Here is a 57,295-nt window from a genome sequence, read left to right as displayed (position 1 = left end):
GGCGAGCCGGAAGTCCTCCGGGATCGCCTGGAGCGCCTCCTTCACCGCGGTGTCGGGGAGGTGATCGATCGCCTCCGCCTCGGCCGAGCGGCTGGAGGTGGCCGTGGTCGACTCGGCGCCGCCCAGCTGCCAGTCCTCGAGCTCGTCGATCGCGCTCTGATAGGGCTCGCGCTGCTTCTTGCGGTACGAGTTGATGAACGTGTTCGTGAGGATGCGGTAGAGCCAAGCCTTCAGGTTGGTTCCCTGCTCGAACTGGCGGAACGCGCCGAAGGCCTTCGCGAACGTCTCCTGCACGAGGTCCTGCGCGTCGGAGGGGTTCTTCGTCATCCGCAGACCGGCCGCGTAGAGCTGGTCGATGAAGGGCAGCGCCTGCTGCTCGAAGAGGGAGCGGAGATCGACGGGAGCCTCGACCGGGGCGTCGTCCAGCGACTCCTCGACGGTCTCCACGATCGTCTGCTCCGCGTCGGCGGGCTCGGGAGCCTCGTCGGCGGGGGTGGTGCGGGGTTCGTCGTCGCGAGTCATCACGAGCGATTCTAGAGCGGCGGCGCGGCGGACGACCGGGGTTGCGGCGCGAGGGCGCCTCCGGGCGGCGGGCCTGCTGCTCCGGAGGACCGGGGGTGCTGCCGTCATGCTCCGCCTCCGTCACGCTCCTGACGACGCCCTGCGCGCCGACTATCCTGACAACCGATGGTCTTCTCGCGTTATTCCGCTCCCGAGTTCGATCCGTACGGCGACGCCCGTGCGCTCCCCGGCGACGACGCCTGGCCCGCACCCCTCGCGGCCGGCGCTCTCGACGCCGAGGTCGGCCTGCCCGGCTCCAAGTCGCTGACCAACCGGGAGCTGGTGCTCGCTGCTCTGGCCGACGGGCCCTCCACGCTGCGGGCGCCGCTGCACTCCCGCGACAGCGCCCTGATGATCGAAGCGCTGCGCTCGCTCGGCACCACGATCCGGGAGTCCGGCTCGACCGGCGGCTTCGGCGCCGACCTGGTCGTGGAGCCCGCGGAGGAGCTGCTCGGCTCGACGACGATCGACTGCGGGCTCGCGGGCACCGTGATGCGCTTCGTCCCGCCGCTGGCCGGCCTCGCGCTCGGCCCCACCACCTTCGACGGCGACGCGTACGCGGCGAAGCGGCCGATGGGGGCGACGATCGCCTCCCTCCGCGCGCTCGGCGTCGACGTCGCCGACGACGGCCGCGGCGCGCTCCCCTTCACCGTCCACGGCTCCGGGGCCGTCCGGGGCGGCGAGGTCGTCGTCGACGCCTCGCGGTCGAGCCAGTTCGTCTCGGCGCTCCTGCTGGCCGGCGCCCGCTTCGAGGAGGGACTGCACCTGCGCCACGAGGGCAGCGCCGTCCCCTCCCGGCCCCACATCGACATGACCGTCGCCGCGCTGGCGGCACGGGGCGTCGAGGTCGGCACGCCCGCCGACGGCGAGTGGACCGTCGCGCCGCAGCCCATCGCCGGCGCCGACGTGCTGATCGAGCCCGACCTCTCGAACGCCGCGCCGTTCCTCGCTGCGGCCCTCGTCACGGGAGGCCGCGTCCGGCTGCGCCACTGGCCGGCCGTCACCACGCAGGTCGGGGCGCACCTCGAGCGGATCCTGCCGCTGTTCGGCGCCCGCGTCGAGCGGGACGGCGAGGACCTCGTGGTCACCGGCGGCGACGAGATCCTGGGCGTGGACCTCGACCTGTCGGAGGGAGGCGAGCTCGCCCCCGCCCTCGCCGCCCTCGCCGCGCTGGCCTCCACTCCCAGCACCCTGACCGGGATCGGCCACATCCGCCACCACGAGACGGACCGCCTCGCCGCCCTCGCCGCCGAGATCACCGGCCTCGGCGGCCGGGTGACGGAACTCGAGGACGGTCTGCGCATCGAGCCCGCCGAGCTCCACGGCGGCCGCTGGCGCACCTACTCCGACCATCGCATGGCCCACGCCGGCGCTCTGATCGGCCTCGTGGTCCCCGGCGTGGTGATCGAGGACGTCGCGACGACAGCGAAGACCCTCCCGCAGTTCCCGGAGCTGTGGACGACCCTCGCCGGATCGGTCTGACCCGTGTCGTGGTGGACGGACAGCGGCCTCGACGCCGACGGTGCTCTCGACGACTTCGACGGGTACGACGAGTCGGACGCGCGGGTGCGCCCGAACCCGAAGGGCACGAAGCCCCGGACCAAGAACAGGCCCGCCTACGAGGACGCCGAGATCGCGATGGTGCTCGGCGTCGACCGGGGTCGCTACACCGTGATGATCGGCGACGGGACGCCCGAGGAGCACGAGTTCACGGCGGCCCGGGCCCGCGAGCTGCGGCGCCAGGCGATCGTGGCCGGCGACCGCGTCGACGTGGTCGGGGACTCCAGCGGCGACGAGGGGACGCTCGCCCGCATCGTCCGCATCCGCGAGCGGTCGACCCTCCTCCGCCGCAGCGCCGACGACACCGACGCGATCGAGCGCGTGATCGTCGCCAACGCCGACCAGATGCTCTGCGTGGTGGCCGCCGCCGACCCCGAGCCCCGGACCCGGCTGGTCGACCGCTACCTGGTCGCCGCCTTCGACGCCGGGATCACTCCGATGCTCTGCATCACCAAGACCGACCTCGCGGACCCGGCCCCGTTCCTCCGCAACTTCGAGGGGCTCGACCTCCGCGTGTTCCTCTCGAGCCAGGACGAGCCGCCGGTCGACGAGATCGCCGACGCCCTCCTCGGCCACGAGACCGTGGTCGTCGGGCACTCCGGAGTCGGCAAGTCCACCCTCGTGAACAAGCTCGTCCCGGACGCGCACCGGGCCATCGGGCGCGTGAACACCGTGACGGGCCGCGGTCGGCACACCTCGTCCTCCACCGTCTCGCTCCGCGTGGAGCGCGGCGACCGGCACGGCTGGGTCATCGACACCCCCGGCGTCCGCTCGTTCGGACTCGGCCACGTGAACACCGACAACATCCTCGGCGCTTTCACGACACTCGCCGTGATCGCCCGGGACTGCCCGCGCGGCTGCACGCACCTGCCCGACTCCCCCGACTGCGCCATCATCGAGGCGGTCGAGGGCGGACTGCTGGGCGCCAGCGGACCGGAGCGCCTCGACTCGCTCCAGCGCCTCCTGACCACCTTCGCCACGACCGACGGAAGCAGACGATGACCGACCTCTCCCCCCTCCCCGCCGAGGCGCGCCTCGCCGCCGGCGACTCCGCTCCGGAGTTCACGCTGCCGAACCAGGACGGCGAGCCCGTCTCGCTCGCGGACTACCGCGGACGGCGCGTCATCCTGTTCTTCTACCCCGAGGCCGACACCCCCGGCTGCACCACGGAGGCCTGCGACTTCCGCGACAACGCGGCGTCCCTCCGCGACTCCGGCTACGAGGTCCTCGGGATCTCGCGGGACGCCCCGGAGGCGCTGCGCCGCTGGGCCGACGCCCAGGGCATCGCGTACCCGCTGCTGAGCGACCCCGACATGACCGTGCACCACGCGTACGCGGTGTGGGGCGAGAAGAGCCTCTACGGCAAGACCGTCGTCGGCGTGCTGCGCTCGACGTTCGTCGTCGGAGCCGAGGGAGCGCTCGAGTTCGCGCAGTACGGCGTCCGGGCGACCGGGCACGTGCAGGCGCTCCGCAAGAAGCTGAAGCTCGTCTGACCCCGGGGCGCGCTGTGCGGGTCATCGTGCGCCACCGGCTCTCGGGGTTCCGCTCATCTGCGAGCATCTCTCATGTCGACGTGAGCGGCACCGCCCGGTGCCCCGTCGGGACGAGGGGTGGTCAGGGTGCGCTCGAATGCTCGCAGGACGACGGCCGCAGCGGCGATCGCGGTCGTGGCCGCTGTACTGGCGGGCTGCACGCCACCGGAGCCGGCGCTCACCGCCGCCAGGGTGCTGCAGGCGGTGTCCGTCGCCGTCTCGTCCGACGGGGGTGTCCGTGCGATCGAGGGGACGGCCCTCGCCGTCGGCGACGACCCGTCCGACACCTCGGCGACCACCACCGTCTACGATCCCCCCGAGGTCGCCGCCGACCTGCCGGTCCGTGTCCGGCCCTCGTGGCGCACCGCCGACGCCTCGGGCACCGATCCGGCCGACCTCGCCGGGCGCTCGGGTCGGATCGAGATCTCGCTCGCGGTGGAGAACCTGACGGTCCGGCCCGAGGACGTCGCGTTCGACGCGGCCGGTCGTGCAGCCCGCCGCAGTGCACTCGTCGGCGCTCCGCTGACGATCGCAGCCTCCGCGGTCCTGCCGGGCGTCTCGCCGAGTCGCGTCGTCACCGAGAGCGAGTCGGGGGCCGTCACCAACGGCGTGCTCAGCCGTGACGAGCACGGAGACGCCGTCGTGCAGTGGGCCGCTCTCCTCGCTCCCCCGGGCGGTGGCGCGACGGCGACGCTGACCCTCGTCGCCGACGTCGCCGACTTCGCCGTCCCCGCCTTCGACCTGGCGGTCCAGCCCGGCCTGAGCACCGACCCGACCACCGAGGGGGCGCTGGGCGCCGCGTTCGACTCCTCCGACGCCTCGCCGCTCGCCCTCGAGCGCCGCACGATCGAGGTCGTCACCGCGGTGGACGACCTGCTGACCCAGGCCGGCACCACCGTCGCCGAGGTGCGGGCCTCGCTCGACGCGACCTCCGAGACTCTCGGTGTCCGCACGGCCGAGGAGCTGCGGGCCGGCGCCGCCTCGACGGCGGCCTCGATGCAGAGCCTCTCCGGGCAGCTTGGCGCGCTCCGGGCGCAGCTGTCGTCGACGGTCTCGGGCACCGAGTCCGGCCTGCTGGCGCAGCTGTCCGAGGCGATCGACGCGGTGGACGCCCTGCTGGGCGACACATCGGCCGCGGTGCCGCCGCCGACGGTCTCGGGCAGCGGATGCGGACTCGCCGTCGACGGCGGCCGCTCCGGCTCGATCCACTCCGAGCTGCTGCGGCTCACGGCCGAGCTCGACGCGTACGGGACGGCGGCCGAGTCCTGCCGCGACGAGGTCGTCGCGGCTGTCCGTGCTGCCGCGGGGCCGGCACAGCCCTCCGCCGAGACCTGCACGGCACCCTCGACCACCTGCTCCCTCGCCGCCTCCGGAGCCGCCGTCGACACCGTGCTGCTCGGGATGCTCGATCGCGGGCAGGACCTCGTCGACTCCCTGCAGCCGGAGCTGATGGACGGCGTGCAGGCCGGGTTCGCCGCCCTCGCGAGCAGGGTGGACGCCGCGTCGGCCTCGGTGGACACCCTGGCCGACCCGGAGGGATCCGTCACCCGGGCACTCGCCGCCCTGTCGGCGACGCTGGACGGGCTCGACGCGGACACCGCGGGCCTGGAGACGACGGTCGCCTCGGTCGGCACCGCCGCCACGACCGCCCTGGACGAGCTCGGCACGCCGACCAGCACGGGGTCGCTGTCGGCGCAGAACCAGGAGCTGGCCGATCGGCTCTGCGAGCTGTCGCCGGCGACACAGTCCCCTGCTGCCGCACCCACGCCGACCGGGCGCCCGACGCGCGCACCCGTGGAGGTGACCCGGGGCTCCGTCGAGGAGCTCCGCGCCTACCTGACCGCGACGCCCTGCTCCGGCACGGGCCGCCTCGACGCTCCCGACGGCTATCCGGCCCCCCTGGCCGACCGGCTGAGCGACCAGGTCCACGCGTGGACCGCCGTCGCCTCCACCGTCGGCAGCACCGGCGCTAGCGCGGACCTCGCCGCCCTGCGCGCCGCGCTCGCCACGGTCCGCGGAGGCGTGGCCGAGGCCGGCGCGACGGCCGGCTCGGACGACACGCGCCTCACCGGCCTGCTCGCCTCCCTCCGCACCGGCGTCGACGCGCTGACCGCTCAGCGCGACGCACTCGGCACCCGCATCGACGCTCTCGGTGCCCAGCAGGACGCTCTCGCACCGGCGATCCAGAATGCGTTCGCCGAGGCGGACACGGCAGCCGCATCCGCGGTCACCGCACTCCTCGACGAGCAGGTGCGGCGGATCTCGACGCGCTCCGGCGCCGACGCCGACGCGGTCGTCGCGATGTTCGACCGGTCGGTCTCGAGCCTGCGCACGGCCTCCTCCGGCATCCGCTCCGACGGTGCAGCGACGGTGGACGCCGGGCACCGGGCTCTCCGCACCGCGGAGGCCCGGATCGGCGGGGCCGTCTCTGAGCGGACGCGCGCCTCCCTGGCCGGCATCGCGACGACGATCGACGCCTCGACCCGCGACACCGACGCGACCGCCGCGCTCCTCGCAGCCGATCTGCACAAGGTGCTCCTGGACCTCGGCGACCGGACGGTCGGCGGCTCCGGCCTGCTCGGATCGATGACCACGAGTGCCGCGAAGGTCGGCACCGCCGACGTGCAGCTCGCCCTCGCCTCGCAGAGCGCACGGGGCTACGCCGCGGTGCGGTCCGAGGACGTCTCGGGCATCCTGCTGGCGCAGGCCCAGGAGCGGGCCTCCCTCCGGGCCGGGGATGCGCTTCCCGCGTTCCACCTCGACCTGCCCGAGGGCACGCGGACCCGGACGGTCTACTCCTTCCGGATCGGGGACGAGCGATGACCCGCCTGGGCAGGCGCGCGGCGCAGCACCCCCGCACCGCCCGACGGACCACGATGCTGGTCGGCGGCGCCGTCGCCCTCCTCGGCGTCAGCGGTGCCCTCGTCTCCTTCCTGCCCCCGCAGTCGGCTCCGATGACGGAGGTCGCCGCTCTGCCTGTCGGCTTCTCGTGCGCCCGGGTGCCCGAGCGGATGACGCTCGGGGTGGTGGTCTCGCTCAGCTCGGCTCCGGGCGAGGGCGCGGAATGGAAGGACGCGGCGAACGGCGCCGTCGTCGCCGCGCACCGGTCAGCGATGGGCGGCTGCGAGATCGGTCTCGTCGCCGTCGACGACCACGGGACTCCCGAGGGTGCCCGCGCCGCCGTCGAGGAGCTGACGGGGCAGGGCGTGTCCGGCCTCGTCCTCGCGGCCCACGGCACCCACACCGCTGCAGCCGTGGACGCCGCTCGGGCCGCGGGGACAGCGGCCGTCCTCCCCTACGGAGGCGGCCCCGACCTGCCCGGCGACGGCGTCTGGTCCCTCGGACCCGACACCGCCTCGGCCGACGCGGCACTCGTGGAGGAGGCCGGCGGAGGCGCCCGGGTACTCCTCGTCGACACCGGTGGAGGCACCCCGACCGGTCTCTCGCCCGCCGCGACGGTGACCGCCGATCCCGGCGCCACCGCGGACGTGATCGTCAGCGCCGCCCGCCCGCACCTCGAGGGCGAGCCGGCGGTCGAGCGCGTCGTCGTGTCCGGCTCCGCCGCTGCGCAGGCGACGGCGGTCGCCGCTCTGCAGGCGGCGGGGGCGTCCGTCCCGATCCTGCTCACGCCCGACGCGCTGAGCCCCGCCTTCGCTCCCGCCCTGGCCGCGGCCGGAGGCACCCTCTCGGGAGATCTGACGACGATCGGCACGGATTCCGGCGACGCGGTCGCTCTCCGCGGCGACGAGCGCGGGCGCGCGGCCTCCGCGTTCCTGGGGGCTGTGCGGATGACCGCCGACGATGCCGCGCGGACGACCCTCCTCGGCGACCGCGCGTTCCGCGATCTCGCCGCGGTCGCGGACGCCCCCAGCCACGACGCCGTCGTGGCGCTGGTGCGAGCCGCGGCCGTCGCAGGCAGCAGGGAACCCGCGGCGGTCGCCGCCGCACTCCGGGGATCCACGATCGGACCGGCGGACGGGCTCGCCGGTCCGCCGCTCGACTTCGGCGCCGCGCACGCTCTGGACGTCCCGGCACTCCCCCTCCACTCCTCGCCGCAGCGCCTCGGCCTGCGGCCCGCCGACCCGCCGCTGCTCTGGTTCGCCGGACAGCCCCGACCGTGAGCCCCCGGTGCGACTCCTCCTCGACCTCGACGGCACCCGCTCCGACATCGACCTCGGCCGCCACCGCGACTCCGCGACACTCGGCGAGCTGATCGCCACCGCAACCGGGCACCGCCTCCCGCCCGGGACGGCCCTCGCCGTCGACACCGCCCTGCACCCTGTGGAGACCCGGCTGGCCGATCTGCTGCTGCTCGAGGGAACGCGGATCGCCCGCTCCCCCCTGCCCCGACCTGCCGCGGCCCGCGGGTGGACGGCCGTGCTGTCGGGCGGTCTCGGCGCGGGAGCCGTGGTCGAGATCCCGCGGGCCCGCGCGCTGATCGTGGGCCGCTCCCCGCACGCCGACGTCGTCCTCGACACGGCGAGCGCCTCCTGGGAGCACTTCTCGGTGACCCGCGAGGGCGACGGCCTGCGGGTGCACGACGCCGACAGCACCAACGGCACCCTGGTCGACGGCGTCTCCGCGACCGGGGACGGGGTCCTCGTCTCCGACGCCGCGGTCGTGATCGCCGGTGGGGCGGCCCTCCTGCTGCGCCCCGCGCCCCCCGAGCTCCTCGCGCCCGAGCCGGGGAGCGCGGACAACGTCTCCGCGACGGCGACCGTGCCCTTCAACCGGCCGCCGCGACCGGGACGTCCGGCGGCCGGCGAGGCGGTCGTCCCGCCGGCCCGCCTCGAGATCGCCTCCGCCACGACCTTCAGCGTGATCACCGTCGCCGCGCCGCTCGTCCTCGCCTTCGCGATGGTCCTCATCATGGGCGATGCGCGCTACGCCCTCTTCGCCGCGCTCAGCCCCGTGGCCGGAGTGGGCCTGTGGTTCGAGCAGCGGCACCGGCACGCCCGAGCGACCCGGTCCGAGGAGCAGCGCTACGGCGAGGCGCTGCAGACGCTCCGCGACGACATCGCCCGTTCCGCGCGTGTCGAACGGGCCCGCCTCGAGGAGGACGCGCCCGACCCGGCGACGACGATCCGCCGGGCGGCGCTGCCCGCCACGTCGCTGTGGCAGCGGCGCGCGACCTCCGCCGATGTGCTCCGCCTGCACATCGGCGTCGGCGACGTCCCGTGGTCTCCCCCGCTCGATCAGCGCGGAGTGCCGCGGCTCGAGGAGGAGGTGCGCGCGATCCTCGCGGTGAGCGTCGTCCCGAGCGCGCCGGTGTCCATCGATCTCGCGGACTCGGGCGTCGTCGGGATCGTCGGCGACCGCGAGGGCGGCCTCGCTCTGGCGAGGAGCCTGCTCTGCCAGGCGGCGGTCCACTGCGGTCCGGCCGACCTGGCGATCGGGGTGTTCTGCGACCGGCGACGCGACTCCGACTGGAGCTGGGCCTCCTGGCTCCCCCACACGCGTCTGCCCGGGGGCGGACGCCGCCTCTCCGACCGGCGCGACCGCAGCTCCGAGCTCCTCCGCGCCCTCCGCGACGAGGACTCGCCGCGCGTGCTCCTGGTGCTCGACTCCGACGTGCTGACCGAGGGACGCGCCGCTCCGGCGCGCGAACTCCTCGGACTCGGCCGCGGCGAGCGCGAGGCGGCGACCCGGATCTCCGGCCTCGTCCTCGCGTCGTCGGAGGAGCAGCTCCCCGCCTCCTGCACGGTCGTCGTCCGGGTCGGAGCGGACGCCTCGGCGGTCCTCTCCCGGCCCGACGAGCGGATCACCGTCGAGGACGTGGTGCTCGCCGGTCTCGCCTCCTCCACGGCCGAGCGCTGTGCGCGCGACCTGGCGCGCTTCGAGGACCCGGAGCTCGTCACTGCGGGGGTGGCCCTCTCCGCGCTCGTGCGGCTGCCGCCGCTCCTGGGCGCCGATCGTCCGACCGCCGCGGACGTCCGGGGGTGGTGGTCGAGCGCCCGGGGCGTGCGCGCGCCCGTCGGCTCGTCCGAGCACGGTCCGCTCGTGCTCGATCTCGTCGCCGACGGCCCGCACGGCCTGGTCGGCGGCACCACGGGCTCGGGCAAGAGCGAGTTCCTGCGCTCCTTCGTGGCCGGCCTCGCGGCCTGGAACGATCCGACGCGCCTCACCTTCGTGCTCATCGACTTCAAGGGAGGTGCAGCGTTCGCGTCCTGCGAGCGGCTCCCGCACACGATCGGCACCATCAGCAACCTCGACGCCCAGCTCGCCGACCGCGCGCTGCGCTCGCTCGAGGCCGAGATGCGGCGTCGTCAGCGGCTCTTCGCCGCCGCCGGCGAGGGTGTCGACGACCTCGACGCGTACTGGGCCACCTCGCCGCCGGAGCCGATGCCGCGGCTCCTGCTCGTCGTCGACGAGTTCGCCGTTCTCGCGAAGGAGCATCCCGACGTCCTGACGTCCCTCGTGAGCGTCGCCGCGGTCGGCAGGACGCTCGGCGTGCACATGATCCTCGCCACCCAGCGTCCTGCCGGAGTGGTGAACGACGACATCCTCGCCAACACCAACCTCCGCGTCGCCCTCCGAATGCAGAGCCGGGACGACTCCGCCGACGTGATCGGAGTCGCGAGCGCGGCCGGGATCTCCCGCTCCCAGACCGGCCGGGCGTACGTGAAGCGGGGCCAGAACGACATCTCGCCCGTCCAGACGGCGCTGGTCACCGGTCGCGCGGAGGCGCCGGCCGTCGAGGCGATCGAGGTCCGCCCGGTCGGACCCACGGGCGTCCCCGTCGAGGGCCCCTCCCCGGTCGCCGCCGACGAGACGACCCCGACCGATCTCGACCTCCTGATCGACGCGGTGGTCGAGGCGGACGCCGCTTCGGGCTTCGGCCCTCCCCGCCCGATCTGGCCGGAGCCGCTCGAGGACACCATGGCCCTCAGCGGGTTCGGTGCGGAGGAGTCCGACCTCGGTCGCGTCGTCGGCGACGTCCTGCACGTCGCACTCTCGGACGACCCCGACCGGCAGCGCCGGACGCCGACCGGCTGGGATCTGGGCGAGGGGAACCTGCTCCTCATCGGCATCCCCGGCAGCGGCACCAGCACGGCGCTCGCGTCGATCGCGCTGACGGCCGCCCGCCACTTCCCCCCGGACGAGCTCGACCTCTACGTCCTCGATGCCGGTTCCCGCGACTCCGCCCCGCTTGCGCGACTCCCGCACACCGTCTCCTACGTCGGCGCAGGTGGCGGATCCCACGAGAAGCAGACCCGGTTCCTCCGTCACCTGCGCGACGAGGTGCGCCGGCGCCGAGCATCGCCCGGGGGCCACCGTCGTGCGCTGGTGCTCGTCGACGGTCTCGCGACTCTGAAGGACGAGTTCCAGGACTGGGAGGGCCTGGCTCTGATGGAGGCGTTCACCCGCGCCTACGCCGACGGACCGGAGCTCGGCCTGCACTTCGCGGTGACGAGCACCCGGGCGAGGGCGATCCCCTCGGTGATGGAGGAGGTCACGACGCAGAAGTGGCTGTTCCGCCTCGCCGACCCGCAGGACTACGCCGCCGCCGGGGTGAAGCCGGTGCAGGCGCCGGCAGCGGTGCCGGGGCGCTGCGTCATCACCTCGTCGCTCCTGCAGACGCAGGTCGCGACTCCGAGGGCCGGTCTCGACGACGCGATCGCCGAGCTCGCGGCCGCCTGGCCGGACGCGCGCGGCAGGACGAGCACGGTCGGCACGCTTCCCGACAGGGTCGCCGTGAGCGCACTCGGGATCGAGGCCCGCTTCGATCGCGAGCCGTGGCTGCTCCCGATCGGCCTCGGCGAGTCGGACCTCGCCCCGCTGGCGTTCCAGGTCTTCGAGGGCGAGCACGTCGTCATCGCCGGACCCGCCCGATCGGGCAAGTCGACCGTGCTGCTCGCCCTGGCCGAGGCGGCGCGGGCCGCCGGCTCGGTCGCCGTCTGGGGAGTGTGCGATCGACGCTCCCCGCTCAGGGGCGCCGACCTCGACCGACTCGCCGTGGGCGCGGAGGAGCTCTGCACCCTCCTCGCGTCGCTGTCGACGGAGGAGGGCCCCGTGCTGCTCCTCCTCGACGACGCCGAACGCTGGGACGACACCGACCAGGCGCTGATGAGGCTGGTCTCGTCGGGTCGCCCGGGACTCTGCGTCGTGCTGGCCGGCCGGTCGAGCGAGCTCCGCAGCCATTTCGGGAACTGGACGAAGAAGGCGGCGGCTTCCCGCTCCGTGCTGCTGCTCCAGCCCGACGTCGACAACGACGGCACTCTCCTCGGCGCGCAGATCCCGCGGCGCTTCCCCGTCCCGCCCACGGTGGGCCGGGGCTTCGTCAGCCTCGACGGCGAGATCCACTTCGTGCAGTCGGTCTCGCCGACGCCGACGGACGGCGGCTGATCAGCGCCCTCGGGCGGGTGATCGCGCCTCCGCCACCGAGTCGATCGGCGCGTCCTCCTCGAGAGCGCTCCGATCACTCCGAGACGCACCGATGGAGGTGCGCGGAGGAAGGAGCGCGGAGACGACGAGCACGTCCCGCCCCCGCTCGCCGGAGCACGCAGGGGCGGGACGGCCGGTCAGCTCCCTCCGCCGGCGGCGAAGATGTTCTGCGAGATCGTCGCCAGCTGGCTGCGCAGCTCCTCGAGCTCCTGCTTGGCCTTCTCGAGGGCCGACTTCGTCTCCGGCCAGGTCGACGAGCGGAACTGCGAGGCCAGCGGACCGTCCCAGACGTTCGGATCGGACAGTGTCCGCCCCTGTGCGTCGAGCCGGCTGATCTGATCGGCGAGGCCGCCGTTGACGATCGACTGGATCTGCTGGATCGCGGACTTCGCCTCGTCGGTCGAGAGAACACGTGACATGGATCACACCTTTCTACCCCTGCGGACGGGACCGTCCCGACCGCTCCCCACTCCACCGTCGTTTCATGAGGATGTCTCGTCATGGTAGAAGGCAAGACAGCACAGACGGCTCGCGTGGCGTCGACGGCTCGACACTGGCGCGGGAGGTCGACTCACTCGCGAGTGGTGATCGCGAAGGGACTGCTCGAGAGGTCCGAGAACGCGCCCACTCGGGCGCGCAGCTCGCAGGACGGAGTCACCGTGAGGGCGGTCACCGTCAGCCCGTCGGACGACACGGCGACCGCGCCGCTGCAGCCGTCGCTGAAGCGAACGCCCTCCACTCCGCCCGCGATCGCGTCGAGCATGCTGCTCGCCGGCGCGGACGACGGCGTCGCGAGCAGGGGATTCACGGGGTCCGCCCCGCTCGGCCAGACCGGCACCAGCGTCACCGGCAGCGGGGTCCGGCCGACCGTCCGCGCGGGAGTCTCGATCCGCACATCCCGCAGCCGCTGCACGGGATACGCCGTCCCGGTGACCGCAGGGTCGGCCACGGCCTGTGCCGTCGCAGACGCTGCCGCCGCCAGCCACCCGTCCAGGGCGCTCTGCTCGGCCACCGCGATCGGCACGGTCGCCGTGACGTCGACGATCCCCTGCGCCGGGACGTGCAGGTCCGTCAGGCTCCAACCGCAGCCGACCCCGACTCCGGTGACGCTCGGCCGGTTGCGCACCGCAGTCACTCCGGACCAGCTGGCCGCGGGGCACGCCGCCGCGGCGTCCGGGCCCGGCAGCACCTCGAGGAAGGACCCCGAGAGGGGCGCGCTCTGGGCGGAGTAGGAGATCTCGACGACCACGGCCCGTCGCTCCGCGTCCCAGGTGGCCGATCGCGTCACTCCGAGACCCGTCGGCAGCGGCCGGTCCTGCTGCCGGGCCGACATTTCGGCATCCGGTGCCGAGGCCGGTGCTCCGCCGCGCGGCTGGACGGCGAGGAGCACCGCCCCGATGAGCAGGACGCCGGCGCCGACGGCGGCGAGGATCATCCGCAGACGTCCGCCGCGCCCCCGCCGAGCAGGAGCCTCGAACGGCCGTTCCGCCAGGCGCAGCTCGCGGCGCGGCACCGGGCGGAGCACGGTCGCCTGCGACGAAGGGCCGAGCTCGGGCGCGGGCCCCTCCTCCACCGGCTCCGACGACATCTCCACCGCCATCCCGCGGAGGACCGTGCCCGGGCGCTCGGTCTCCTCGAACTCCGCCACGCCCGCCGCGAGCGGCAGCGCCGGCAGCCCGGCCAGCGCCGGGGAGAGGCGTCGCAGGATCCCCGCCGCCTCCGCAGCCGTCGGCCGCGACGCCGGATCCTTCGCGAGCATCCGGTCCAGGAGCGACGCGAGCCGCGGCGGCAGATCCAGCGGCGGCGGGAGCATCGCGACGTGCCGGTAGGCGACCGCGACGTCGGCGCCGGGACCGGCGAACGGGGTCCGGCCGCACAGCAGCTCGTAGAGCAGGATCCCCGTCGAGTAGACGTCGCTCGGCGGACCGGCTCGTCCGGTGGCGAGCATCTCGGGCGAGAGGTACTCCGGCGTCCCGATGACGCCCGTCGTCGCGCGCGGCCCCTCGGCGACCACGTGAGCGATGCCGAAGTCGGAGACGCGGACGGCGGAGCCCGCATCGTCCGCACCCTCCGCGAGCAGGACGTTGTCGGGCTTCACGTCCCGGTGGACCGTGCCGATCGCGTGCGCGGCGGCGAGAGCGTCGAGGATCGAGGCCGTCACGGGCAGTGCATCGACCGCCGGGAGGGTGCCCTCGTCCTGCAGCAGCTCCCGCAGCGATCCGCCGCCGACGAGCTCCATCACGATTCCGAGCGTCTCCCCCTCCACGACGAGGTCGAGCACCTCCACGACGTGCGGGTGCCGCAGACGGGTGAGCACGGACCTCTCACGGACGAACCGCTCGACCAGGCCCGCGTCGTGCACGTGCTCACCGCGGAGGAGCTTCGCCGCGCGGTCCGGTCCCTGCGCGTCGGCGACGCGCCACACCTCGCCCGCGGCGCCCGCGCCGATCCGCGCGAGCAGGCGGTAGCGCGCCCCCAGCGGATCCCCGGCACTCCTCGCCACGCCACCTCCCGATCCGAGCTTCCGTCATCTTCGAGAGGAAGAATAGCGGAGACCGCTCGGGCGGATCAGCGGTGGCGCATCGCCCGGATCAGAACCCCTCGTTGGCGCGCGGTGCGTAGTCGGCGCCCAGCGCCTCCAGCTCGTCGGCGGTCAGCTCCACGTCCAGCGACGCGACCGCGTCGTCGAGGTGGTGGAGCTTCGTGGCTCCGACGATCGGAGCGGTGACCGCCTCCTGCTGCCGGACCCAGGCGAGCGCCACCTGCGCACGGGGCACGCCGCGCTGCTCGGCGATGCGTGCGACGGTCGCGACGGTCCGCCGGTCGGCCTCCTCCTGCTGGCGGTAGAGGGTGCCGCCGAAGACGTCGGTCTCGGTGCGCGCCGTGGTCTCGTCCCAGTCGCGGGTGAGCCGGCCCCGGGCGAGCGGCGACCACGGGATCACGCCGACTCCCTGGTCGACGCAGAAGGGGTGCAGCTCGCGCTCGTCCTCGCGCTGGATCAGGTTGTACTGGTCCTGCATCGAGACGAACCGCGTCCAGCCGCCCAGATCCGCGGTGTACTGCGCCTTCGCGAACTGCCACGCCCACATGCTCGAGGCGCCGATGTAGCGCGCCCTGCCCGAGCGGACGACGTCGTGGAGGGTCTCCATCGTCTCCTCGATCGGCGTCTCGGGGTCCCAGCGGTGGATCTGGTAGAGGTCGACGTAGTCCGTGCCGAGACGCCGGAGGCTGTCGTCGATAGCGCTGAGGATGTGCCGCCGCGAGAGGCCGCCGCCGTTGGGGCCGGGGCGCATCCGCCCGTGGACCTTCGTGGCGATCACGACCTCCTCGCGGACCGCGAAGTCCGCGAGCGCACGGCCGACGAACTCCTCGCTCGTGCCGTCGGAGTAGACGTCCGCCGTGTCGAACGTGGTGATCCCCAGGTCCAGCGCCCGCCGGAGGAAGGTCCGCGACTCCTCCTCGCCCATGCTCCAGCCGTGGGCCCCGCGGTCGGGAGCGCCGAAGCTCATGCAGCCGAGGACGATCGAGGAGATCTGCAGGCCGCTGGAGCCGAGTCGGGTGGAGTCCATGCGCGTCGCTTCCGTGTCGAGGAGGGGGTCCCTCCAGCGTCGCACCCGCGAGCGGCGGCGCGCCAGCCGTCCGGCTACACGGCCGGATCGCGACGAGTGGCGGCGACCACGCTCGGGAGGAACAGCGCGACGACGGCCACCACGGCCGGCGCCAGCAGCGCCCAGCCGATGTCGGGCACGGCGTACTGGCCCTGGAAGGCGCCGAGCGCCACGGCCATCATCACCAGCTGGATCGTCAGCGCCGACGCGCGCATCCAGCCGCGCCGTCGCGCGGCGCCGAGCGTCGTCGCGGCGGCCCAGCACACGGCGATCAGCGCGAGGACGACGATGGCGATGCCTCCGCCGACCGTGTCGGCCCGGGTCGTCAGCAGCTCGAGCACGAGCCACGCCGCGACCCCGGCGACGGCGAGCGTCTCGAGGGCCAGGACCGCGATCAGCACCGTCAGACCGAGCGGCCGGGAGGCGGTCGGGCGGGGTCCGCGGGACCCGTTCGCGTCAGCGGTCACAGGCACATCCCATCCAGGACTCTTGATTCGGGCTCATCCCCGTGACAGGCTAGTCCAGTTCGTTTCACCGCTCACAGGGTCGTGGGTTTCCGCCGATGTGAACATCCGATCCCGCCGCGCCGTCAGGCACGGGGGCGAGCCGGATGACCAGCACTGGAGCCGGGTGGCCGACGCAGTGCTCGCGCATCGCGTCGAGTGCACCGGCAAGAACCGAGCGTTCTCCCGTCCACCACCCCGATCCACCCCGCGCTCCAGCACGGGGCCTCGTGGCGTGCGCCGGTGAGGGCGCGGAGGTCGAGTACTGGTCGGGATCGTCGGCGTGGATCGATCATCCCACCCGAACACTGCGTGGTTCCTCCACGCACGCCTTCACACAAGGAGCACCCGCATGGACTGGCGCGACAAGGCCGCTTGCCTCACCGCAGACCCCGAGCTTTTCTTCCCGGTCGGCAACACCGGCCCGGCCGTGGACCAGATCGAGAAGGCGAAGTCGGTGTGCGCACGCTGCACCGTCACCGAGGTCTGCCTCCAGTACGCCCTCGAGACCGGCCAGGACTCGGGCGTGTGGGGCGGCCTCAGCGAGGACGAGCGTCGCGCCCTGAAGCGCCGCGCCGCCCGCGCACGCCGCGCCTCCTAGGCGCACGAGCCGCTCGGCGGCACGAACGACCCCGACCCCCGTCGCCTCTCGGCAGCGGGGGTCGCGTCGTCTCCGGCTTCAGGAGCGGGCGCGCTCCAGCCACCGCAGCGGCACCTCGATGGTGACCTCGGTGCCGCGCCCGACCAGCGTGTGCCAGTCGATGGTGCCGCCGAGCTCGCCCTGGATGAGCGTGCGCACGATCTGCGTGCCCAGGCCCGATCCGACCTTGCCCTCCGGCAGCCCGACGCCCGTGTCGCGCACCTTCACCGTGAGCTCGTCATCGCTGCGCGAGGCGACGATCTCCACGTCGCCCTCCCGTCCGGCCAGGCCGTGCTCGACGGCGTTGGTGACCAGCTCGGTCAGGGCGAGGGCGAGCGGAGTCGCGTACTCGCTGGGCAGGTTGCCGAAGCTCCCCGTCAGCTTCGGGTGCACCGTGGTGTTGTGGGTCGAGGCGACCTCGGCGATCAGCAGCAGCACCCGGTCGAAGACCGCGTCGAAGTCGACGTTCTGGTTCAGCCCCTCCGAGAGCGTGTCGTGCACGACCGCGATGGCGGCGACGCGGCGCATCGCCTGCGTGAGCGCCTCCCGGGCGAGGTCGGAGTGGGTGCGCCTGGCCTGGATCCGCAGCAGCGAGGCCACGGTCTGCAGGTTGTTCTTCACGCGGTGGTGGATCTCGCGGATCGTCGCGTCCTTGGTGATGAGCTCCCGCTCCTGGTGGCGCAGCTCCGTCACGTCGCGGCACAGGACGACGGCGCCGACCCGCTCGCCGCGGTCGCGGATCGGGATCGCGCGCAGCGACACCGTCACTCCGCGGGCCTCGATGTCGGTTCGCCACGGCGCCCGGCCGGTCACGACCAGCGGGAGCGACTCGTCGATGACGACCTTCCCCGCGATCAGCTTCGTCGTGACCTCGGCGAGCGACTCCCCCTCGAGCTCGTCGGCGAAGCCGATGCGGTTGAACGCCGAGAGGGCGTTGGGGCTCGCGAACGTGGTGACGCCGTCGACGTCCAGGCGGATCAGGCCGTCGGACGCGCGCGGCGCCCCGCGGCGAGGACCGGTCGGCGCGCCCAGATCGGGGAAGTCGCCCGAGGCGATCATCGAGAAGAGGTCGTTCGCGCAGTCGTTGAACGTCAGCTCCTGCCGGCTCGGCGTGCGCGTCTCGCTGAGGTTGGTGTGGCGCGTGACGACCGCGATGGGGCGGTCCGTCGTCCCGCCATCGGAGGCCCCCAGGCGGCGCAGGACGGGCACCGCGCGCACGCGGGTGGGCGTCTCCTCGAACCAGTCCGGGGCGGAGGTGTCGACGATCCGCGCGGTCTCGAACGCCTCGACGACCTGGGCGCGCCACTCCGACTTGATCCTCTGCCCGACGAAGTCGCGGTAGAAGAGCGTCGCCGCGCTGCTGGGGCGCGCGTGGGCGACGGCGACGAAGCTGTCGTCGGCCGTGGGCACCCAGAGCACGATGTCGGCGAAGGCCAGGTCGGCGAGCAGCTGCAGGTCGCCGACGAGCAGGTGCAGCCATTCGACGTCCGCTTCGTCGGATCGGCCGTGGGAGAGGACGAGGTCACTGAGGGTCGACACCCGACAAGCCTAGGGCGCGGCCGGGCGGCGCACGCCGGGCTCGCTGTCCACAGCTCGGGACGGCCGACGATTATCCACAGTCTGCGCCTCTGCCTTCCATGAGCATCCCTCGACTGCTTCGATGAGGTCGTCCTCGCGTGCCGACCCAGCGCGCCCCGCCCGTCGAGCAGAGAGGTGACCCGGACCCGTGAACAGCTCGTCCTGCCCCAGGAGATCGCCGCATGAGCCTTCCCCTCCACGCCTTCGACTACCGCACCCTCCCCCTCGACCCCGAGGCGGCCGTGGAGCGGCTCACCCTCGCGGAGTTCTTCGCCCCGCAGCCTGCGACCCGCGCGGAGCTGCCCGACCCGGAGCCCCTGCTCGCCCGGCTCACGCACCTCGTGATCGAGATCCTCGAGGGCTCGCGCGAGATCGACCAGATCGCGCGGTGGCTGAGCGACGAGGTCTACCACCACCTGCAGAAGCGGGTCGTGCTCGCGGCTCGCGCCCGCAGCCTGCGGAAGCGGACGGCGCAGCGCGTCCCGTTCACGGTCGGACGGGTGATCGTCACGGAGCCGCGGGACGGTGTCGTCGAGGGAGTCGTGCTGGTGCATCACCGCGCACGGAGCCGGGCCGTCGCGATCCGGCTCGAAGGCACGGACGCGCGCTGGCGTGCCACCGCGATCAACGTGCTGTGAGGAGCGGGTCAGCGCTCCCGGGCGGCCGCACCGGCCGGGAGCACGATCTCCACTCCCCTGTCGCGCAGGGCCTCCTCGAGCTCCGGGGGCGGCGGGGCGTCGGTGACGAGATGATCCGCGCGACCGAGCTCCGCGACCTCCTCGGGGACGGCTTCACCGCCGCCGACTACGACCGCGTCGGCGGACTCCCTCCCCAGCCCGGCTCGCAAGCGGTGTGCGCAGCGGTGGAGTCGACGCTCGAGGCCTGCTGCGTCCCCGGGCTCGTCCTCGAGACGGACCGGCCGACGACGATCGGCCTCGGCGACACCTTCGCCGGCGGCTTCGTCTCGGCCCTCGCGCGCGGCGAGTCCTGACGGCGGGCGAGGCGGGGTCCGAGCCTCCGCAGGAACGCCGACGGCCCCGGACACCCGCTGCTGCGGGACCGGGGCCGAGGGCGTCGTCCGGGGAGGACTCAGCGGCGCTTGGACTGCGCGCGTCGCTCCTCGCGGTTGGCGGGGGCGTCCGAGCCGCCCGGCTTCTGGCCGAAGGCGCCGGTCGTCGGAGTCTCCTCCGCCTCGCCCTCGGGGAGCGCCTTGCGGGCCTCCTCGGCGCGGGCCTTCGCGGTGGCCGCCTGCTGCACCTGTCCGCGCTGGTCGCGGACCTCGACGCCGCCGGTGTCGCTCGGAGCCGAGTAGCTGAGCTTCTCGGCCGGAGCGACCGGCTGAGCGAGGCCCTTGGCCGCGACTCCGGCGACCTCGCCCTGCTTCTGGGTCACCTCGACCTCGAGGTTGAAGAGGAAGCCGACGGTCTCCTCGCGGATCTGCCCCATCATCTGCTGGAACAGGGCGAAGCCCTCGCGCTGGTACTCGACCAGCGGGTCGCGCTGGGCCATCGCGCGCAGGCCGATGCCGTCCTTGAGGTAGTCCATCTCGTAGAGGTGGTCGCGCCAGCGGCGGTCGATCACCGAGAGCACGACACGGCGCTCGAGCTCGCGCATGGCGGGAGAGCCCAGCTGCTCCTCGCGGCGCTGGTAGGCGAGCTGCGCGTCCGAGAGGATCTCGCGGCGCATGAACTCCTTGTTGATGCGACCGCGGCTGCCCGCCTCCTGCACCACCTCGTCGATCGTGAGGCTTATCGGGTACAGCGTCTTCAGCTCGGTCCAGAGGGCGTCGAAGTCCCAGTCGTCGCCGTTGCCGTCGCCGGTGTGCACCTCGAGGATCTCGTCGATCACGTCGACGAGGAACTTCTGGGTGCGCTCGTGCAGGTCGTCGCCCTCGAGGATGTGGCGGCGGTCCGAGTAGATCGCCTCGCGCTGGCGGTTGAGGACGTCGTCGTACTTGAGGACGTTCTTGCGGATCTCGGCGTTGCGGGCCTCGACCTGCGACTGGGCGCTGCGGATGGCGCGCGAGACGACCTTCGACTCGATGGCGATGTCGTCCGGGACGTTGCCCCGGCCCATGAGCGCCTCGGCGGCGCCGGAGTTGAACAGGCGCATGAGGTCGTCGGTGAGCGAGAGGTAGAAGCGGCTCTCCCCCGGGTCGCCCTGGCGGCCCGAGCGTCCGCGGAGCTGGTTGTCGATGCGGCGCGACTCGTGGCGCTCGGTGCCGAGCACGTAGAGGCCGCCGGCGGCCTGGACCTTCTCAGCCTCCTCGCCCACCTTCTCCTTGACGGCGGCGAAGACCTCGTCCCACGCGGCCTCGTACTCCTCCGGGGTCTCGGAGGGGTTCAGGCCCTTGGCCGTCATCTCGGAGACCGCGAGGAACTCGGCGTTGCCGCCGAGCATGATGTCGGTGCCTCGACCGGCCATGTTGGTCGCGACGGTGACGGCGCCGAGGCGGCCGGCCTGGGCGACGATGGCCGCCTCCCGCGCGTGGTTCTTGGCGTTCAGGACCTCGTGGCGCACGCCCTTCTTGGCGAGCAGGCGCGAGAGGTACTCGCTCTTCTCGACGCTGGTCGTGCCGACGAGGACCGGCTGCCCGGCCGCGTGGCGCTCCGCGATGTCCTCGACGACCTGGGCGAACTTGACCTGCTCGTTCTTGTAGACGAGGTCGGCGTTGTCGATCCGCTGCATCTTGCGGTTCGTCGGGATCGGGACGACGCCGAGCTTGTAGGTCGACATGAACTCGGCGGCCTCGGTCTCGGCCGTTCCGGTCATGCCGGAGAGCTTCGCGTAGAGGCGGAAGTAGTTCTGGAGCGTGACGGTGGCCAGGGTCTGGTTCTCGGCCTTGACCTGCACGCCCTCCTTCGCCTCGATGGCCTGGTGGATGCCCTCGTTGTAGCGGCGTCCGGCCAGGATGCGGCCGGTGTGCTCGTCGACGATCAGGACCTCGCCGTTCAGCACGACGTAGTCCTTGTCCTTCTTGAACAGCGCGCGCGCCTTGATGGCGTTGTTGAGGAACGAGATCAGCGGGGTGTTCGCCGACTCGTAGAGGTTGTCGATGCCGAGGTAGTCCTCGACCTTCTCGATGCCGGGCTCGAGGACGCCGACGGTGCGCTTCTTCTCGTCGACCTCGAAGTCCTCGCCCTCGTCGAGGCGCTTGGCGAGGTTGGCGAACTCCGCGAACCAGCGGTTCGCCTCGCCCGACGCCGGTCCGGAGATGATCAGCGGGGTGCGGGCCTCGTCGATGAGGATCGAGTCGACCTCGTCGACGATGGCGTAGAAGTGGCCGCGCTGGACCATGTCCTGCGCCTGCCACGCCATGTTGTCGCGGAGGTAGTCGAAGCCGAACTCGTTGTTCGTGCCGTAGGTGATGTCGGCCGCGTACTGCTCGCGGCGCTGCTCCGGGGTCTGGCCCGAGAGGATCACTCCGGTCGTCATGCCGAGGGCGCGGAACACGCGCCCCATCAGCTCGGACTGGTACGACGCGAGGAAGTCGTTGACCGTGACGATGTGCACGCCGCGGCTGGCGATCGCGTTGAGGTAGGCCGGGAGGGTCGCGACGAGCGTCTTGCCCTCTCCGGTCTTCATCTCGGCGATGTTGCCCAGGTGCAGGGCGGCGCCGCCCATGAGCTGCACGTCGAAGTGGCGGAGGCCGAGCGTCCGGCGCGAGGCCTCGCGGACGGCGGCGAACGCCTCCGGCAGCAGGTCGTCGAGGGACTCGCCGTTCGAGTAGCGCTCGCGCAGCTCGACGGTCTCGTTCTTCAGCTCCTCGTCGCTGAGGTGCGTGAAGTCCTCTTCGAGGGCGTTGACGGCCTTCGCGTAGTTCTCGAGGCGACGGATGACCCGCCCCTCCCCGACGCGAAGGACCTTTTCGAGGACAGAGGCCACGGGGTACTCCAAAAAAGTAGAAGACAGGAGTCGCGCGCCGGAGCGCGGACCGCGACCAGCCTAGCCGGGGCGGGCGGCGAGCGGTCGGGGCGACGCGTCCGCCCTGGGCGGACTCCCTGCCTGGGCACGGGGAGGGCCCCGGAGCGGATGCTCCGGGGCCCGGGGTCGGATCTCAGCCGGCGGCCTGCTCGGCGAGCTCGTCGGCCTCGTCGCCGAGGCCGATCACGCCGTAGTCCCAGCCCTTCCGGCGGTAGACCACGCTCGGGCGGTTCGTGTCGGAGTCGATGAAGAGGTAGAAGTCGTGTCCGACCAGCTCCATGTAGTCGACGGCGTCGTCGACGGTCATCGAGACGGAGGCGAAGACCTTCTTGCGGATGACGACGGGGCAGTACGGCTCCTCGACCTCGTCCTCCACCGGCTCCGGCGCCTCCTGCACGGGGATGACGCCCGTGCTCAGCTGCTCCAGCACCGCCGCGTCGGCCGGCTGGATGGCGACGACGCTGAAGTCGTCGGCGGCCGCGTCTCGGAGCGAGGTCGGCCGATGCTGGCCCCGATGGACCTTCTTCCGGTCCTTGGCGCGTCTCACCCGTTCGAGCAGCCGGCCGATGGCGACGTCGAACGCCGCGTACTTGTCGGCTCCGCTCGCCTCGGCCCGGACCACGGGCCCCTTGCCGATCAGCGTCAGCTCCACGCGGTCGCCGCCGGCCGAGCCCTTGCCCTCGGCGTGCCTGCTCGCCTTGATCTCGAGTGCGAGAGCACGATCGGCGAGGTGCGCCACCTTGTCCGACTTCTCCGTCGCGTACGCGCGGAAGCGATCGGTGATGTCGATGTTGCGTCCTGTGATGTCGATGTCCATGACAACCTCCCAGTCGAGTACGGCGTGCCGCCTTTCTCCGGGGCGGACCGTTCACGCCGTGCCCCCACCGTAGACCCCGGCCACCGGATCGTCACCGGGAGTTCGTCCGGATTCTGCTGCTACGTTCCCTCCTCGTTGCGCGGTGCCGGCCAGGGCCGCCGCGGCCCGGACCGTCCCGCCGGCCGCACGCACGGCGCGCCGGAGCTCGAGCAGGGTCGCGCCGGAGGTGACCACGTCGTCGACGAGGACCACCGGCGGCCACGACGAGAGCGGACGGCGGGCGCGGAACGCCCCGTCGAGGTTGCCGCGCCGCTCGACGCGGCCGAGCCCGACCTGGTCGCGGACCATCCGCGACCGCCGGAGAGGACGCGCCGCCCGCCCTCCCGCCGCGGCGACCAGCTGCGCGACGGGATCGGCGCCCCGCCGCACGCGACCGAGCCAGGAGCCGGGCGGGACGACCAGGATCGCGGGGCTGCCGGCGAGCGCCGCGCCGAGGGCCGGACGCAGCAGCGCGCCGAGCGGGGCGAGGCAGGCCGTGCGGCCCTCCTCCTTCAGCGCGACGACGAGGCGGCGCACCGTGCCCTCGTACGGGGCACCGGTGACGACGAGGAGCGGATCGTCCGGCGGTCCGACGACGCGGGTCAGCAGGCAGGCCGAGGCGGCCGCGTCGGCCGAGCAGTCCGGACAGGGCGCCCGGCTCGTCGGCTCTCCGCAGGCGGGGCACTCCAGCGGGAGGAGGACGGCGAGGGCGTCGAGCAGGTGATCGGAGAGCATGCCTTCCACGCTCGCCGTCCGGGCCGCGGCGCGGAGGGCTGATACGTCGGATCGGGACGATCCGCCCGCCCGACGCGCCTGGGGAGGAGCATCCGGGGAGCGCCGTCGTCGACAGGGCTCGTCGTCGCCGACAGGACCCGTCAGGACCCCATGCCGGTCTGCGTCGCGAGCAGCCGGATGTCCGTCGCGGTCGTCTGCCAGGCCGAGCCCCGCTGCTGCCGGAGCTCCCCGCCCTCGGCGAGGATGCGGACCTGGGTCGAGGTGTTGCCCGCGGCGATCTGGACCGTGCCCGTCGTCGTGCCGAGCGCCGTGGCGCCTCCGCCGAGCAGGTTCATCGTGACGGCGTCCTCCCCCGTCGAGCCGCGCACGACCGACACCACGTCGAGCTCGTCCGTCCAGGCCGCGGCGACCGCGGTCCCCAGGGTCGAGCGGAGGACGACCGGCTCGCCGACCGCCACCGGGTCGCCGTCCCGTGAGCGGGTGATGCCGGCCACCAGCACCGTGGCCTGCTGCCCGTCCTGGGCGAGCGCCAGCATCCGGGTGCCGTCGCGCGACACGGCGATCGAGGCGAGCGACTCGACCTCGCTCCAGGCCGTCGCGACCTGCATCGAGCGCGAGCCGTCCGCGGAGTACGCCACCAGCTGCCCGGGCGAGGCCGACGGCACGGACCACACGTACCCGAGCGGATCGATCGTCGGCGCGACGAGGCCCGACCGCGCGTCGAGGAGGACGTCGGCACCGTCGGGCTCCACGAGGCTCACGCCCGCGGCGGTGAGCACGGCGGCCGATGCGTCCGAGTCGGCCCCGCGCTGCTCGCCGAGGACCGCGGCCCGCGGCTGCAGCGCCTCGATCCGATCCGAGATCCCGAGGCCGGCCAGCCCGGAGGAGCCGAGGAATCCGAAAGCGTCGTCGGTCAGCACGAGCGGCCGGGTGTCGACGCGGGGCGAGGTCGGCAGGCCGGTGACCTCGGAGGGGACGTCGATCGGGTTCTGCTCGACGGAGAGCGCGACTCCGGTGACGTTCGAGACGTTCGCGAGGCTCCGGTTCAGCTGCAGGGCCATCAGCCGCCACTGCGCCGGATCGGCCTCGAGAGCGGCCGGGTTCAGGTCGACCACGGCGCGCTGCGACTCGACCGGGACGGTCTCGGCCGCCAGCGTCGTCCCGGTCGGGAAGGCCGACACGACGGCGGCGGAGTCCCGCAGCCACGGTGTGGGGCCGCGCAGCAGCTCGGTGACGATCGTGGTGCTGGTGGAGCTGTCGGCGCGCGAGGCGAACCAGCGCAGGTCCGGCACGAGGTACTGGTATCCGGGGTCGAAGAAGTAGAGCGCGTGCGTCGAGAAGACCTGCTCGAAGGTGGTGCGGTCGATCACCACGCCGCTCGGCGGCGCGCTGATGCGCCACTCGCCGTTCTCCTGGACGAAGCCGTAGTCGAGGGTCAGGCCGGCCGTGGTGGCGACGTCGGTGTAGACGCCGGTCGCGTCGACCTCGGCGACGGGCGTGATCGTCAGCGAGAGCGTGGATCCCGACTGCGGCGAGGCCGAGCGCTGGCCCTCGTCGACCGTCACGTGCTCGCCCGGCGTCCAGTCGGCTCCGGTGGAGAGGAACTCGCGGGCGATCTTGTAGTTGTTCTGCGGGCTCGACGCGGCGTCGATGAAGCCGGTCAGGATGTCGCGCTGCGACGCACCGACGGCGGGTCCCGACGGGAGGAAGTCGTACTGGAGGTCCTGCGGCGCGGTGTCGGGCCGTCCGACTCCGACGTCGCCGTCCCGCGGGATGCCGGCGCACCCGGCCAGCCCGAGCGCGAGCAAGGCGGCGGCCGCGACGGCGCGGAGGACGCCGCGCCTCACGGGAGCACCCCCGCGGCCCCGACCGGAGGAGCCTGCAGCGGCGGGAGGACGATCGGGCCGCTGTAGGCCTGCTCGCCCGCGTCGACCGGGGGCAGCGGGAGCGGCGAGGCCTCGATCCGCTCGCCGCGGTGCCGGGGCACGGTCAGGCGGAAGCAGGCGCCGCGATCGGGCACGGACCAGACCTGCAGCCAGCCGTGGTGCAGGGCGGTGTCCTCCTGCGCGATGGAGAGGCCGAGGCCGGTGCCGCCGAGCGTGCGGCGGCGGGACGGATCGGCGCGCCAGAAGCGGTCGAAGACGCGCACCACCTCCTCGCTGCTCATGCCGTGCCCGTAGTCGCGCACGGCGAGGGCGACCGCGCTGGCGTTGCTGTCGACGGTGACGACGACCTCGCGGCCGTCGCCGTGCTCGATCGCGTTGCCCAGCAGGTTGCGGACGATCCGGCGGATGCGGCGCGGATCGAGGTCGGCGTCGAAGTAGCCGCCCGGGGCGGAGAGAGTGAGCCGGGAGCCGTTCGCCTCCGCGATCCCCCGCATCGCCTCGATCTCGTCGCCGGCCAGCTTCACCAGGTTGACCGGCTCGAGCTCGAGCTCGGCCGACCCCGCGTCGTGGCGGGAGATCTCGAGCAGGTCGGCGAGGAGGCTCTCGAAGCGGTCGATCTGGCTGTGCAGCAGCTCGACCGTGCGCTCGGCGACCGGGGCGAAGTCCTCGCGCTGGTCGTAGAGCACGTCCCCCGCCAGCTTCATCGTCGTCAGCGGCGTCCGGAGCTCGTGCGAGACGTCCGAGACGAAGCGCTGCTGGACCTGGCTGAGCGTCGCGAGTTCGCTGATCCGGTCCTGCAAACTGTCGGCCATGCCGTTGAAGGACCGGGCGAGGGTCGCGATCACGTCCTGGCCCCGCTCGGGGATCCGCACGTCGAAGTCGCCGGCGGCGAGGCGCTGGCTCGTCTCGGCCGCGACCCGCACCGGGGCGACGACGATCCGCACGACGACCCAGCTGACCGCTCCGATCAGCAGGATGAGCAGGATCCCCGCCACGTTGAGCACCTGCTGCACGAACTGGAGCGTGCGCTCCGCGTCCGCGAGGGAGTAGCCGATGTACAGCTCGTAGCGCCCGGCCGAGCTCGGCAGCTCGAGGGTCGAGCCGACGAGGATGCCGGGCTGCTGCTGACCGGAGGCGTCGAGCGTCACCGACTGCCAGTACTGCCCGTCGGAGCCCGCCTGCACCCGCTCGCGCAGCGCGTCGCTGATCACGCCGTTCTGGAGCTCGCGGTTGTAGATGTCCTGGGGCGCCAGCGAGGACGCCTCCTGGTCGGGCGAGCGCACGACGGCGATCAGCGCGGAGGAGGAGGCGTCCCGGACGGCGGTGCGCACCGAGCTCATCACCTCCTCCATGTCCTGGCGGGTGGAGACGGTGGCGGCGTCGAGGTAGCCCTGCGCGGCCCGGGTCGCGCGCGACGTGTCGCCCGTGACCTGCGTCAGCCGCGACTGGAACAGGTTGTCGCTGATGCTGTACGAGAGGTAGACGCCGGTCGAGCCGATGGCGATGCCGCTGAGCAGGACCGTGATCGCGACCGCGCGGAACTGCAGCGACGTGCGCCACACCCCGAGCACGCGGCGGGGCCACCGGCGCACGTCGGGAGCGGCGAGGCGCGGCACGGTCAGCCCGGGAGGACGGCGCCGGCGCGGTAGCCGACGCCGCGCACGGTCATCACGATGCGGGGGTCGTCCGGGTCCTTCTCGACCTTGGCGCGCAGGCGCTGGACGTGCACGTTCACGAGGCGGGTGTCGGCCTTGTAGTGGTAGCCCCAGACCTGCTCGAGCAGCATCTCGCGGGTGAAGACCTGCTGGGGCTTGGAGGCGAGGGCGAGGAGGAGGTCGAACTCGAGCGGGGTCAGGCCGATGCGCGTCTCGCCGCGGCGGACCTCGTGGCCGGCGACGTCGAGGCTCAGGTCCCCGACCTGCAGCACCGCGTTCGCGGCGGCGGTGGCGGGACGCAGGCGCGTCCTGATGCGCGCGACGAGCTCCTTGGGGTCGAACGGCTTGACCATGTAGTCGTCGGCGCCGGACTCGAGGCCCTGCACGACGTCGGAGGTGTCGGACTTGGCCGTCAGCATGATGACGGGGACACCGGATTCTGCGCGGATCGCGCGGCACACTTCGATCCCGTCGATCCCGGGCAGCATCAGGTCGAGCAGGACCAGGTCCGGCCGGGCCCGCCGGAAGGCCTCGAGGGCGCCGGAGCCGTCCGCGCAGAAGGAGACGTCGTACCCGTCGGCGCGCAGGACGATGCCGATCATCTCGGCCAGGGCGGCGTCGTCGTCGACCACCAGAATGCGCGCGCTCATCGGTCTGCTCTTCCTCGTCTCGGGTCGCGCCCGCCCACGGCGCGCACGGTGACCCGACCCAGGCTAACCGACGCACCTCTCCGTGGGCGGGGAGCGGGCTCTGCGGGCGAAGGGGGTCCGCTCGGGGGAGGACCCCGCCCGCACGCCTGTGACAGCATGGAGGGGATGACCGACGCAGCTCAGTGGCCCCCGCCCGCAGGGCGTCCGGACGACGCGGCCGTCCCGGCGCAGGACGGCGACCGGCGCAGGCCGCTGCCCGCTCCCGTCGCCCCGGCCTGGTCGCCCGCGCCGCCGAGCGCAGGTCCCGTACCGACCGGTCCCGCCGGGGGCTCCTGGTCGCCCGCCGGCGCCGGCCCCTGGTCGCCCGGACGCCCCGCGCCCGGCTGGACTCCCCCGCCCAAGCCCGGTCTCGTGCCGCTGCGCCCGCTCGGCTTCGGCACCCTGCTCGGCGCCCCGTTCCAGGTCCTCCGCCGCAGCCCCCGCACGACCCTGGGCGTCGCCCTGCTGGTGCAGGGCCTCGGGTCGGTGCTCGCCCTGGCGGTCTACGGCTTGATCGCGGTGCTCGCCGTCGGGCGCATCGCGCAGGCGGAGTCCGCCGACCGCGACGCCGTCGGCGCGGGCTCCCTCGCGGTCGTGGTCCTGGCCGCCCTCATCCCCCTCGCCGTCTCGCTCGCCAGCGGTGCCCTCGTGCAGGGCGTGGTCGTGCTCGAGGTCACCCGCGGCGTCCTCGGCGAGCGGGCGACCTTCCGACAGCTGCTCGCCCGGCTGCGGGGCCGCTTCTGGGCGCTGATCGGCTGGACGGTCCTGCAGGGCGTCGGCTACCTCCTCCTGGTGCTCCTCGCCGTGGCGCTCGCCGTGCCGCTGTTCGTCATCGGAGCGATGGACGGGACGTCGAGCGCGATCGTCGGCGGGATCCTGGTGCTCGTCGGCTCCGGCCTGGTCGCCCTCGCGCTGGGGGTCTGGCTGTCGACGAAGCTCGCCCTGGTTCCGAGCCTGATCGTCGTCGAGCGGCTGCCGCTGCGCCGTGCGGTGGCGCGCTCCTGGCGGCTGGTGGCGGGCGGCTTCTGGCGCACCTTCGGCGCGCTCGCGCTGATGACCGTGATCATCCAGGTCGCCGGCCAGATCGTGGCCACGCCGTTCAGCCTGCTCATCCCGATCGCCGGCGCCCTGATCGCCCCGACCGACCCGGACGCGCAGCTCGTCACCTCGCTCGTGGTGACGATCGCCTCCGTCGCCGTGGGCTTCGTGATCGGCGCCGTCGGCACCGTGCTCCAGTCGGCCGTGACGGGCCTGGTCTACCTCGACCGACGGATGCGCCGCGAGGGCTTCGACCTGGTGCTGATGCGCCACGTCGAGGAGCGCGCGGCGGGCCGCCCCTCCCCCGATCCCTTCCCCGTGCCGGAGCGCCCGTGATCCTCGCCGCGGCCCCTCTCGAGCCCGACGCGGAGCAGGCGCGCCGACTCCTCCTCGAGGAGCTCGCCGACCCGCGCTACCGGGCGGCCGAGCCGACCCTCTTCGACCGGGTGGTGCAGGCGGTGCGCGACTGGTTCGCCTCCCTCACGCTGCAGGGCGACGGCCCGCCGGTGCCGATCGCCGCCGTGATCGGCGTGCTGGTGCTGGTGGCGCTCGTGGTCGCCGCGCTCGTCATCGCGGGACGGCCCCGCGCCGGTCGCCGCAGCACCGTCACGGGAGCGGTGCTCGCCGACGACGACACCCGCTCGGCCGCGACCCTCCGCTCGCTCGCCGAGGCCGCGGCCGCCCGCGGGGACTGGGACGAGGCGCTCGTCGAGCGCTTCCGCGCCCTGGTGCGCTCCCTCGACGAGCGGACCGTCCTGCGGGTCTCGCCCGGCACGACCGCGCTCGGCCTGGCGTCGCGCGCCTCTGCGGCCTTCCCCTCCTCCGCCGCCGCGCTGCGCCGCACAGCCGACGACTTCGACCGCGTGCGCTACCTCGGGCAGCCCTGCGGCCCGGCCGAGTACGAGCGGGTCGCGGCTCTGGACCGCGGGCTCGCCGCGGCCTCGCCGGTCCTGGACGCCCTGGCGGCGCCCCGGTGAGCGCCGACACGGTCTCCAGCCCGACCCTCGGCGCACTGCTGCGCCGCGGACGGGTGTGGGTGCTCCTCCTCGTGATCGTCGCGGTCGGCACTCTGCTGCTCACCGTCGCGACCGGGACCCGGGTGGCCGCCCCGGACCTCGACGTCGACAGCGCGACCCCGGACGGCGCCCGCGCGCTCGCCCAGGTGCTGCGCGATCAGGGCGTCGAGGTCGTCCGCGCCGACGACCTGGACTCCGCTCTCGCCGCCTCCTCCTCCGACGCGACACTGCTCGTCGACGACCCGGACGTGGCCCTCGACGAGGCCCAGTACCGCCGGCTCGCCCGCGCCTCGGCCTCGCTCGTCCTGGTGACCCCGGGAGGAGCCGCGCTCGACGCCCTGCTGCCGGACGTCCGCTTCGCCGGCTCCCCGGCCGGCGACGGCCCCTTCCGCGCCGAGTGCCCGCTCCCGGCGGCCGAGCGCGCCGGGACGCTTCCCGCCGGAGGGAACACGTACCGGATCCTCGACGACGGCGACGCGGTCGGCTGCTTCCCCTCGGGCGACGACGGCTTCCTGCTCGTGAGCACCGGGTTCCCGCAGGGCGCCGACGTCACCGCGATCGGCGACGCCGACCTCCTCCGCAACGGCACCATCGGCCAGGACGGCCGCGCCGCTCTCGCACTCGGACTGCTCGGCGGTGAGGACCGGCTGGTCTGGTACCGCGCCGGAGCCGCCGACTCGGCGAGCACCACCCCTGCACCCGCCGACCTCGCCCCCGGCTGGGTGACTCCGGCTCTCCTGCTGCTGGTGGCCGTGTTCGTCGCCTCCGCCGTCTGGCGCGGCCGCCGGCTCGGCCCGCTCGCGGTCGAGCCGCTGCCGGTCGTCGTGCATGCGAGCGAGACGGCCCGCGGCCGCGCGCGGCTCTACGCGCGCGGAGCCCTGCGGCCCCGCGCCCTCGACGCACTGCGCATCGGCACCCTCCGGCGGACGGCCGCGCTCCTGGGACTCGCTCCGGCGACCGGGGTCGACGAGATCGTCGCCGTCGCCGCCGAGCGCCTCGGCCGCGATCAGGCCGCGCTGCGCCGTCTGCTCGTCGACGACCTGCCGGGCGACGACGCCGCCCTCGTCGCCGCCTCCGACGAGCTCCTCCGCTTCGAGAGCGCGCTCCGCGCCGCCCTCTCCCCGACGACCGCCCGACGACCGGAAGGCCCCTCCCGATGAGCGACACCACCCCCTCCGCCCGCGACGGAGCGCCGGTCTCCGACGACGACCTGCGCGCCGAGCTCGACCGGGTCCGCTCCGAGGTCGGCCGCGCGGTCGTCGGCCAGGACGGCGCCGTCTCCGGGCTCCTGATCGCCCTCCTCGCGGGCGGCCACGTCCTGCTCGAGGGCGTCCCCGGAGTCGCGAAGACGCTGCTCGTGCGCGCCCTGTCCGTCTCGCTCGGCCTCGACACCCGCCGGGTGCAGTTCACGCCGGACCTGATGCCCGGCGACATCACCGGCTCCCTCGTCTACGACGCCTCCACCTCCGGCTTCGCCTTCCGCGAGGGCCCGGTCTTCACGAACCTCCTGCTGGCGGACGAGATCAACCGCACGCCGCCGAAGACCCAGGCCGCGCTCCTCGAGGCGATGGAGGAGCGCCAGGTCAGCGTCGACGGGCGCACCCTGCCTCTGCCGGACCCGTTCCTCGTCGCCGCCACCCAGAACCCGGTCGAGTACGAGGGGACCTACGTGCTCCCGGAGGCCCAGCTGGACCGGTTCCTGCTCAAGCTCGTGCTCGACATCCCGCCGCGCGACGTCGAGGTGGAGGTGCTCTCGCGCCACGCCGCGGGCTTCGACCCGCGCGACCTCGACGCCGCGGGCGTGCGACCCGTGCTCGACGCCGCCCGTCTGCGCGCCGCCCAGGCCTCGGCCCGGCGAGTCGGAGCCGGTCCCGACGTCCTCGGCTACATCGTCGACCTCGCCCGCGCCACCCGCGAGAGCCCGAGCGTCAAGCTCGGCACCAGCCCCCGCGGCTCGACCGCCCTGCTCGCGGCGTCCCGCGCCTGGGCCTGGCTCAACGGCTACGGCTCGATCACCCCCGACCACGTGCAGGCGATGGTCCTGCCCGTGCTGCGCCACCGCATCCAGCTGGAGCCGGAGGCGGAGCTCGAGGGCGTCCGCACCGAGGCCGTCCTGGGCGGGATCCTGCAGCAGGTCCGCGTCCCGGTCTGAGCCGTGCACCTCACCGGACGCAGCGTCCTCGTCCTCCTCGTCGGCCTGGTGCCGGTCGTCCTCCTGGGCGGCCGCCCCGAGGTCGCCTTCGCCGTGCTCGGCCTCTGGCTCCTGGCCTGGGCGGTCCTCGTCGGGATCGACGTCGCGGTCGCGGGCTCGCCCCGGGCCGTCGTGCTCGAGCGGCGGGTGCCGGACCGGGTGCGGCTCGGCGAGCGGACCGAGGCGACCCTCCTGGTCACGAGCACCGGCCGCAGGAGGATCACGGGGGTCCTCCGCGACGCCTGGGAGCCCTCGGCCGGCGCCCTCGAGACCCGGTCGTCCCTGCGTCTGCCGCCGGGCGAGCGCCGCGCGGTGACCACGGTCCTGGAGCCGCTCCGCCGCGGCGAGCGCCGGGCACTCCACGTCACCATCCGCTCCCGCGGGCCGCTCGGGCTGGCCGGCCGCCAGGCGACGCGGGCCGCGCCGGCCGTCGTCCGGGTGCTGCCCGCCTTCCGCTCCCGTCGCCACCTGCCCTCGCGCCTGGCGCGGCTGCGCGAGCTGGAGGGGCGGACCAGCGTGATGATCCGCGGGCAGGGAACGGAGTTCGACAGCCTGCGCGAGTACGTCCGCGGCGACGACGTCCGCTCGCTCGACTGGCGGGCGACCGCGCGGCGCCGGGAGCCGGTCGTCCGCACCTGGCGCCCGGAGCGCGACCGGCGCGTGATCGTCGTGCTCGACACGGGCCGCACGTCCGCCGCCCGGATCGAGGACGAGCCGCGCCTGGACACGGCGATCGAGGCGTCACTCCTCCTGGCGGCCCTCGCGGCCTCGGCCGGCGACCGGGTCGACGTGCTCGCGTTCGACCGCACCCGGCGAGCCCGCGTGCACGGCGCCACCGGCACGGAGGTGCTGACCCGCGTCGTGGACGCCCTCGCCCCCGTGCAGCCCCAGCTCATCGAGACCGACTGGGCGGCGGTCCCCGCGCAGGTGCGCACCCTGGCCTCCCAGCGCTCGCTGGTGGTCCTCCTCACCGCGCTCGACTCGGTCGGCTCGGCGGAGGGGCTCCTCGCGGTGCTCCCGCAGCTCACCCGCGTGCACACGGTCGTGGTCGCCTGTGCGCTCGACCCCGAGCTGCAGCGGATGGCGGAGGACCGGAGCGACCGGGCCGCGGTCTACTCCGCCGCCGCCGCGGAGCGCTCGCTCGCGGACGTCGACCGGCTCTCGGCCGCCGTCCGCCGTCTCGGCGGGGACGTCGTGCTCGGCAGCCCCTCCGCGCTCCCGCCGGCGCTCGCGGACCGCTACCTCGCGCTCAAGGCGGCCGGACGGCTCTGACCTGCGAGAGGGGCCGTCGCCGCACCCGGGAGCGCGACTCGACGGCCGCGCTCGTCCGGCTCGGCTCAGCCGGCCGCGATGCTCCGCGACCCGGCCTCGAACCGGTCGAGGTCGCCCGTCTCCCCCGCCCGCACCGCGCGCCCGCCGACGACGATCATGTAGAAGAGGAACGCGCCGAGGGCGAGCGCCCCGATCCCGATCTTGAGCCACCATGGCCAGGGCGCCGGAGTGACGAACCCCTCGATCACGCCCGAGACGAGCAGCACGAAGACCAGGCCGATCGCCACCGTGAACAGGCTCCGCGCGTCCTCGGCGAGCGCCTGGCCGCGGGTGCGCGCGCCGGGAGCGATCCAGGCCCAGAAGATCCGCAGGCCCGCAGCCGCGGCGACGAACACGGCCGTCAGCTCGAGCTGGCCGTGCGGCGCGATGTAGAGGAAGAACGTGTCGCCCTCCCCCACGTGGAACATCACCGCGATCGATGTGCCGAGATTCTGCGCGTTCTGCAGCAGGATGTACGGCACGTAGACGCCGACGATCCCGAAGGCCACGCACTGCGCCGCGATCCAGGCGTTGTTGGTCCAGACCTGCCCGGCGAACGAGGCGGCGGGGTTCTCGGAGTAGTAGTCGATGAAGTCGCCTCGGGCGAAGCGCCGCAGCTCCTCGTCGTCGCCCAGCGCGGCGAGCAGGCGCGGGTCGCCGAGGATCCAGAGCGCGTAGAGCGTCGCCACCACCGCGGTCGCGAGGGCGACGGCGAGCGTCAGCCAGCGCAGCCGGTGCAGAGCGGCCGGGAGCGAGAGGACGACGAAGCGGGAGACCGCGGCGAGCGGCTCGTCTCGCGTGCCGGTCAGGCGTCCCCGAGCCCGCGAGAGCGAGACGGCGAGCCGCGTGCCGACGGCCGTCGATCCGGCGGTGGAGGAGATCGTGGCGAGGTCGGCAGAGGCCGCCTGGTAGCGCTCGATCAGCTCGTCCGCCTCGGCTCCGGTCAGGCGGCGCCTACGCGAGAGCTCGTCGAGGCGGGTCCACTGCGCAGTGCGGGCGGCCGAGAGAGCGTCGATGTCCATCTCCTGACAGGATAGCCAGGCACGCCGCCGAGGCCGAGCATCCGGGAGGAGCACCGTGGAGGAGCAGCGCACCGAGTTCGACGACGCCGACCTGATCACCGGCGAGGCGATCGCGCTCGAGGTGCCCGTCACCTCGTTCGTGCTCCGCGCGGTCGGCGCGATCATCGACCTGATCGCGGAGCTCCTGCTCGCGCTGGGCCTGTTCCTGCTGGTCTCCTCCCTCTCCGGGGACGGCGGCCTGGACCCCGCCGCCTCGGCCGCCGTGGCGATCGCGGCCCTCGTCATCGCCGTGGTGATCGTGCCGGTCACCGTCGAGACGGCCAGTCGCGGCCGCTCGCTCGGGAAGCTCACCGTCGGCGCTCGCGTCGTCCGCGACGACGGCGGTTCCATCGGCTTCCGGCACGCCCTCGTGCGCGGTCTCACCGGCGTCCTCGAGATCCTGATGACCTTCGGCGGGCTCGCCGCGGTCGTCGGCCTCCTCTCCCGCCGATCGCGCCGTCTCGGCGACGTCCTCGCCGGCACGCACAGCCAGCTCGAGCGCGTCCCCCGTGCGGAGCCGCTGGTCGTCGAGATCCCGGAGCCGCTGCGGGGCTGGGCCGTCACGGCGGACACCGCGCGCCTCCCCGACGCCCTGGCGCGCCGACTGGCGCAGTTCCTCCGCCAGCGCCACGGCATGACGGAGCCCTCGCGCTCGCAGCTCGCCGCCGCGCTGGCCGACGAGACCGCCGTCCACGTCTCCCCGCTGCCCGCCGCGCCCGCGGAGGACTTCCTCCTCGCCGTGGCCGCACTCCGCCGGGCACGGGAGGAGCGCGCCCTGCTCCTGTCCGACCAGCGCCTCGAGCGGCTGGCCCCCGTGCTCTCGAGCACGCCGCGCGGCTTCCCCGAGCGGCCCTGACGCGCGCGGCAGCGGCCTAGGCGGGCCCCGCGCCGTAGCGGACGGTCTCCCAGCCGCGCGGGACGAGGAGCCGCCGGTCGTGCTCGGCGCAGAGGTCGTAGCCGTGCGGATCCGGCGCAGGACTCAGCGGCCCGACCGCCACCAGCGAGTCGCGGTAGTCGTAGGTCAGCGTGACGACGGCCTGCGCGCGGCAGCCCGTCCGCGAGCAGTGCCGTCCGGTCATCGCCGCCCACAGTAGCAATAGGCTGGAGCCATGCCCCGTGCTCGTCGTTCCGCCGCTCGCCCGACGAGCGGGTCGCGCGGAGGCTCCCGCGACCGGCACGGCCGCGGCGCACGAGGGCCGATCACCGGTCCGCACCTCCCCCTGCTGCAGACCCGCTCCGACTTCTTCGAGGCGACGATCGGCTCGGCCTTCGACTACCTCCGCGGCACCTGGCCGGAGGAGCTCGCCCGCATCCGCGTCGACGTCGCGGCGACTCCCGACGTCGACCCCGACCGGCTGCAGGGCACGGGCATCGCGCGGTGGCGCGTCGACCACGCCGCGCGCCGCATCACGCTCTACCGCGTGCCGATCGAGCGCCTGGCGAAGCTGCACCGCCGCGACGAGTGGCACCAGCGCATGCTGATCGAGAGCTACGTGTTCCGCGCCGTCGCGGAGCTGCTCGGCCGCGACCCGTGGGACATCTCCCCGGACCGCTACCGGCACCCCTGAGGCGCCGGCAGCTCTGAGGCGCCGGCAGCCCTGAGGCGCCGGCAGCCCTGAGGTGCCGGCAGCTCTGAGGCGCCGGCACGGCCGAGGCGCCGCCGCCCCGCGTCTCAGTGCGAGTAGACCGTGATCGGCGAGGAGAGCGGTCCCGGCGGGACGATCGTGTACGAGGCGATCCGCCCGTCGCGCGCGATCGAGACCGAGGCCTGCACCGGCTGGGTGCTGCTGACGACCGCGCCGTCGCCGTCCAGCGGGGTCGCGAGAGCCGCGAACGGGCCGAGCTCGAGGGTGCGGGTGCCGCCCGGGGCCTCGATCTGGACCGAGGCGGTCGAGTCGCTGCCGTTGACCAGGTGCAGCCGCGCGTCGCCCGCGCCCGTGCCGGCGACGCCGAAGGGCGTCGTGGTCGCGGTGCCGGAGGCGAACCAGGCGAAGTCCGTGCCGGCCGAGCCGGTCGAGGTCGTCCGCCCCGCCGCGACGATCGGCTGATCGGCCCGCAGGACGATGCGGTAGGAGCCGTCCGCCAGGCCCGTGAGCGGGACCTCGCCGACGAGGCCGGCGGGGACGACGACCTGGGTGGAGGCGCCCGACCCGCTCGGGTCCTCGTTGGTGACCTCGACCGAGACCGTGCTGTCGGCGTCGCCGGGGGTGAGGATGCGCAGCACGGGGCTGCCCGCGCCGCCGCTGCCGTCGTCGCTCGCGGTCTCGGCCGGAGGCGACGTGACGGTGAAGCCGGCGATCACGGCGAGCGTGTCCGGGCCGGCGGAGGGGCCGGTGGTCTCGACGCCCTCCGGGGTGAGCCCGGAGATGGCGCTGCTCTGCATGCTCGCGGCGACCTCGCCGCCCCGTGCGGTCACGTGCACGACGGGCTGGACGACCCCGGGGGCGAGCCCCGCGAGCGGGAGGGCGCGGACCGCTCCGGCCGGAACGACGATGCCCGTGGCGCCAGTGGCCTGGACGGTGCCGGTCTCGGAGAAGAGCGTGAGGTCGACGGTGGAGGCGACCTCGCTCGGGTTCGCCAGGATCAGCACGGAGGTGCGCCCGACGTCGGTCGAGCCGGCCACGAGCCAGCTGTCGGCCGAGGGCTCGGCGCAGGCGCGGGCCGACAGTCCGGAGAGGGTGTCCGTGCCGATGGCCTGGACGGTGGCTCCGCCGGGAGCGGGGTCGGAGCCCGCGGGCACGCTCAGACCGGTGATGCCGGTGCCCGGTGCGGCGACGTCGTCCTCGTCGAGGACCGTGGGGTCCGAGGTGGAGCCCTCGGGCCGGACCGCGGTCGCCGCGCCGTCGAGGGCGCGCAGCTGCTCCGGCTCTCCGGCGTCGATCAGATCGCCGCCGCAGACCAGCGAGCTGTCGGCCGCGACGGGCGTCACGACGACGCCCTCCGCGGCGCTCGAGACCAGGGGGGACGGGAGGAGCTGGGGCACGACCACGGCGGCCGCGACGATCACGACTCCGGCCGCGCCCACCGCACCGCGCAGGGCCGTCCGGCGCCGACGGGCGGCCGAGGGTGCGCGATCGGGCGTCGATTCCGCGGAGCGATCGGCGCGGCGCTCCGCGCGGGAGCGGCGGGCGGAGGACTCGGGCATCTGCTTCTCCTGGTCGGCGGGGTCAGACATCGTCGTTCCCGTCGTCGAACTGGCCGGTGGCCTCGCCCGGCTCGTCGTCGATCCCGGCGACCGCGCCGCTGGAGCGGCCCCGCTCGAGCGAGAGCCCGGTGGGCACCGCCAGCAGGAGGGCGACGACGAAGACGAGGAGGAGGGCGATCGTGTAGGCGATCCCGAAGGGTCCGACCACGCCGGACGGAGCGGCCTCGGTGCGGGTCCCCTCCGTGTCGACGGCCGTCCAGAGGAGTCCGTAGCGGGTGTCGCCGACGGCCGAGAACGCCGCGTTGCCGTCGAGGGAGACGGCCGCCCGCGCACGCACGGCGGCGGCCGCGTCGCCGACCTGGGTGCCGGCCGGCTCGGTCAGCACGACGAAGCGCACGCCGAGGCTCTCGAGCGCGGAGGGGACGTCGTAGCCCGTCCGCGAGACGAGGTTGCCCGCCAGCTCGTCGATCGCGTCCGTGCTCTCGGCGCCGGTGTTCGCGAGGGTCGACTGCTGGTCGAGGGTCGCGCCCGCTCCACGCTCCAGCCGGGCGAGGACGCCGCCGTCCGCCTGCGGGACGAGCACGATCGTGCCCACCCGCGGGTCGTTCCGGGCCTCGGCCGCCACGTAGGCGGGGAGCGAGCGGTCCGACGTGGTCGACACGGACGTGCCGGTGCCGGTCGGGAAGGCCACCGCGAGCGGACCGACCAGTGCTGCTGCCGCGGCCGCGACGACGAGCGCCGGCACCACGCGCACCGAGCGCACGGCGGCGAGCGAGAGCGACGCGCCGATCACCAGGCCGAGCCAGTAGAGGCTGAGACCGGTGCCGCTCCAGACGGAGACCGCCTCGGAGCCGGTGGTCGCGACCTGCACGCCCTGGGCGAGCGAGGCGGTCACGAGACCCGCCGCCGCGACGCCGACTCCGCCGAGGGCCGAGAGGTTGTTCGGGAGGAGGAGGGCGGCCAGCGCCGCGACGATCAGCGGCACGACGAGCACGGCCGTGACCAGCGGGGCGGCGGAGGCGCCGATCCCCAGACCGCCGAGGAACGCGAGCCATCCGTCGGGCAGACCGGCCGGGAAGCCGGCGAGCAGCGCGACGAGGTCCGACTGCGCGGAGGGCAGCGGGACGCCCGGATCCGCGAGGACGCCGAGCCAGTCGCCCCGCGGTGCGCGGGCGACCACCAGCGGGAAGAGCAGGACGGCCGCGGGGATCGGCAGGCCGAGGAAGCGGCCGATCCGCCGCCCCGAGGTGGCGACGACGACGAGCCAGATCACCAGGAGCGGCACGGCCAGCGCCGGCGCGCACGCGACGACGGCCGCAGCCAGGATCGAGGCGCTCGCGGAGGCGGACCAGGAGCGGTACGCGCCGAACCCGGCGAAGAAGAGCCAGGGAAGCAGCACGTGCACCAGCAGCGGGGCGGGGCGCCCGTCGGCCTGCGCGGCGAAGAAGGCGGGAGCGAGGATGTAGACGAGGGCTCCGGCGGCGCGGGCGGTCGCGCGCGGGGTGAGCCGCGCGATCATCAGCCAGGCGCCGAGGGCGGCAGCGGGGAGCGCGACGAGGTAGAGCAGCACCATCGAGTAGCTGGGCGACCAGAAGGTCAGCGAGCCGAGCACGGCGAGGACGGCGGCGAACGGGTCCGCCGCGCCGATGAACCCCGAACCGAGGTCGCGCCAGCCGTAGGCCGCGTTGCGCCACAGCTCGCCGACGGTCGGCGAGAGCGTCAGCAGACCGCCGCCGCTGAGCGCGGGAGCAGCGAGGAGCGGCGTGTAGATCACCAGGCCGGCGAGCGCGGCGACGAGGACGACCCACACTCCCCCGCCCTGGAAGAAGTGCAGCGGATGGCGGTCCCGCCCGGCCTGCACGCGCACGGCGTCGTGGCGCACCGAGCGCAGCTGCCGCACCACGTCCAGCGGGATGCGGAGCGGCGCGATCGCCTTCCAGCCCACGTTCTTCGACGAGCGGAGAACGGTGCGGGCCCGCAGCACCTTCGTCCCCCCGAAGGCGACGACGAGGGCCGCCAGCAGCTCCCCTCCGACCAGCCCGGGCTGCTTGCGCAGCAGGCGCACGACTGCGCGGCCGATCGCCAGCGGGACGAGCGAGAGCCAGTGCAGGAGGAGGAGCGCGACGGGCGCGTAGGCGAGCCGGCGGTGCAGCTGCGCGGTGCGGTGCTGGCGCGCGCGGCGCCGCTCCCCGCTGTCGATGCGGCGGCCGTCGGGGCGCTGCAGCCCGATGCGGGCGGTGGTGACGCGGGCGTCCGGCACGCGGCTGACCCTGTGCCCGGCGAGCCGGGTGCGGATCGAGAAGTCGAGCGCGTCGTCGACGACCGGCAGGCCGGGGTCGAAGCCGCCGAGCTCCTCCCAGAGGGAGTGGCGCACGAGCATGCCGCCGGCGGCGACGGCCAGGACGTCGGGCGTGGAGTCGTGCTGGCCCTGGTCGAGCTCGTCCTCGACGAGGTGGACGGTCGTGCCGTGCTTGGTGATCGACTCGCCGTAGCTGCGGATGTAGCCGGAGCGCGTCCAGTCCATGATCTTGGGGCCGGCGACCGCGACGGAGGGGGCGACCTCGACGGCTCCCAGCAGCGCCGCGAGGGCGCCGGGCTCGGGGGCGGAGTCCTGCGCGAGCAGCCACAGCCACTCGTCCTCTCCGGCCGGCGGCTGCATCACGCGGACCGCGCGGGCCACGGCCTGGCCGAAGGGGAGGTGCTCGGCGACCTGCACGAGCTGCGTCGGACCCCAGGACGCGAGGAGCTCGTCGGTCGTGTCCTTCGAGCCTCCGTCGACGAACACCGTCGCGTCGGGCTGACGGGTCTGCGCCCGCAGAGCCGCGAGGGTTCGTTCCAGATAGGCCGCGCCGTTGCGCGCGACGAGGACGGCGGTGACTCGTGGATACATCGCGGACCACCCTAAGCGATGCCGCCGCGCCGCCCGCCTGCGGCTCGCCGCCCCGTCGGTCGGGTCGCGGCGAGGACGGGACTAGGCCCGGCGGCGCAGCTTCCGGCGCTCGCGCTCGGAGAGGCCGCCCCAGATGCCGAACCGCTCGTCGTTCTCGAGCGCGTACTCGAGGCACTGGGCCCGGACCTCGCACGAGGTGCAGATCTTCTTGGCGTCGCGGGTCGAGCCGCCCTTCTCGGGGAAGAAGGCCTCGGGATCGGTCTGCGCGCACAGCGAGTCGACCTGCCAGGAGAGCGCGCCCCCCGGCGCCTCGGTCGCGGTGTCGATCCCGGGTCGGACCCCGGGCACGCCCAGACGGACCGGATCGACGAACCAGTCCTCGGGGACTCCGGAGTGCTGTTCCGGAAGCGTCATGCCGTCTCCTACCCCGCCTGCGAACCGATGATCGGCGGCCGCTCCTCCCGGAGCCGCTGCCTAGGTAATTACAGCGGTGTCATTCGCTCAGGTCAAGTCGCGGACCATAAACCCTCAACCCGCCGTGGAGGGTTCACGACACACCGGCGTGTCGCGAACGTGAGATCCGATCAGGCGGTCGCGGCGCTCCGTGCGCGCCAGGCGCTCTCCACCATCTCGGCGACCGTGTGCCGCATCTCCCAGCCCAGGTCGCGGGCCGCTGTCGCGCCGGAGGCGACGATGCGGGGCGGATCGCCCGGCCGCCGCGGGGCGACCTCGGGCGTGAAGGCGATGCCGGTGCTGTCGGCGATCGCGCGCATGATCTCCCCGACGGAGGCCCCGGATCCGCTGCCCAGGTTGTAGACCGGGTCGATCGGCTCGCCGGCGGCCAGGCGGCGCGCCGCGGCGACGTGCGCGAGCGCCAGGTCGGCGACGTGGATGTAGTCGCGGACGCAGGTGCCGTCCGGCGTCGGGTAGTCGTCGCCGTTGATCCGGGGCGTGCGGCCGTCCAGCAGCGCCTCGAAGACGAGGGGGAAGAGGTTGTGGGGGCTGGTGTCGTAGACGTCCGGGTAGCCGGACCCGACGACGTTGAAGTAGCGCAGGGAGGCGTGCCGGACGCCGTGCGCCCGCCCCGCGTCCGCGAGCAGCCACTCGCCGATCAGCTTCGACTCGCCGTAGGGCGACTCCGGGCTCTTGGGGGTGTCCTCGGTGACGATCTCGACGTCGACCGCGCCGTAGACGGCAGCGCTCGAGGAGAAGACGATCGAGGAGACCCCGGCGCGCTCCATCGCCGCCAGCACGCGCATGGTGCCGGTGACGTTCTGCTCGTAGGTGTGCAGGGGGCGCTGCACCGAGACTCCGGCGTACTTGAACCCGGCGACGTGGACGACGCCCTCGATGTCGTGCTCGGCGAGCACGCGGTCGAGCAGGGCCTCGTCGAGGATCGAGCCCTGGTGGAACGGGACGCCCTCGGGCACGAACGACGCGTGCCCCGAGGAGAGGTCGTCGAGGACGACGGGGTCGATGCCCTGCTCCGAGAACGCGCGCACCACGTGCGCCCCGATGTACCCGGCTCCCCCGGTGACCAGCCATGCCATGTGGATCCTCCTCGGTGCGGGCCCGCGACTCCGCGCGCCGGAAGACACCCTAGCGGCGGGGATCGACGGCGTGGATAGGCCGGATGACGACGGGTGGCGATATCCTGCCGTCGTGCTCCGCTCCGTCGCCCTCCTCGCCCTGCCCGGCCTCGCGCCGTTCGAGTTCGGGGTCGTCTGCGAGGTGTTCGGGATCGACCGCGGCGCCGACGGAGGGCCCGCACTCGACTTCCGGATCGCCACTCCCGATCCGGGCCCCGTCCGGACGAGCCTCGGATTCGACCTGCTGATCGCCGATGGTCTCGACGCGGCCCGGGACGCGGACCTGATCGCCGTCCCCGCCCACGGCCGCGGGCCCGCCGACGAGCGGGTCCTCGACCTCCTCCGCGAGGCTCACGAGCGCGGCGCGTGGATCCTCAGCGTCTGCAGCGGGGCCTTCACCCTGGCGCAGGCGGGCCTGCTCGACGGCCGGCGCGCGACCACGCACTGGATGCACGCCGCGGAGCTCGCCCGGCGCTTCCCCTCCGTCACGGTGGACCCGGAGGTCCTCTACGCGCAGGAGGGGCGCATCGTGACGAGCGCGGGCACCGCGGCCGGCATCGACGCGGCGCTGCACGTGGTGCGCGAGGAGCTGGGCGCGACGGCGGCGAGCGTCGTCGCCCGGCGGATGGTCGTGCCCCCGCAGCGCCACGGCGGGCAGGCGCAGTACCTGCGGACCCCCGTTCCCGAGGCGCGCGCGGACTCGCTGGCCGAGGTCACCGAGTGGATGCTGGAGCACCTCGACGAGGACCTCTCGATCGAGGCGCTGGCCCGTCGCGCCCTGATGGCCCCCCGCACCTTCGCGCGCCGCTTCCGGGCCGACCTCGGCACGACTCCGCTCGCCTGGCTCACCCGCCAGCGCCTCCTCCGGGCGCAGGTGCTGCTGGAGGAGACGGAGCTGACCCTCGAGGCGGTCGCCGCGCGGGTCGGCTTCGGCACGGCCGCGGTGATGCGCCACCACTTCACGCGCGTCCTGCGGACCACGCCGGCGGCCTACCGCCGCACGTTCGCCGCCTGAGCGGCCGGCACCGGGATCGCTGGAGGGGTCAGACCGTCGCGACGAAGAGCGTGCCCCGTCCGGTGACGGCGAGAGCGCCCTCCGACGGGGTCACGAACACGCTGCCGCCGCGCTCGACGCGGACCGAGCCCTCGGCGCCCTCGAGCGAGAGCGAGCCCTCGGTCGCGATCGCGATGGCGGGTCCGTGCAGGGCGACGCGGGCCGGCGTCTCCGACTCCGGCTCCACGACGGCGAGCACGAAGTCGGGGACGTCCGGACGGTAGACGCGCACGCCCGGTCCGGCCTGCTCGGCCGGGAGGTAGGGCACGGGCAGCGGCGAGAACTCGAGCACGCTCACCAGCTCGGGCACGTCGATGTGCTTGGGCGTGAGGCCCCCGCGCAGCACGTTGTCGGAGGCGGCCATCAGCTCCACGCCCGTGCCCGCGAGGTAGGCGTGGATGTTGCCTGCGGGCAGGTAGAGCACCTCGCCGCGGGCGAGGCGGACGCGGTTGAGCAGGAGCGAGAGCACGATTCCGGGGTCGCCCGGGTAGCTCTCGGCCAGGTCCCGGACCGTGGTCGTCTCGAGGCGGTCGTCGCCCGCGGACGCCGCGACGACCGCGGACACCAGCGCGGCGACCTCGGCACGGTCGCCGTCGGCGAGCAGCCACGACACGGCGCCGCGGAGGACCTCCGAGGGCTCGCCCTCGAGCGTCCGGGCGAACCGCGCGATCGCGGCCGCCTCCTCCGCCGGGGCGCGCCCGGCCAGCTCGGCGAGCAGCGCCCGGGCGTCCGCCGGCTCACGGAAGCCGCAGAGCGCGTCGAAGCTCTCGCTGAGCGCGTAGATCAGCTCGGGCTTGTGGAACGGGTCCTTGTAGTTGCGATCGGCGGCGTCGCGGGGGATGCCGGCCTCCTCCTCCTCGACGAACCGGCGCCGGGCCCGCTCGGACGAGGGGTGGGCCTGGAGCGACAGCGGCCCGCCCGCCGCGAGGATCTTGAGCAGGAACGGCAGACGGGGAGCGCCCGAGACCGGATCGACCGACCCCTCCACTCCGGCGAGCGCCGCCTCGGGGTGATCGGCGATCCACTCGGCGAGCGTGCCGGCGCCGACCGAGGCGGGGTCGAGGATGCGCGCGGGCGAGCCCGGGTGCGCGCCGAGCCAGAGCTCGGCCTCGGGGGCGCCGGAGGGCGCGGTGCCGAGGGCCTCCGAGATGCCGGTGAGCGAGCCCCAGGCGTAGTCGCGGGGGGTGTTGCCGATCGGGATGAACACGGGAGCGCTGGCCTTCCGTCCGAGGGGTGGGTCCGAGCCGCTCAGCCGGACGAGCCGGGGCCGCTCCGCTGCGACGCTAGCAGGATCCACAACGCGGGCCCGGGAGGAGGCCCCGCCTGTTGGTGCTCTCCGCCAGAGGACGCGGCACTCGCAGGCGCGCTTCGTACGCTGGGGGTCGCAGCACTGTCGCCGTCGGAGCGGTCGCCGTGCCGCATCCGACGAGCGAGGGAGCACAGAGCATGGACAGCACGACCTTCGAGACCCTGGGGGCCGACTTCTACGGGTTCGAGGCGGCGCTCACGCCCGCCGAGAAGGAGCTGCTGGTCGGCGTTCGCGCGTTCCTCGAGGAGCAGGTGCGGCCGATCGCCGACGAGTACTGGGAGCGCGCGGAGTTCCCGCGGCAGCTGATCCCCGGGATCCACGCCACCGGCGTCATCGGCCTCTCCTGGCCCGAGACCCGCGCGATCGAGAACTCCGCCGTGTTCCGCGGCTGGGTGGCGCTCGAGCTGGGCCGGGTGGACGCGGGCATCGCGACCTACGTCGGCGTGCAGAACGGCCTGGTGATGGGCACGGTCGGCGTCGCCGGCTCCGAGGAGCAGCGCGCCGAGTGGCTGCCGAAGCTCGCCTCGGGCGAGGTCGTCGGCGCCTTCGGCCTCACCGAGCCGCACTCCGGCTCCGACTCCGCCCAGGGCCTGCGCACCACCGCCCGCCGGGACGGCGACGACTGGATCCTCGACGGCGAGAAGCGCTGGATCGGCAACGCGACCTTCAGCGACGTGACCGTGATCTGGGCGAAGGACGCGGAGGACGGCCAGGTGAAGGGCTTCCTCGTCCCCACATCGACGCCGGGCTACCGCGCCACCGCCATCGCGCGCAAGCAGAGCCTGCGCACGGTGCAGAACGCCGACATCGTGCTCGAGGGCGTCCGCGTCCCGGAGTCGCTGCGCCTGCAGGGCGCGAACTCGTTCCGCGACACCGCGAAGGTGCTCCGGCTCACCCGTGCCGAGGTCGCCTGGCAGGCCGTCGGCGTCGCGATCGGCGCCTACGACGCGGCGCTGCGCTACGCGAAGGAGCGCGTGCAGTTCGGCAAGCCGCTCGTCGGGCACCAGCTGGTGCAGGACCTCCTGGTCAAGAGCATCGGCAACATCACGGCCAGCATCGCCCTGGCGACCCGCGTGTCCGAGATGCTCGACGCCGGCGAGCAGCGTGACGAGCACTCCGCCCTCGCGAAGGCCTACGCGACGGCCCGGATGCGCGAGACCGTCGCCTGGTGCCGCGAGGTGATGGGCGGCAACGGCATCGTCCTCGACTACGGCGTCGCCCGCTTCTTCGCCGACGCGGAGGCCCTCTACTCCTACGAGGGCACCCGCGAGATGAACACGCTGATCGTCGGCCGCTCGATCACCGGCACCGCCGCGTTCGTCTGAGCCGCCCGTCCAAGCCGTCTTCCCCGAGGGGGCGGCCCGGCCGGGGAGCGAGCGGCGGCGCGCCCGGCACGCCGCCGCGCCGCCCCCGCTCCCTAGACTGGTCGGCATGATCCGACGCGCCGCCCCCGCCGCTCCCCGAGCGCTCGCGGTGGCGGTGCTGGCCGTGCTGCTGGCCGGCCAGTCGCTGCGGAACCTCGCCGGATGGTGGGGCTGGGGCGTCGTCGTCGCGCTGCTCCTGGGCGCCTCGATCGCCGTGCTCGTCCGCGCCCGCCCCCGCCTGCGCTGGGCCCGCACGCCGAAGTCGCTGGTCCTCTTCCTCGGGCTCGCGGTGCTCTCGCTGCTGTGGTCCGCCTATCCGGGAGCGAGCGCGATCGGAGTCACGGCGCAGCTCGCGACGACGCTCGGCGGCGTCGTCCTCGCCGTCACGCTGAGCAGCCGGGAGCTGCTCACGGCTCTCGGACGGGCCCTGCGCCTCTCCGTCGGCCTGTCGCTCCTCTTCGAGCTCGTGATCGCGGTCGTCGTGCGGCAGCCCGTCCTGCCGTTCGGCGTCGAGCCTCCCGCCGACGGGCCGACGCCCGACGCCTTCTACTGGTCGCAGGCCGCCCTCTTCACCGGCGAGCCCGTCCAGGGGATCGTCGGCAACCGCAACCTCCTCGGCTTCCTCGCCCTGCTCGGCCTGATCGTGATCGCGATCGAGCTGGCGGCCCACTCGATCCGGCGCCGGTGGGGAGCGGTCTGGGTCGCCCTGTTCGTCGCGACCCTCCTGCTCACCCGCTCGGCGACCGTTCTCCTCTGCCTCGTCGCCGTCGTCCTCGCGGCCGCGTTCGCGCTCTGGGCTCGCGGGAGGGGCGAGTCCCGCCGGCGTCCCGTCTACCTGACCGCCGCGGGGCTGGCGGTGGCGGCCGTCGCCGGAGGCGCCGCGGGCTGGGGCGCCCTCCTCGGCCTGCTCGGCAAGAGCGAGGACGCCACGGGCCGCCTCGACATCTGGGACTCGGTGATCGCGCTCACGCTGCAGCGTCCGGTCCTCGGCTGGGGCTGGGTCAGCTACTGGGCTCCCTGGGCCGCCCCGTTCGACACCCTCGCCGAGCGCAAGGGCGTGCTCTACCTGCAGGCCCACGACGCCTGGCTCGACGTCGCCCTCCAGCTGGGAGCGGTCGGCCTCGTCCTCTTCGCGGCGCTCGCCGTCTCGACGCTGTGGCGCTCCTGGTTCCGCGCGGTCGACCGCCCGCGGCGCGACGCGACCTCGACCCTCCCCTACACGGCCGTCAGCCTCGCTCCGCTGCTGATCGTGGTCGCCCTCCTGGCGCAGTCGCTGTTCGAGAGCCGGATCCTGATCGAGGGAGGCTGGCTGCTCCTCGTCCTCTTCGCGGTGCAGACCAAGCGACCGGCGACCGAGACGCCCGAGGTCCTCGCCGCGACCCCGCTCCCCCTCGCCGACGCCTCCCCGAGGCGATGAGGCCCCGCCGCCCCTCGCTCCCCGCCTCCGTCGCCGACGCGACGGCGTCCCCGCAGTTCGCGGCGGCCCTCGCGCAGACCACTCTCGTCACCGTCCTCTGCGCCCCGGCGGTCCGCGGGCTCCTCGGCTGGCCCGGCTACATCGCCGCCGTCGCCACGCTCACCGCCCTCGCCGCGGTCATGCTCGTCCTGCGGCGCGGGCGGCTCGACTGGGAGGGCCTGCTGCCCACGAGCATCCTGGTGTTCCTCGGCTGGATCGCGCTCAGCGTGCTGTGGAGCGACTACACCTGGGCCACGGTCTCGAGCGTCGTCTACCAGTTCGCCCTGGCGTTCCTGGCGATCGCGATCGGCCTCACGCGCGACATCATCCAGATCATCCGCTCGGTCGGCGACGTGCTGCGGGTCGTGCTGATCGCCTCGCTGGCCGTGGAGGTGCTCTCGGGGGTGCTGATCGACCAGCCGCTGCGCTTCCTCGGCGTGGAGGGCCTGCTCGCGGTCGGCGGGCCGATCCAGGGCCTCGTCGGCACGCGCAACCAGCTCGGGCTGGTCTGCCTGCTGGCGATCGTGACGTTCTCGGTGGAGCTGATGACCCGCTCCGTCGCCCGCGGGCCGGCCGTCGCCTCGATCGCCCTCGCCGCGGTCACCCTCCTCTTCACGCGCTCCGCCGTGAGCGCGGGCGTGCTCGCCGCGGCCGTCGTCGTCGCCCTCGCTCTGCGCTGGGTGCGCCACGGCGACGGAACCCACCGCCGTCGGCGGCAGTTCGCGGTGCTCGGCGTCGCCGCCGCGGCCTCCCTCACCGTGTGGCTCCTGCGCTACCGGGTGATCGAGCTGCTGAACGCGGGCAGCGAGTTCGAGTTCCGGCTGCGGCTCTGGCAGCAGGTCTGGCGCTTCACGGACCTCGCTCCGATCGTCGGCTGGGGCTGGGTGGGCTACTGGCGGCCCGACCTCTACCCCTTCACCGCCATCGACTACCTCTCGGGCCGCCCGCACTCGTCGAGCCTCAACGCGCTCTTCGACGTGGCCCTGCAGGTCGGCGCGGTCGGGGTGGTCCTCTTCGTCGTGCTGATCGGCCTCGCGCTCTGGCGCTCCTGGCTGATCGCCTCCGAGCGCAAGGCGGTCGTGCACGTCTGGCCGGTGCTGGTGCTGACCGTGCTGATGGTCACCGCGCTGGCCGAGAGCTCGATCCTGCTCGACGCCGGCTGGCTGCTCGTGGTGCTCTGCGCGATGCGCGCGGCTCAGGGACTGAGCTGGCGCCGGCTCCTGCACCCGCGGGACTGACCGGACTCCTCAGCGCCCGCGCCGCCGCGCCACCTGGCGGAGCACGGCGAGGTGCTCCTCCCGGCAGCGCTCCCAGCTGAAGGACCGGGCGCGCTCGACGCCGAGCGGGCCGAGCTCGCCGGTCCGCTCGATCGCCTCGAGGATCCCGTCCGCGATCGAGCGCGGCTCGAGCGGATCGACGTAGACCGCGGCGTCCCCGCAAATCTCCGGGAGCGAGCCCGCGTCGGACGCGGCGACCGGGCATCCCGACGCCATCGCCTCGATCGGCGGGAGGCCGAAGCCCTCGTAGAGGCTCGGGAACGCCAGCACCGCGGCTCGGCGGTAGAGGTCGGCGAGCTCCTCCGGAGTGACGTGGCCGCGCCACTCGACGAAGTCCGGCAGCGGGCCGAGGCGGTCCAGGTCCCCTCCCGTCAGCACGAGCCGGAGGGAGTGCCCCTCCTCCCGCAGCAGGCGCACCGCCTCGAACAGGCGGGCGTGGTTCTTGTGCGGCCAGGCGCGCGCCGGGTAGAAGACGAAGTCCTCGCGTGTCCCCAGATTCGCGACGAAGCGCCGGGTGTCCACGCCGAGATGCGACACGTGGATCCGCTCCTCCGGGATGCCCAGCAGCTCGACGATCCGCCCCTTGGTGAAGGCGCTGATGGTGATGACCGCGTCGGCGCGGCGAGCGGTCGCCTCGTAGGCGAGCCGGCGGAAGACGCGCTCGACGCGGGGGAAGAGGTGCGGGAGGTCGCGGTGCTGCAGATCGAACAGCATCTGCACGTGCCCCTGCCGCCGCGACGGCCACGGGAGCGGGACCGTGAACGGGAAGTAGAGCACCGCGTCCCGGCCGAGGCGCCGGCGCAGGCGCGGCGTGCGCAGGAGCGCCTGGAGCATCCCCACGGCCCGGCGGCGGTGGCCCGCCCCGCTGACGACCCCCTCGGCCACGACCTCGGGCACGCCCTCGCTGAAGCCGCGCGCGTTCTCGGGGACGAGCACCTGCACGGCGGGCCCCTCCTCCCCCGGCCGCGGCGCCAGGAGGCGCGTGAGCGCGCGCGCGTAGGTCTCGCCGCCGCCCATCCCGCCCGGGTCGACGGTGAGCACGGCGAGCGTGACGGGGCGGAGTTCCGGCATGGCGTCCAATCGGTCCGAAGCCCGGCCAGGATACCGGCGGGCCGCACCGCTCCCGGCGCCCGGCCGTGCCCGTGGGTAGTATGTGTCCCGCTGTCATCGACCCCGACGAATTGGACCACCACGTGCCCCGCGCTTTGATCACCGGAATCACCGGCCAGGACGGCCTCTACCTCGCCGAGCTCCTCCTCTCGAAGGGCTACGAGGTCTTCGGGCTCGTCCGCGGGCAGAACAACCCCAAGTACGAGCTGGTCCGCCGCACCGTGCCCGAGGTGACCCTGCTCACCGGCGACCTCACCGACGTGTCGAGCCTCGTGCGCGTGCTCGCCGCCGCCCAGCCCGACGAGGTCTACAACCTCGGTGCGATCTCGTTCGTCGCTTACTCGTGGGAGAACGCGTCGCTCACGACCGACGTGACCGGCAAGGGCGTGCTCAACATCCTCGAGGCGACCCGCCTCTACGCCGGCTCCGACATGTCGCGCGTGAAGTTCTACCAGGCCTCCTCCTCCGAGATGTTCGGCAAGGTCCAGCAGGTCCCGCAGAGCGAGGAGACGCTGCTCTGGCCGCGCTCGCCCTACGGCGTGGCCAAGGTCTTCGGCCACTACATGACCATCAACTACCGCGAGTCGTACGGCATGCACGCCTCCTCCGGCATCCTCTTCAACCACGAGTCGCCCCGCCGCGGACCGGAGTTCGTCACGCGCAAGATCAGCCTCGCGGTCGCCCGCATCAAGCTCGGCCTCCAGGAGACGCTGGAGCTCGGCAACCTCGACGCGAAGCGCGACTGGGGCTTCGCCGGCGACTACGTCGACGCGATGTGGCGCATGCTGCAGCAGCCGGAGGGCGACGACTACGTGGTCGCGACCGGCGAGACCCACGAGATCCGCGAGTACCTCGACATCGCCTTCAACCACGTCGGCATCGAGGACTGGACCCCGTACGTCACTCAGAACCCCGCGTTCATGCGTCCCGCCGAGGTGGACCTGCTGATCGGCGACCCGGCGAAGGCGCGCGACGTCCTCGGCTGGGAGCCGAAGGTCTCGTTCCCCGAGCTCGTGGCGATGATGGTCGAGAACGACCTCGCCGAGCAGTCCGCGCTGATCAAGTAGTCATGCCTGCCGCTCTCGTCACCGGAGCGAGCGGTCAGGACGGGGGCTACCTCGTCGAGCGCCTGCTCGCCGACGGCTGGGAGGTCTCCGCGCTCGTGCGCGGGACCGACGACGCCGCTCTTCCCGCCGCCGTCCGCCCCTTCGAGGGCGATCTCCGCGACGCCTCCGGCCTCGGCCGCATCGTCGCGGAGGCGCGGCCGGACACGGTCTTCCACCTCGCCGGCCTCTCCTCCGTCGCGCTCTCGTGGAAGGAGCCCGTGCTCACGGCCGAGGTGACCGGCACCGCGGTCGCCGCGCTCCTGGAGGCCTCGCTGGCGCTCCAGGAGTCGGCGGGCCGCGAGGTCCGCTTCGTCCAGGCCTCCTCTTCCGAGATCTTCGGGGCCGCGACCGAGAACCCGCAGACCGAGCGGACCCCGATCCGCCCGGTCTCGCCTTACGGAGCCGCGAAGGCGTTCGCGCACCACCTCGTCGCGGTCTACCGCGGCCGAGGGCTCCACGCCTCGTCCGGCATCCTCTACAACCACGAGTCGCCGCGTCGGCCGCTCGGCTTCGTCACCCGCAAGATCACCGCCGGTGTCGCGGCGATCGCGGCGGGCGCCGAGTCGGAGCTCTCGCTCGGCAATCTCGACGCGCGCCGCGACTGGGGCTGGGCCCCCGACTACGTGGACGCCCTCGTGCGCGCCTCGCGCGCCGACGAGGCGGGCGACTACGTCGTGGCGACCGGAGTCGCGCACTCGGTCCGCGACTTCGTCCGCGCCGCCTTCACCGCGGCCGGCATCGACGACTGGGAGCAGCGGGTCACGATCGACCCGCGGTTCGCGCGCCCCGTGGACGCCCCCGAGATGCGCGGGGACGCCTCCCGGGCCCGCGAGGTGCTCGGCTGGGCGCCGACCGTCGGCTTCGAGGAGATCGTCGCCCGCATGGTCGAGAACGACCTCGAGCTGGCGCGCCGCTCCCGCTGAGCCGCGCGCACCGCGTGCAGAAGGCCCCCGCTCCTGGAGCGGGGGCCTTCTGCACGCGGTGGGTCGAGGACGCCTAGGCGGTCGCGTCCGACTGCTCGGCCCGGCCCCGCTCGTCGACGCCCTCGCCCTCGACGAGGTACGACCAGACGCGGGCGGCGTACTCGTCCCAGGTGCCGCCGTCGATCGCGAGCGCCTCCGCCGAGAGCCGCGCGTGCAGCTCGTCGTCGGTCAGCAGCCGCTCGAGGGCCGCGGCGATGTCGTGGTCGTCGTGCGGATCGACGAACAGCGCGCCGCCCGAGGCGGAGACCTCGTGCATGCTGCCGAAGCCGGAGGTCACGACCGGGGTGCCGACCGAGATCGACTCCACGATCGGGAGACCGTAGCCCTCGTTGATCGAGGGGAACACCGTGCACCGGGCCAGGCGGTAGGCGCTCCAGAGCAGCGCGTCGGTGATCTTGGAGAGCGAGCGGACCGGACGGCCCTGGCCCTCGAGGACCTCGAGTCGGTACTCGAACTCGGCGCTGCTCCAGGCGTTGCCGCCGATGAAGACCAGGCTGAAGCGCACGCCCCGGCGCCAGAGCAACTCGGCGGCCTGGAGCACCGCCAGGTGGTTCTTCCGCGGCTCGTGGCTGCCGACGCAGACGACGAGCGGGAGGTCACCGGTCACCAGCGAGCGCGCGGCGGTGGCCAGCTCCTCGTCCGAGACGCTCTCCGGCTGCGAGGGCAGCAGGATCGGCCGGATGTCCGGCCCCTGTATCCCGACGCTGCCGAGCATGTGGCGCCAGCCGGAGTACTCGGTCGCGGCCGCCTCGGAGATGGTCGCGATGCGGTCCATGTGCGACACGGCGACGAGCGTGCGCGAGAAGGCGGCACTGATGCCGGTGCTCGCCGTCTCGGCGGTGGTGACAGGCACGCAGTCGAAGCCGATGGTGCCCGTGCGGTTGCCGCTGAACTCGGCCAGAGCGGAGACGCGCGACGTCCGCTCGTCCTCCACGGCGAGCTCGGGCAGGAGGTAGGTGCCCTGCCACGGGACGATCACGCGGGAGCGGTCCTCCGCGGCGTCGGGCACGTCGCCCGAGACGGCGTTCCGGCTCTGCTCCGGGGTGAGCATGACGAGCGACTCGTGGGTTGAGTCCCAGCCGGCGAGCAGGATCTCGTGGTCGCGCGTCCAGCGGACGAGGCTCTGGCGCACCACGCGCTGGATGCCCGTGGCCAGTCCCGTGCGCGCGGTGTGGTGAACGTCGACGACGACCGCGCCGACGACCACCTCGACCTCGGGGTGGTGGAAGCGGGCGAAGACCCGGTTCGAGGCGATGGTGGACGCGGCGTGGGTGAGCAGACCGGCGGTGCCGTCCAGCCGGGCCCGGCGGCGGCCGTCGACGACGTCCTCCCGGCGCGGGAGCGTGCCGCGGAGGACGGCGAGCACCAGCCAGACCTCGCGGTCGGTGGGGGCGGGCAGCAGAACGCTCAGCTGTCCCGTGAGGGCGTCGACGCTGCCCAGCGGCTCCACGGTGGGGGCCAGGGTGCGCACCAGGGTGGCGAGACGGTCGACCAGGTACTGCTTAGAGCGCACGGGGCGCCTCCTCGTGCTCGATGAGGGCCGAGGGGCCGATCAGGGCGGCCCACAGCTCCCGGGCGTAGTCGTCCCAGGTGCGCTCGGGCCGCTCGGCCGCCTCGAGGCGGAGCTCGTCGACGAGCTCCGGCGACGTCAGCAGGCGGCGCATGCCGTCGGTGATCTCCTCGTCGGACTCCGGGTCGATCAGGACGCATCCGCCGTGCTCGGCGATCTGCGCCGTGCTGCCGTAGCGCGAGGTCAGCACGGGCAGCCCGATCGACAGCGCCTCGGCGACCGGCAGGCCGTACCCCTCGTGCAGCGACGGGAACGCCAGGAACAGCGCCTCCCGGTAGCTCGCGATCAGGACGTCGTCGTCGGCTCCGCGGAGCACCTCGACCGGGCGCCCGGCGGCGACCAGCTCGCGCACGCGGGGATCAAAGACCTGGTGCGCCCACGGGTTGGCCCCGCCGATGAAGCGGACGCGGAACCGCAGGCCCTCGCGCCAGAGGACCTCGGCGGCGTGCAGCACCGCGAGGTGGTTCTTGCGGGGCTCCTGGCTGCCGACGCAGAGCACGAGCGGCAGGCCGGACGCGCTCCGGCCCTCGGAGCGCAGGCCGTCCGGGAGCTCCACGGGCAGCGGGACCGGGACGACGGTCGGGCCGGTGAGGCCCTGAGCGGGGAGCGCGCGCACGAAGCCCTCGAACTCCAGCGCGGCCGCGGCGCTCACCGTGGCGACGCGCTCGGCGTGCTTGACCACGGAGAGGAAGTTGACGAAGCGCACCGTCTCCTCCGGCGGCACCGTGTCGGCGCTGACGACGGGGATCGCGTCGTGGCCGAGGACGACGACCTCGTTGCCGGAGTACTCGGCGAGGGCCGCGAGCGGCCCGCACTGGTTGTAGTCGGGCACCGAGGGGATGACGACGACGCTGCGGTAGGGCACGACGAACTCGATGCGCTCCGGATCGCCGTGCTCCCAGTCGCGCCGCCCGGCGGAGGACCAGTCGACGACGCGCTCGTGCTCGATCGCGCTCAGCCGCCGGAAGGACATCGATCCGTGGACCCAGGCGACCGGGACGATCTCGTGCTCGGCGTCCCAGCGGGACACGGTCTGGCGCACGACCCGCTGGACGCCGGTGTTGTGCCCGTGGCGGGCGGGGAAGTCGACGTCGATCAGGACGGCCCCGGTGACGACCTCGACGCGGGCGTCCAGATCGGCGAACCCGGTCGCGGTGCGGGAGCCGGCCTCGAGGAAGATGCGCAGCGCCGCCTCCTCGGGGGCGAGCTCGAGGGCGCGGCGGAACCAGTCGAACAGCTCGCTCGTCGGGTACGCGGCCGTGAACGACACCAGCGCGACCCAGGTCAGCTCGTCGTCCTGGCGCGAGCGGATCTCTCGGGCCACCTCGTCGAGGTACGGGCCGGGCCCGCGGGTGCGCAGCGAGGCGCGGCGCTCCTCGTCGAAGAGGAGCGCGCCGATCTGCTCCAGGCGCTGCAGCATCGCCTCCGTGCGGTGGGCGCGCGCGGCGGCCGAGCCGGCGGCCGAGACCTGCGACCGGTCGCTCATCGCGCCCGACCGGACAGGCGGCGCTTCACGAAGCGCGCGCTGTGGCCGACGGCGCCCGACAGCCCGAGCTGCTCGACGCGGATCTGGAAGGTGCGCACCAGGCGGAGCGGCTTCGTCACCCGCCAGGAGAGGGTGCGCTCGAAGCCGGAGGCGGTCACTCCGCCCACCTGGATCCGCTCGACCCACTCGTCGAAGGGGTCGTTGAGGAGGGAGTCGACCTGCGCGCGCAGGCGGGCGAGCTCCTCGTCCGGGGACTCGGGCTCGGCGAGACGGGGCTCCACCGGAACCCCGGACGTGCGCGCGGGCTCCGCCGGGACGGCTGCGGGAGCGGCGTCGCCGACGGCCGACTCGAGGCTCGGGTCGGGAGCGGGAGGAGCGTCCTCGCCCGTGCCGCCGAGGACGGGGGCGGGGTCCCCAGCGCTCTGCGGCGCCGGGTCCAGGGGGACGTCGGAAGGCTGCGTGGGCATGGCGAACACCTCGTTCGTGTCGTTCAGTCGGCGAGCGGGAGCAAGACTACCCGCCATGCGCCGCGCACCGGCACGCCAGCCAGGGGGCTCCAGGGTGGGCCGCACGTATAATGATGCGGTCCGTCGCCCGGCGGAGGCCGAGAGCTTGGAGTTCCATGCCCAGCAAAGCTGTGGATCGCGCGCGCGCGATCGCCGACGAGCCGTTCCAGATCGCCGGCACCACGTCGGCCGTCGGCGGCGGCTCGGGCGGCTTCGTCGCCTCCCTCGCCGAGATCCTGCGGCACCGCGAGCTGCTCCGCCTGCTCGTCGGGCGCGAGCTGAAGTCGCGCTACAAGGACAGCAGCCTGGGCTTCGTCTGGAGCCTCGTCCGGCCGCTGATCATGCTCCTCATCTACTACGTGGCGATCGGCCAGATCCTCGGGGCCTCTCGCGGCGTCCCGAACTTCGCGATCTTCGTCTTCTCGGGGCTCACCCTCTGGGGCCTGTTCAGCGAGATCGTGACCGCGGGCACCACGTCGATCCTCGGCAACGGCGGACTGATCAAGAAGGTGTACCTGCCGCGGGAGATCTTCCCGGTGGCGGCCATCGGCTCGGCCCTCTTCAACTTCGGTGTGCAGTTCGTCGTCCTGATCGCGGGAGCCGTCCTCACGGGCTCGCTGATCTTCGGCGTCCAGCTCCTCTACATCGTGCCCGCGCTGGCGATCGTGCTCGTGTACGGCCTCGCGCTGGCCCTGGCCCTCTCGGCCCTCAACGTCTACCTCCGCGACGTCCAGTTCCTCGTCGAGGTCGGGCTGCAGATCTTCTTCTGGCTCTCCCCCATCGTCTACGCGTGGAACTTCGTCGTCGCCGCCTCCACCGGAGCGGGCCACGGCTGGGCCGAGCAGCTCTACTTGATCAACCCGATCTCGAACGCGATCCTCGCCTTCCAGCGCGCGATCTGGGGAGACGGCTCGCGCGTCAGCATCATCGACGGCAACGAGATCGCCCCCCAGGTGTGGCCGCCGGACATGGAGCTGCGCCTTCTCATCGTCCTCGTCGTCGGGCTGGTGTTCGTGTGGATCGGCCACCGGATCTTCCGCCGCCTCGAGGGCAACTTCGCCCAGGAGATCTGATCGTGACCCTCACCAGCAAGCAGGAGTCCGTGCCCGCCTCCTCCGGCACCCCGACCGTCGTCCGGGTGCGCAACGCCTCCAAGCGCTTCGTCATCCGCAAGGACAAGTCGTTCAAGGAGCGGATCGTCAACTTCGGCCGCGGGCGCAAGCACCGCGACGAGTTCTGGGCACTCCGCGACGTCGACCTCGAGATCCCACTGGGCTCGACCGTCGGCCTCATCGGCGCGAACGGATCGGGCAAGAGCACGCTCCTCAAGCTCATCGGCGGCATCGTGCAGCCGACGACCGGCACCGTGGAGCGCCGCGGACGCCTCGCCGCGCTCCTCGAGCTTGGAGCGGGCTTCCACCCCGACCTCACCGGGCGCGAGAACGTCTACCTCAACGGCGCGATCCTCGGACTCTCGCGCAGCGAGCTGGACAGCAAGTTCGACTCGATCGTCGACTTCTCCGAGATCGCCGAGTTCATCGACACCCAGGTCAAGTTCTACTCGTCGGGCATGTACGTGCGGCTCGCCTTCGCTATCGCGATCCACACCGATCCCGACCTGCTGCTGGTCGACGAGGTGCTCGCCGTCGGCGACGAGCCGTTCCAGCGCAAGTGCATGGACCGCATCCGCGCCTTCCAGCGCGCGGGGAAGACCATCGTGC

At 73.8% G+C, this 57,295-nt stretch carries 47 protein-coding genes (2 of these 47 running past the window's edge); 24 read left to right on the top strand and 23 right to left on the bottom strand.

Features of this window, described 5'->3' with window-relative positions:
- A protein-coding gene (locus GTU71_RS01920) for a sigma-70 family RNA polymerase sigma factor (protein WP_104224117.1) crosses the window boundary here: on the bottom strand, positions 1-522 show its 5' portion. The gene continues 180 nt to the left of window position 1, outside the view; only the first 522 of its 702 coding nucleotides appear in the window; its start codon is at positions 520-522; its stop codon lies beyond the left edge, outside the window.
- A gap of 165 nt (positions 523-687) precedes the next feature.
- Here GTU71_RS01920 and aroA point away from each other — a divergent pair, with 165 nt between their 5' ends.
- The 6 genes from aroA to GTU71_RS01890 all read left to right on the top strand — a co-directional run bounded on the left by aroA (position 688) and on the right by GTU71_RS01890 (position 11,999).
- The gene (gene aroA / locus GTU71_RS01915; protein WP_159939182.1) at positions 688-2,043 is read left to right on the top strand and encodes a 3-phosphoshikimate 1-carboxyvinyltransferase; all 1,356 of its coding nucleotides are present in this window, start codon (positions 688-690) and stop codon (positions 2,041-2,043) included.
- Positions 2,044-2,046: 3 nt separating this feature from the next.
- Complete coding sequence (gene rsgA / locus GTU71_RS01910) at positions 2,047-3,123, top strand: ribosome small subunit-dependent GTPase A (protein WP_104224119.1); 1,077 nt, start codon at positions 2,047-2,049, stop codon at positions 3,121-3,123.
- On the top strand, positions 3,120-3,614 hold the full coding sequence (gene bcp, locus GTU71_RS01905) for a thioredoxin-dependent thiol peroxidase (protein WP_159939181.1): 495 nt from the start codon (positions 3,120-3,122) through the stop codon (positions 3,612-3,614). The genes rsgA and bcp overlap by 4 nt, the downstream gene beginning before the upstream one ends.
- A 126-nt stretch (positions 3,615-3,740) precedes the next feature.
- Positions 3,741-6,476, top strand: a complete 2,736-nt coding sequence (locus GTU71_RS01900) for a hypothetical protein (protein WP_159939180.1) — start codon at positions 3,741-3,743, stop codon at positions 6,474-6,476.
- Positions 6,473-7,774, top strand: a complete 1,302-nt coding sequence (locus GTU71_RS01895) for an ABC transporter substrate-binding protein (protein ID WP_159939179.1) — start codon at positions 6,473-6,475, stop codon at positions 7,772-7,774. Before GTU71_RS01900 ends, GTU71_RS01895 begins: the two co-directional genes overlap by 4 nt.
- Before the next feature lie 7 nt (positions 7,775-7,781).
- The gene (locus tag GTU71_RS01890; RefSeq protein WP_159939178.1) at positions 7,782-11,999 is read left to right on the top strand and encodes an FtsK/SpoIIIE domain-containing protein; all 4,218 of its coding nucleotides are present in this window, start codon (positions 7,782-7,784) and stop codon (positions 11,997-11,999) included.
- Positions 12,000-12,175: 176 nt separating this feature from the next.
- On the opposite strand, the gene GTU71_RS01885 is transcribed toward GTU71_RS01890, so the two are convergent.
- From GTU71_RS01885 to GTU71_RS01870, 4 genes are all read right to left on the bottom strand, one after another.
- Positions 12,176-12,457: a pyrophosphorylase gene (locus GTU71_RS01885; protein ID WP_104224124.1), complete on the bottom strand. Its 282-nt coding sequence runs from the start codon at positions 12,455-12,457 to the stop codon at positions 12,176-12,178.
- Positions 12,458-12,609: 152 nt separating this feature from the next.
- Positions 12,610-14,541 (bottom strand): serine/threonine-protein kinase, encoded by a 1,932-nt coding sequence (locus tag GTU71_RS01880; RefSeq protein ID WP_159939177.1) that lies wholly within the window; start codon positions 14,539-14,541, stop codon positions 12,610-12,612.
- 88 nt (positions 14,542-14,629) lie between these two features.
- A complete protein-coding gene (locus tag GTU71_RS01875) occupies positions 14,630-15,607 on the bottom strand; it encodes an aldo/keto reductase (protein ID WP_104325363.1) in 978 nt (325 codons plus the stop codon).
- A gap of 74 nt (positions 15,608-15,681) precedes the next feature.
- A complete protein-coding gene (locus GTU71_RS01870; protein ID WP_159939176.1) occupies positions 15,682-16,113 on the bottom strand; it encodes a hypothetical protein in 432 nt (143 codons plus the stop codon).
- 388 nt (positions 16,114-16,501) lie between these two features.
- Between GTU71_RS01870 and GTU71_RS01865 the strand changes: the two genes are divergently transcribed.
- Positions 16,502-16,750: a WhiB family transcriptional regulator gene (locus GTU71_RS01865; protein ID WP_055788231.1), complete on the top strand. Its 249-nt coding sequence runs from the start codon at positions 16,502-16,504 to the stop codon at positions 16,748-16,750.
- A 78-nt stretch (positions 16,751-16,828) separates the two neighbouring features.
- On the opposite strand, the gene GTU71_RS01860 is transcribed toward GTU71_RS01865, so the two are convergent.
- On the bottom strand, positions 16,829-18,328 hold the full coding sequence (locus GTU71_RS01860; RefSeq protein ID WP_104224128.1) for a PAS domain-containing sensor histidine kinase: 1,500 nt from the start codon (positions 18,326-18,328) through the stop codon (positions 16,829-16,831).
- Positions 18,329-18,549: 221 nt separating this feature from the next.
- On the opposite strand from GTU71_RS01860, the gene GTU71_RS01855 reads away from it, so the two are divergent.
- Entirely contained in the window at positions 18,550-19,005 is a 456-nt protein-coding gene (locus tag GTU71_RS01855; RefSeq protein ID WP_219812326.1) for an Rv3235 family protein, read from the top strand.
- A 110-nt stretch (positions 19,006-19,115) separates the two neighbouring features.
- Complete coding sequence (locus GTU71_RS01850; RefSeq protein WP_146079407.1) at positions 19,116-19,358, top strand: carbohydrate kinase family protein; 243 nt, start codon at positions 19,116-19,118, stop codon at positions 19,356-19,358.
- Between the two features lie 98 nt (positions 19,359-19,456).
- On the opposite strand, the gene secA is transcribed toward GTU71_RS01850, so the two are convergent.
- The 6 genes from secA to mtrA all read right to left on the bottom strand — a co-directional run bounded on the left by secA (position 19,457) and on the right by mtrA (position 28,073).
- Positions 19,457-22,252, bottom strand: a complete 2,796-nt coding sequence (gene secA / locus GTU71_RS01845) for a preprotein translocase subunit SecA (RefSeq protein WP_159939175.1) — start codon at positions 22,250-22,252, stop codon at positions 19,457-19,459.
- A gap of 172 nt (positions 22,253-22,424) precedes the next feature.
- Positions 22,425-23,108 carry a ribosome-associated translation inhibitor RaiA gene (gene raiA, locus GTU71_RS01840; protein ID WP_104224131.1) on the bottom strand — a complete coding sequence of 228 codons (684 nt, stop codon included), beginning with the start codon at positions 23,106-23,108 and terminating at the stop codon, positions 22,425-22,427.
- 51 nt (positions 23,109-23,159) lie between these two features.
- Positions 23,160-23,882, bottom strand: coding sequence for a hypothetical protein (locus tag GTU71_RS01835; protein ID WP_104339627.1), 723 nt, complete (start codon positions 23,880-23,882; stop codon positions 23,160-23,162).
- Positions 23,883-24,022: 140 nt separating this feature from the next.
- The gene (locus tag GTU71_RS01830) at positions 24,023-25,729 is read right to left on the bottom strand and encodes an LpqB family beta-propeller domain-containing protein (protein WP_159939174.1); all 1,707 of its coding nucleotides are present in this window, start codon (positions 25,727-25,729) and stop codon (positions 24,023-24,025) included.
- Entirely contained in the window at positions 25,726-27,360 is a 1,635-nt protein-coding gene (gene mtrB, locus GTU71_RS01825) for an MtrAB system histidine kinase MtrB (RefSeq protein WP_244230606.1), read from the bottom strand. Before mtrB ends, GTU71_RS01830 begins: the two co-directional genes overlap by 4 nt.
- A gap of 26 nt (positions 27,361-27,386) precedes the next feature.
- On the bottom strand, positions 27,387-28,073 hold the full coding sequence (mtrA, locus tag GTU71_RS01820) for an MtrAB system response regulator MtrA (RefSeq protein ID WP_104224133.1): 687 nt from the start codon (positions 28,071-28,073) through the stop codon (positions 27,387-27,389).
- A 165-nt stretch (positions 28,074-28,238) separates the two neighbouring features.
- Between mtrA and GTU71_RS01815 the strand changes: the two genes are divergently transcribed.
- The 5 genes from GTU71_RS01815 to GTU71_RS01795 are packed head-to-tail and all read left to right on the top strand — an operon-like array spanning position 28,239 to position 33,629.
- Positions 28,239-29,486: a hypothetical protein gene (locus tag GTU71_RS01815; RefSeq protein ID WP_159939173.1), complete on the top strand. Its 1,248-nt coding sequence runs from the start codon at positions 28,239-28,241 to the stop codon at positions 29,484-29,486.
- Positions 29,483-30,127 (top strand): DUF4129 domain-containing protein, encoded by a 645-nt coding sequence (locus GTU71_RS01810; protein WP_104324124.1) that lies wholly within the window; start codon positions 29,483-29,485, stop codon positions 30,125-30,127. The genes GTU71_RS01815 and GTU71_RS01810 overlap by 4 nt, the downstream gene beginning before the upstream one ends.
- Positions 30,124-31,326 carry a DUF4350 domain-containing protein gene (locus GTU71_RS01805; protein WP_159939172.1) on the top strand — a complete coding sequence of 401 codons (1,203 nt, stop codon included), beginning with the start codon at positions 30,124-30,126 and terminating at the stop codon, positions 31,324-31,326. The genes GTU71_RS01810 and GTU71_RS01805 overlap by 4 nt, the downstream gene beginning before the upstream one ends.
- Positions 31,323-32,318, top strand: coding sequence for a MoxR family ATPase (locus tag GTU71_RS01800; RefSeq protein ID WP_104224137.1), 996 nt, complete (start codon positions 31,323-31,325; stop codon positions 32,316-32,318). The genes GTU71_RS01805 and GTU71_RS01800 overlap by 4 nt, the downstream gene beginning before the upstream one ends.
- Positions 32,319-32,321: 3 nt before the next feature.
- Complete coding sequence (locus GTU71_RS01795; protein ID WP_104255250.1) at positions 32,322-33,629, top strand: DUF58 domain-containing protein; 1,308 nt, start codon at positions 32,322-32,324, stop codon at positions 33,627-33,629.
- A 65-nt stretch (positions 33,630-33,694) separates the two neighbouring features.
- On the opposite strand, the gene GTU71_RS01790 is transcribed toward GTU71_RS01795, so the two are convergent.
- Entirely contained in the window at positions 33,695-34,690 is a 996-nt protein-coding gene (locus tag GTU71_RS01790) for a stage II sporulation protein M (protein ID WP_104224139.1), read from the bottom strand.
- A gap of 55 nt (positions 34,691-34,745) precedes the next feature.
- Between GTU71_RS01790 and GTU71_RS01785 the strand changes: the two genes are divergently transcribed.
- A complete protein-coding gene (locus tag GTU71_RS01785; RefSeq protein ID WP_244230605.1) occupies positions 34,746-35,585 on the top strand; it encodes an RDD family protein in 840 nt (279 codons plus the stop codon).
- Positions 35,586-35,601: 16 nt separating this feature from the next.
- On the opposite strand, the gene GTU71_RS01780 is transcribed toward GTU71_RS01785, so the two are convergent.
- Complete coding sequence (locus GTU71_RS01780; RefSeq protein ID WP_104224141.1) at positions 35,602-35,808, bottom strand: DUF3499 family protein; 207 nt, start codon at positions 35,806-35,808, stop codon at positions 35,602-35,604.
- 30 nt (positions 35,809-35,838) lie between these two features.
- Between GTU71_RS01780 and GTU71_RS01775 the strand changes: the two genes are divergently transcribed.
- The gene (locus GTU71_RS01775; RefSeq protein WP_159939171.1) at positions 35,839-36,297 is read left to right on the top strand and encodes a metallopeptidase family protein; all 459 of its coding nucleotides are present in this window, start codon (positions 35,839-35,841) and stop codon (positions 36,295-36,297) included.
- A gap of 104 nt (positions 36,298-36,401) precedes the next feature.
- On the opposite strand, the gene GTU71_RS01770 is transcribed toward GTU71_RS01775, so the two are convergent.
- The 4 genes from GTU71_RS01770 to galE all read right to left on the bottom strand — a co-directional run bounded on the left by GTU71_RS01770 (position 36,402) and on the right by galE (position 42,314).
- On the bottom strand, positions 36,402-37,904 hold the full coding sequence (locus GTU71_RS01770; protein ID WP_159939170.1) for a DUF5719 family protein: 1,503 nt from the start codon (positions 37,902-37,904) through the stop codon (positions 36,402-36,404).
- Positions 37,897-40,764: a glycosyltransferase family 2 protein gene (locus GTU71_RS01765; RefSeq protein ID WP_159939169.1), complete on the bottom strand. Its 2,868-nt coding sequence runs from the start codon at positions 40,762-40,764 to the stop codon at positions 37,897-37,899. Before GTU71_RS01765 ends, GTU71_RS01770 begins: the two co-directional genes overlap by 8 nt.
- Positions 40,765-40,845: 81 nt before the next feature.
- The gene (locus GTU71_RS01760; protein ID WP_104224145.1) at positions 40,846-41,178 is read right to left on the bottom strand and encodes a WhiB family transcriptional regulator; all 333 of its coding nucleotides are present in this window, start codon (positions 41,176-41,178) and stop codon (positions 40,846-40,848) included.
- A gap of 170 nt (positions 41,179-41,348) precedes the next feature.
- Positions 41,349-42,314, bottom strand: a complete 966-nt coding sequence (gene galE, locus GTU71_RS01755) for a UDP-glucose 4-epimerase GalE (protein WP_104232806.1) — start codon at positions 42,312-42,314, stop codon at positions 41,349-41,351.
- A gap of 112 nt (positions 42,315-42,426) precedes the next feature.
- Between galE and GTU71_RS01750 the strand changes: the two genes are divergently transcribed.
- Complete coding sequence (locus tag GTU71_RS01750) at positions 42,427-43,368, top strand: helix-turn-helix domain-containing protein (RefSeq protein ID WP_159939168.1); 942 nt, start codon at positions 42,427-42,429, stop codon at positions 43,366-43,368.
- Between the two features lie 28 nt (positions 43,369-43,396).
- Here GTU71_RS01750 and manA read toward each other — a convergent pair whose 3' ends face one another.
- Complete coding sequence (gene manA / locus GTU71_RS01745) at positions 43,397-44,614, bottom strand: mannose-6-phosphate isomerase, class I (protein ID WP_159939167.1); 1,218 nt, start codon at positions 44,612-44,614, stop codon at positions 43,397-43,399.
- Positions 44,615-44,853: 239 nt separating this feature from the next.
- Between manA and GTU71_RS01740 the strand changes: the two genes are divergently transcribed.
- The 3 genes from GTU71_RS01740 to GTU71_RS01730 all read left to right on the top strand — a co-directional run bounded on the left by GTU71_RS01740 (position 44,854) and on the right by GTU71_RS01730 (position 48,774).
- Positions 44,854-46,041 (top strand): acyl-CoA dehydrogenase family protein, encoded by a 1,188-nt coding sequence (locus tag GTU71_RS01740; RefSeq protein WP_159939166.1) that lies wholly within the window; start codon positions 44,854-44,856, stop codon positions 46,039-46,041.
- Positions 46,042-46,147: 106 nt separating this feature from the next.
- Positions 46,148-47,497, top strand: coding sequence for an O-antigen ligase family protein (locus GTU71_RS01735; protein ID WP_159939165.1), 1,350 nt, complete (start codon positions 46,148-46,150; stop codon positions 47,495-47,497).
- Complete coding sequence (locus tag GTU71_RS01730) at positions 47,494-48,774, top strand: O-antigen ligase family protein (protein ID WP_159939164.1); 1,281 nt, start codon at positions 47,494-47,496, stop codon at positions 48,772-48,774. The genes GTU71_RS01735 and GTU71_RS01730 overlap by 4 nt, the downstream gene beginning before the upstream one ends.
- A 9-nt stretch (positions 48,775-48,783) precedes the next feature.
- Here the strand turns inward: GTU71_RS01730 and GTU71_RS01725 are convergent, their stop codons facing one another.
- Positions 48,784-49,884 carry a glycosyltransferase family 1 protein gene (locus tag GTU71_RS01725; protein WP_159939163.1) on the bottom strand — a complete coding sequence of 367 codons (1,101 nt, stop codon included), beginning with the start codon at positions 49,882-49,884 and terminating at the stop codon, positions 48,784-48,786.
- A 122-nt stretch (positions 49,885-50,006) separates the two neighbouring features.
- Here GTU71_RS01725 and GTU71_RS01720 point away from each other — a divergent pair, with 122 nt between their 5' ends.
- Together GTU71_RS01720 and GTU71_RS01715 are read left to right on the top strand one after the other, a co-directional pair.
- Positions 50,007-50,990, top strand: a complete 984-nt coding sequence (locus tag GTU71_RS01720) for a GDP-mannose 4,6-dehydratase (RefSeq protein ID WP_104275317.1) — start codon at positions 50,007-50,009, stop codon at positions 50,988-50,990.
- 2 nt (positions 50,991-50,992) lie between these two features.
- Positions 50,993-51,952, top strand: a complete 960-nt coding sequence (locus GTU71_RS01715; protein WP_159939162.1) for a GDP-mannose 4,6-dehydratase — start codon at positions 50,993-50,995, stop codon at positions 51,950-51,952.
- Between the two features lie 73 nt (positions 51,953-52,025).
- On the opposite strand, the gene GTU71_RS01710 is transcribed toward GTU71_RS01715, so the two are convergent.
- The 3 genes from GTU71_RS01710 to GTU71_RS01700 are packed head-to-tail and all read right to left on the bottom strand — an operon-like array spanning position 52,026 to position 55,535.
- Positions 52,026-53,525, bottom strand: coding sequence for a glycosyltransferase family 1 protein (locus GTU71_RS01710; protein ID WP_159939161.1), 1,500 nt, complete (start codon positions 53,523-53,525; stop codon positions 52,026-52,028).
- Positions 53,515-55,068 (bottom strand): glycosyltransferase, encoded by a 1,554-nt coding sequence (locus tag GTU71_RS01705; RefSeq protein ID WP_104223151.1) that lies wholly within the window; start codon positions 55,066-55,068, stop codon positions 53,515-53,517. Before GTU71_RS01705 ends, GTU71_RS01710 begins: the two co-directional genes overlap by 11 nt.
- Positions 55,065-55,535: a hypothetical protein gene (locus GTU71_RS01700; protein WP_104283350.1), complete on the bottom strand. Its 471-nt coding sequence runs from the start codon at positions 55,533-55,535 to the stop codon at positions 55,065-55,067. Before GTU71_RS01700 ends, GTU71_RS01705 begins: the two co-directional genes overlap by 4 nt.
- A gap of 155 nt (positions 55,536-55,690) precedes the next feature.
- Between GTU71_RS01700 and GTU71_RS01695 the strand changes: the two genes are divergently transcribed.
- Complete coding sequence (locus tag GTU71_RS01695; protein ID WP_104223153.1) at positions 55,691-56,647, top strand: ABC transporter permease; 957 nt, start codon at positions 55,691-55,693, stop codon at positions 56,645-56,647.
- A gap of 2 nt (positions 56,648-56,649) precedes the next feature.
- A protein-coding gene (locus tag GTU71_RS01690; RefSeq protein ID WP_244229465.1) for an ABC transporter ATP-binding protein crosses the window boundary here: on the top strand, positions 56,650-57,295 show its 5' portion. The gene runs 608 nt beyond the window's last position; 646 of the gene's 1,254 nt are visible here — the first part of the coding sequence; the start codon lies at positions 56,650-56,652; its stop codon lies off the right edge, out of view.

The sequence above is a fragment of the Rathayibacter sp. VKM Ac-2762 genome, from assembly GCF_009866585.1.
Classification (GTDB): domain Bacteria; phylum Actinomycetota; class Actinomycetes; order Actinomycetales; family Microbacteriaceae; genus Rathayibacter.
This window is presented reverse-complemented; position numbering and strand designations above follow the sequence as displayed.

Bases quoted from the DNA above. Each gene is read 5' to 3' on its own strand.
- GTU71_RS01705 (WP_104223151.1), bottom strand. From the start codon at position 55,068: ATGAGCGACCGGTCGCAGGTCTCGGCCGCCGGCTCGGCCGCCGCGCGC.
- GTU71_RS01770 (WP_159939170.1), bottom strand. From the start codon at position 37,904: ATGTCTGACCCCGCCGACCAGGAGAAGCAGATGCCCGAGTCCTCCGCC.
- GTU71_RS01815 (WP_159939173.1), top strand. From the start codon at position 28,239: ATGACCGACGCAGCTCAGTGGCCCCCGCCCGCAGGGCGTCCGGACGAC.
- GTU71_RS01730 (WP_159939164.1), top strand. From the start codon at position 47,494: ATGAGGCCCCGCCGCCCCTCGCTCCCCGCCTCCGTCGCCGACGCGACG.
- GTU71_RS01700 (WP_104283350.1), bottom strand. From the start codon at position 55,535: ATGCCCACGCAGCCTTCCGACGTCCCCCTGGACCCGGCGCCGCAGAGC.
- GTU71_RS01895 (WP_159939179.1), top strand. From the start codon at position 6,473: ATGACCCGCCTGGGCAGGCGCGCGGCGCAGCACCCCCGCACCGCCCGA.
- bcp (WP_159939181.1), top strand. From the start codon at position 3,120: ATGACCGACCTCTCCCCCCTCCCCGCCGAGGCGCGCCTCGCCGCCGGC.
- GTU71_RS01695 (WP_104223153.1), top strand. From the start codon at position 55,691: ATGCCCAGCAAAGCTGTGGATCGCGCGCGCGCGATCGCCGACGAGCCG.
- GTU71_RS01725 (WP_159939163.1), bottom strand. From the start codon at position 49,884: ATGCCGGAACTCCGCCCCGTCACGCTCGCCGTGCTCACCGTCGACCCG.
- GTU71_RS01780 (WP_104224141.1), bottom strand. From the start codon at position 35,808: ATGACCGGACGGCACTGCTCGCGGACGGGCTGCCGCGCGCAGGCCGTC.
- GTU71_RS01800 (WP_104224137.1), top strand. From the start codon at position 31,323: ATGAGCGACACCACCCCCTCCGCCCGCGACGGAGCGCCGGTCTCCGAC.
- GTU71_RS01865 (WP_055788231.1), top strand. From the start codon at position 16,502: ATGGACTGGCGCGACAAGGCCGCTTGCCTCACCGCAGACCCCGAGCTT.
- GTU71_RS01735 (WP_159939165.1), top strand. From the start codon at position 46,148: ATGATCCGACGCGCCGCCCCCGCCGCTCCCCGAGCGCTCGCGGTGGCG.
- raiA (WP_104224131.1), bottom strand. From the start codon at position 23,108: ATGGACATCGACATCACAGGACGCAACATCGACATCACCGATCGCTTC.
- GTU71_RS01875 (WP_104325363.1), bottom strand. From the start codon at position 15,607: ATGGACTCCACCCGACTCGGCTCCAGCGGCCTGCAGATCTCCTCGATC.
- GTU71_RS01740 (WP_159939166.1), top strand. From the start codon at position 44,854: ATGGACAGCACGACCTTCGAGACCCTGGGGGCCGACTTCTACGGGTTC.
- mtrA (WP_104224133.1), bottom strand. From the start codon at position 28,073: ATGAGCGCGCGCATTCTGGTGGTCGACGACGACGCCGCCCTGGCCGAG.
- GTU71_RS01835 (WP_104339627.1), bottom strand. From the start codon at position 23,882: ATGCTCTCCGATCACCTGCTCGACGCCCTCGCCGTCCTCCTCCCGCTG.
- GTU71_RS01850 (WP_146079407.1), top strand. From the start codon at position 19,116: ATGATCCGCGCGACCGAGCTCCGCGACCTCCTCGGGGACGGCTTCACC.
- aroA (WP_159939182.1), top strand. From the start codon at position 688: ATGGTCTTCTCGCGTTATTCCGCTCCCGAGTTCGATCCGTACGGCGAC.
- GTU71_RS01765 (WP_159939169.1), bottom strand. From the start codon at position 40,764: ATGTATCCACGAGTCACCGCCGTCCTCGTCGCGCGCAACGGCGCGGCC.
- GTU71_RS01790 (WP_104224139.1), bottom strand. From the start codon at position 34,690: ATGGACATCGACGCTCTCTCGGCCGCCCGCACTGCGCAGTGGACCCGC.
- galE (WP_104232806.1), bottom strand. From the start codon at position 42,314: ATGGCATGGCTGGTCACCGGGGGAGCCGGGTACATCGGGGCGCACGTG.
- GTU71_RS01715 (WP_159939162.1), top strand. From the start codon at position 50,993: ATGCCTGCCGCTCTCGTCACCGGAGCGAGCGGTCAGGACGGGGGCTAC.
- GTU71_RS01760 (WP_104224145.1), bottom strand. From the start codon at position 41,178: ATGACGCTTCCGGAACAGCACTCCGGAGTCCCCGAGGACTGGTTCGTC.
- GTU71_RS01885 (WP_104224124.1), bottom strand. From the start codon at position 12,457: ATGTCACGTGTTCTCTCGACCGACGAGGCGAAGTCCGCGATCCAGCAG.
- GTU71_RS01775 (WP_159939171.1), top strand. From the start codon at position 35,839: ATGCCCCGTGCTCGTCGTTCCGCCGCTCGCCCGACGAGCGGGTCGCGC.
- GTU71_RS01855 (WP_219812326.1), top strand. From the start codon at position 18,550: ATGAGCCTTCCCCTCCACGCCTTCGACTACCGCACCCTCCCCCTCGAC.